Annotated in this window: 57 protein-coding genes and 3 tRNA genes (1 of these 60 running past the window's edge); 23 read left to right on the forward strand and 37 right to left on the reverse strand. The window is 32.1% G+C overall.

The genetic code is table 11. The annotated features are described in order from the left end of the window. Positions 1–197: 197 nt before the first annotated feature. Positions 198–1,784, forward strand: a complete 1,587-nt coding sequence (locus B3M86_RS11620; protein ID WP_038333563.1) for a peptide chain release factor 3 — start codon at positions 198–200, stop codon at positions 1,782–1,784. Between the two features lie 55 nt (positions 1,785–1,839). After that, positions 1,840–2,682, forward strand: a complete 843-nt coding sequence (locus B3M86_RS11625; protein WP_280037648.1) for a DUF4197 domain-containing protein — start codon at positions 1,840–1,842, stop codon at positions 2,680–2,682. Positions 2,683–2,742: 60 nt separating this feature from the next. On the opposite strand, the gene B3M86_RS11630 is transcribed toward B3M86_RS11625, so the two are convergent. The 8 genes from B3M86_RS11630 to B3M86_RS11665 all read right to left on the reverse strand — a co-directional run bounded on the left by B3M86_RS11630 (position 2,743) and on the right by B3M86_RS11665 (position 10,062). Then, positions 2,743–3,465, reverse strand: a complete 723-nt coding sequence (locus tag B3M86_RS11630) for a hypothetical protein (protein WP_286496359.1) — start codon at positions 3,463–3,465, stop codon at positions 2,743–2,745. Positions 3,466–3,527: 62 nt separating this feature from the next. Next, positions 3,528–5,228, reverse strand: a complete 1,701-nt coding sequence (locus B3M86_RS11635) for a ribonucleoside-diphosphate reductase subunit alpha (protein ID WP_115001235.1) — start codon at positions 5,226–5,228, stop codon at positions 3,528–3,530. A gap of 79 nt (positions 5,229–5,307) precedes the next feature. Further along, entirely contained in the window at positions 5,308–6,267 is a 960-nt protein-coding gene (locus B3M86_RS11640; protein WP_038335662.1) for a ribonucleotide-diphosphate reductase subunit beta, read from the reverse strand. Positions 6,268–6,648: 381 nt separating this feature from the next. Then, positions 6,649–8,211, reverse strand: a complete 1,563-nt coding sequence (gene rny / locus B3M86_RS11645) for a ribonuclease Y (RefSeq protein ID WP_371875740.1) — start codon at positions 8,209–8,211, stop codon at positions 6,649–6,651. Between the two features lie 263 nt (positions 8,212–8,474). Next, complete coding sequence (locus B3M86_RS11650; RefSeq protein ID WP_038335658.1) at positions 8,475–8,765, reverse strand: cell division protein ZapA; 291 nt, start codon at positions 8,763–8,765, stop codon at positions 8,475–8,477. A gap of 7 nt (positions 8,766–8,772) precedes the next feature. Beyond that, entirely contained in the window at positions 8,773–9,117 is a 345-nt protein-coding gene (locus B3M86_RS11655) for a hypothetical protein (RefSeq protein WP_019975371.1), read from the reverse strand. A gap of 121 nt (positions 9,118–9,238) precedes the next feature. Further along, on the reverse strand, positions 9,239–9,886 hold the full coding sequence (locus B3M86_RS11660; RefSeq protein WP_286496358.1) for a hypothetical protein: 648 nt from the start codon (positions 9,884–9,886) through the stop codon (positions 9,239–9,241). Positions 9,887–9,927: 41 nt separating this feature from the next. Beyond that, on the reverse strand, positions 9,928–10,062 hold the full coding sequence (locus B3M86_RS11665; protein WP_286496357.1) for a hypothetical protein: 135 nt from the start codon (positions 10,060–10,062) through the stop codon (positions 9,928–9,930). Between the two features lie 237 nt (positions 10,063–10,299). On the opposite strand from B3M86_RS11665, the gene B3M86_RS11670 reads away from it, so the two are divergent. The 4 genes from B3M86_RS11670 to dnaJ all read left to right on the forward strand — a co-directional run bounded on the left by B3M86_RS11670 (position 10,300) and on the right by dnaJ (position 16,373). Beyond that, positions 10,300–11,991, forward strand: a complete 1,692-nt coding sequence (locus tag B3M86_RS11670; RefSeq protein WP_291076294.1) for a M23 family metallopeptidase — start codon at positions 10,300–10,302, stop codon at positions 11,989–11,991. Next, a complete protein-coding gene (locus tag B3M86_RS11675) occupies positions 11,939–14,377 on the forward strand; it encodes a TonB-dependent receptor (protein WP_291076292.1) in 2,439 nt (812 codons plus the stop codon). The genes B3M86_RS11670 and B3M86_RS11675 overlap by 53 nt, the downstream gene beginning before the upstream one ends. A gap of 299 nt (positions 14,378–14,676) precedes the next feature. Continuing rightward, positions 14,677–15,234: a nucleotide exchange factor GrpE gene (locus B3M86_RS11680; RefSeq protein WP_286495822.1), complete on the forward strand. Its 558-nt coding sequence runs from the start codon at positions 14,677–14,679 to the stop codon at positions 15,232–15,234. A 14-nt stretch (positions 15,235–15,248) separates the two neighbouring features. Further along, entirely contained in the window at positions 15,249–16,373 is a 1,125-nt protein-coding gene (gene dnaJ, locus B3M86_RS11685; protein WP_286495821.1) for a molecular chaperone DnaJ, read from the forward strand. Positions 16,374–16,440: 67 nt separating this feature from the next. Here dnaJ and B3M86_RS11690 read toward each other — a convergent pair whose 3' ends face one another. From B3M86_RS11690 to B3M86_RS11705, 4 genes are all read right to left on the reverse strand, one after another. Further along, positions 16,441–16,806, reverse strand: a complete 366-nt coding sequence (locus tag B3M86_RS11690) for a heavy-metal-associated domain-containing protein (RefSeq protein WP_291067357.1) — start codon at positions 16,804–16,806, stop codon at positions 16,441–16,443. Positions 16,807–16,828: 22 nt separating this feature from the next. Then, positions 16,829–19,078: a TonB-dependent receptor gene (locus B3M86_RS11695; protein ID WP_291076290.1), complete on the reverse strand. Its 2,250-nt coding sequence runs from the start codon at positions 19,076–19,078 to the stop codon at positions 16,829–16,831. A 128-nt stretch (positions 19,079–19,206) separates the two neighbouring features. Then, entirely contained in the window at positions 19,207–19,653 is a 447-nt protein-coding gene (locus tag B3M86_RS11700; protein ID WP_291076288.1) for an HYC_CC_PP family protein, read from the reverse strand. Positions 19,654–19,752: 99 nt separating this feature from the next. Next, a complete protein-coding gene (locus B3M86_RS11705; RefSeq protein WP_115001264.1) occupies positions 19,753–20,271 on the reverse strand; it encodes a hypothetical protein in 519 nt (172 codons plus the stop codon). A gap of 204 nt (positions 20,272–20,475) precedes the next feature. Between B3M86_RS11705 and B3M86_RS11710 the strand changes: the two genes are divergently transcribed. Continuing rightward, entirely contained in the window at positions 20,476–22,011 is a 1,536-nt protein-coding gene (locus tag B3M86_RS11710; protein WP_291076287.1) for a glycine--tRNA ligase, read from the forward strand. 134 nt (positions 22,012–22,145) lie between these two features. Next, positions 22,146–22,487, forward strand: coding sequence for a phage holin family protein (locus B3M86_RS11715; RefSeq protein ID WP_135836756.1), 342 nt, complete (start codon positions 22,146–22,148; stop codon positions 22,485–22,487). Positions 22,488–22,553: 66 nt separating this feature from the next. Here B3M86_RS11715 and B3M86_RS11720 read toward each other — a convergent pair whose 3' ends face one another. Together B3M86_RS11720 and B3M86_RS11725 are read right to left on the reverse strand one after the other, a co-directional pair. Further along, complete coding sequence (locus B3M86_RS11720; RefSeq protein WP_286495817.1) at positions 22,554–23,303, reverse strand: polysaccharide deacetylase family protein; 750 nt, start codon at positions 23,301–23,303, stop codon at positions 22,554–22,556. Positions 23,304–23,343: 40 nt separating this feature from the next. Next, positions 23,344–24,363, reverse strand: a complete 1,020-nt coding sequence (locus B3M86_RS11725) for a helix-turn-helix transcriptional regulator (protein WP_286495816.1) — start codon at positions 24,361–24,363, stop codon at positions 23,344–23,346. Between the two features lie 874 nt (positions 24,364–25,237). Between B3M86_RS11725 and B3M86_RS11730 the strand changes: the two genes are divergently transcribed. Then, on the forward strand, positions 25,238–26,329 hold the full coding sequence (locus B3M86_RS11730) for a slipin family protein (RefSeq protein ID WP_219034698.1): 1,092 nt from the start codon (positions 25,238–25,240) through the stop codon (positions 26,327–26,329). A gap of 17 nt (positions 26,330–26,346) precedes the next feature. Continuing rightward, the gene (locus tag B3M86_RS11735; protein ID WP_291076284.1) at positions 26,347–27,792 is read left to right on the forward strand and encodes an RtcB family protein; all 1,446 of its coding nucleotides are present in this window, start codon (positions 26,347–26,349) and stop codon (positions 27,790–27,792) included. A gap of 43 nt (positions 27,793–27,835) precedes the next feature. Here the strand turns inward: B3M86_RS11735 and hemF are convergent, their stop codons facing one another. Both hemF and B3M86_RS11745 read right to left on the reverse strand, forming a co-directional pair. Next, positions 27,836–28,738, reverse strand: a complete 903-nt coding sequence (gene hemF / locus B3M86_RS11740) for an oxygen-dependent coproporphyrinogen oxidase (RefSeq protein ID WP_115001274.1) — start codon at positions 28,736–28,738, stop codon at positions 27,836–27,838. Between the two features lie 57 nt (positions 28,739–28,795). Then, positions 28,796–29,236 carry a hypothetical protein gene (locus B3M86_RS11745; RefSeq protein WP_125349044.1) on the reverse strand — a complete coding sequence of 147 codons (441 nt, stop codon included), beginning with the start codon at positions 29,234–29,236 and terminating at the stop codon, positions 28,796–28,798. A 272-nt stretch (positions 29,237–29,508) separates the two neighbouring features. On the opposite strand from B3M86_RS11745, the gene B3M86_RS11750 reads away from it, so the two are divergent. Next, a complete protein-coding gene (locus tag B3M86_RS11750) occupies positions 29,509–30,462 on the forward strand; it encodes an isopenicillin N synthase family dioxygenase (RefSeq protein ID WP_125349043.1) in 954 nt (317 codons plus the stop codon). Positions 30,463–30,522: 60 nt separating this feature from the next. Here the strand turns inward: B3M86_RS11750 and B3M86_RS11755 are convergent, their stop codons facing one another. The 3 genes from B3M86_RS11755 to B3M86_RS11765 form a co-directional block, all read right to left on the reverse strand. Then, positions 30,523–30,969 (reverse strand): hypothetical protein, encoded by a 447-nt coding sequence (locus B3M86_RS11755; protein WP_115001277.1) that lies wholly within the window; start codon positions 30,967–30,969, stop codon positions 30,523–30,525. Between the two features lie 117 nt (positions 30,970–31,086). Beyond that, a complete protein-coding gene (locus B3M86_RS11760) occupies positions 31,087–31,659 on the reverse strand; it encodes a hypothetical protein (RefSeq protein WP_125349041.1) in 573 nt (190 codons plus the stop codon). A gap of 463 nt (positions 31,660–32,122) precedes the next feature. Then, on the reverse strand, positions 32,123–33,427 hold the full coding sequence (locus tag B3M86_RS11765; protein ID WP_291076282.1) for a M28 family metallopeptidase: 1,305 nt from the start codon (positions 33,425–33,427) through the stop codon (positions 32,123–32,125). 191 nt (positions 33,428–33,618) lie between these two features. On the opposite strand from B3M86_RS11765, the gene B3M86_RS11770 reads away from it, so the two are divergent. The 5 genes from B3M86_RS11770 (at position 33,619) to B3M86_RS11790 (ending at position 39,419) form a co-directional block, all read left to right on the forward strand. Further along, positions 33,619–34,797 (forward strand): thiolase family protein, encoded by a 1,179-nt coding sequence (locus B3M86_RS11770; RefSeq protein WP_291076280.1) that lies wholly within the window; start codon positions 33,619–33,621, stop codon positions 34,795–34,797. Between the two features lie 157 nt (positions 34,798–34,954). After that, positions 34,955–35,908, forward strand: coding sequence for an acetyl-CoA carboxylase carboxyltransferase subunit alpha (locus B3M86_RS11775; RefSeq protein WP_038334644.1), 954 nt, complete (start codon positions 34,955–34,957; stop codon positions 35,906–35,908). Positions 35,909–36,007: 99 nt separating this feature from the next. Continuing rightward, positions 36,008–37,567, forward strand: a complete 1,560-nt coding sequence (gene dnaB, locus B3M86_RS11780; protein ID WP_115001280.1) for a replicative DNA helicase — start codon at positions 36,008–36,010, stop codon at positions 37,565–37,567. A gap of 73 nt (positions 37,568–37,640) precedes the next feature. Further along, positions 37,641–37,898 (forward strand): hypothetical protein, encoded by a 258-nt coding sequence (locus B3M86_RS11785; RefSeq protein ID WP_125349038.1) that lies wholly within the window; start codon positions 37,641–37,643, stop codon positions 37,896–37,898. Positions 37,899–38,045: 147 nt separating this feature from the next. Then, complete coding sequence (locus tag B3M86_RS11790; protein ID WP_219034703.1) at positions 38,046–39,419, forward strand: NAD-dependent succinate-semialdehyde dehydrogenase; 1,374 nt, start codon at positions 38,046–38,048, stop codon at positions 39,417–39,419. 61 nt (positions 39,420–39,480) lie between these two features. Here B3M86_RS11790 and B3M86_RS11795 read toward each other — a convergent pair whose 3' ends face one another. Beyond that, entirely contained in the window at positions 39,481–39,879 is a 399-nt protein-coding gene (locus B3M86_RS11795; protein WP_019975256.1) for a group III truncated hemoglobin, read from the reverse strand. 94 nt (positions 39,880–39,973) lie between these two features. On the opposite strand from B3M86_RS11795, the gene rbfA reads away from it, so the two are divergent. Together rbfA and B3M86_RS11805 are read left to right on the forward strand one after the other, a co-directional pair. Next, positions 39,974–40,333: a 30S ribosome-binding factor RbfA gene (gene rbfA, locus B3M86_RS11800; RefSeq protein WP_038334637.1), complete on the forward strand. Its 360-nt coding sequence runs from the start codon at positions 39,974–39,976 to the stop codon at positions 40,331–40,333. Then, positions 40,333–41,517 (forward strand): ABC transporter permease, encoded by a 1,185-nt coding sequence (locus B3M86_RS11805; RefSeq protein ID WP_291076278.1) that lies wholly within the window; start codon positions 40,333–40,335, stop codon positions 41,515–41,517. The genes rbfA and B3M86_RS11805 overlap by 1 nt, the downstream gene beginning before the upstream one ends. Positions 41,518–41,561: 44 nt before the next feature. Here the strand turns inward: B3M86_RS11805 and B3M86_RS11810 are convergent, their stop codons facing one another. The 9 genes from B3M86_RS11810 to guaA form a co-directional block, all read right to left on the reverse strand. Beyond that, on the reverse strand, positions 41,562–43,388 hold the full coding sequence (locus B3M86_RS11810) for a hypothetical protein (RefSeq protein WP_286495803.1): 1,827 nt from the start codon (positions 43,386–43,388) through the stop codon (positions 41,562–41,564). An 8-nt stretch (positions 43,389–43,396) separates the two neighbouring features. Then, complete coding sequence (locus B3M86_RS11815; protein WP_038334631.1) at positions 43,397–43,954, reverse strand: C40 family peptidase; 558 nt, start codon at positions 43,952–43,954, stop codon at positions 43,397–43,399. Between the two features lie 44 nt (positions 43,955–43,998). Then, complete coding sequence (locus tag B3M86_RS11820; RefSeq protein WP_038334626.1) at positions 43,999–44,541, reverse strand: RNA polymerase sigma factor; 543 nt, start codon at positions 44,539–44,541, stop codon at positions 43,999–44,001. A gap of 81 nt (positions 44,542–44,622) precedes the next feature. Further along, a tRNA-Gln gene (locus B3M86_RS11825) sits at positions 44,623–44,693 on the reverse strand. 39 nt (positions 44,694–44,732) lie between these two features. Beyond that, a tRNA-Gln gene (locus B3M86_RS11830) sits at positions 44,733–44,803 on the reverse strand. A 92-nt stretch (positions 44,804–44,895) separates the two neighbouring features. Further along, positions 44,896–44,966: transfer RNA gene (locus B3M86_RS11835), tRNA-Gln, on the reverse strand. Positions 44,967–45,111: 145 nt separating this feature from the next. Further along, on the reverse strand, positions 45,112–46,284 hold the full coding sequence (locus tag B3M86_RS11840) for a hypothetical protein (protein WP_286495801.1): 1,173 nt from the start codon (positions 46,282–46,284) through the stop codon (positions 45,112–45,114). A gap of 74 nt (positions 46,285–46,358) precedes the next feature. Further along, positions 46,359–46,928 (reverse strand): xanthine phosphoribosyltransferase, encoded by a 570-nt coding sequence (gene xpt, locus B3M86_RS11845; protein ID WP_219034709.1) that lies wholly within the window; start codon positions 46,926–46,928, stop codon positions 46,359–46,361. Between the two features lie 73 nt (positions 46,929–47,001). Continuing rightward, on the reverse strand, positions 47,002–48,534 hold the full coding sequence (gene guaA, locus B3M86_RS11850) for a glutamine-hydrolyzing GMP synthase (RefSeq protein ID WP_125349033.1): 1,533 nt from the start codon (positions 48,532–48,534) through the stop codon (positions 47,002–47,004). Positions 48,535–48,702: 168 nt separating this feature from the next. Here guaA and B3M86_RS11855 point away from each other — a divergent pair, with 168 nt between their 5' ends. Together B3M86_RS11855 and B3M86_RS11860 are read left to right on the forward strand one after the other, a co-directional pair. After that, the gene (locus tag B3M86_RS11855; RefSeq protein WP_125349032.1) at positions 48,703–49,458 is read left to right on the forward strand and encodes a glycerophosphodiester phosphodiesterase; all 756 of its coding nucleotides are present in this window, start codon (positions 48,703–48,705) and stop codon (positions 49,456–49,458) included. Positions 49,459–49,491: 33 nt separating this feature from the next. After that, positions 49,492–49,974 carry an N-acetyltransferase gene (locus tag B3M86_RS11860; protein ID WP_286495800.1) on the forward strand — a complete coding sequence of 161 codons (483 nt, stop codon included), beginning with the start codon at positions 49,492–49,494 and terminating at the stop codon, positions 49,972–49,974. Positions 49,975–50,015: 41 nt separating this feature from the next. On the opposite strand, the gene mtgA is transcribed toward B3M86_RS11860, so the two are convergent. The 5 genes from mtgA to B3M86_RS11885 all read right to left on the reverse strand — a co-directional run bounded on the left by mtgA (position 50,016) and on the right by B3M86_RS11885 (position 53,548). Continuing rightward, a complete protein-coding gene (gene mtgA / locus B3M86_RS11865) occupies positions 50,016–50,687 on the reverse strand; it encodes a monofunctional biosynthetic peptidoglycan transglycosylase (protein WP_291049037.1) in 672 nt (223 codons plus the stop codon). Positions 50,688–50,780: 93 nt separating this feature from the next. Next, complete coding sequence (locus B3M86_RS11870; protein WP_125349029.1) at positions 50,781–51,296, reverse strand: c-type cytochrome; 516 nt, start codon at positions 51,294–51,296, stop codon at positions 50,781–50,783. Between the two features lie 111 nt (positions 51,297–51,407). Beyond that, positions 51,408–52,322 carry a 23S rRNA (adenine(1618)-N(6))-methyltransferase RlmF gene (gene rlmF, locus B3M86_RS11875; protein ID WP_038332349.1) on the reverse strand — a complete coding sequence of 305 codons (915 nt, stop codon included), beginning with the start codon at positions 52,320–52,322 and terminating at the stop codon, positions 51,408–51,410. Between the two features lie 67 nt (positions 52,323–52,389). Further along, positions 52,390–52,647, reverse strand: coding sequence for a chaperone modulator CbpM (locus B3M86_RS11880; RefSeq protein ID WP_135834956.1), 258 nt, complete (start codon positions 52,645–52,647; stop codon positions 52,390–52,392). 4 nt (positions 52,648–52,651) lie between these two features. Beyond that, positions 52,652–53,548 carry a J domain-containing protein gene (locus B3M86_RS11885; protein WP_280051524.1) on the reverse strand — a complete coding sequence of 299 codons (897 nt, stop codon included), beginning with the start codon at positions 53,546–53,548 and terminating at the stop codon, positions 52,652–52,654. Between the two features lie 208 nt (positions 53,549–53,756). Here B3M86_RS11885 and B3M86_RS11890 point away from each other — a divergent pair, with 208 nt between their 5' ends. From B3M86_RS11890 to B3M86_RS11900, 3 genes are read left to right on the forward strand one after another with little or no spacing between them, the layout of a single operon-like run. Next, positions 53,757–54,701 (forward strand): ADP-ribosylglycohydrolase family protein, encoded by a 945-nt coding sequence (locus tag B3M86_RS11890; protein ID WP_291076275.1) that lies wholly within the window; start codon positions 53,757–53,759, stop codon positions 54,699–54,701. A gap of 51 nt (positions 54,702–54,752) precedes the next feature. Then, a complete protein-coding gene (locus tag B3M86_RS11895; RefSeq protein ID WP_038332359.1) occupies positions 54,753–54,974 on the forward strand; it encodes a VF530 family DNA-binding protein in 222 nt (73 codons plus the stop codon). Beyond that, positions 54,974–55,360, forward strand: coding sequence for a hypothetical protein (locus B3M86_RS11900; RefSeq protein WP_114999543.1), 387 nt, complete (start codon positions 54,974–54,976; stop codon positions 55,358–55,360). The genes B3M86_RS11895 and B3M86_RS11900 overlap by 1 nt, the downstream gene beginning before the upstream one ends. 57 nt (positions 55,361–55,417) lie before the next feature. Here B3M86_RS11900 and purD read toward each other — a convergent pair whose 3' ends face one another. The 3 genes in view from purD to purH are tightly spaced (at most 57 nt apart) and all read right to left on the reverse strand, a layout consistent with a single transcriptional unit that may run on beyond the window. Continuing rightward, a complete protein-coding gene (purD, locus tag B3M86_RS11905; protein WP_125349024.1) occupies positions 55,418–56,710 on the reverse strand; it encodes a phosphoribosylamine--glycine ligase in 1,293 nt (430 codons plus the stop codon). Next, complete coding sequence (locus B3M86_RS11910; RefSeq protein ID WP_125349023.1) at positions 56,697–57,068, reverse strand: four helix bundle protein; 372 nt, start codon at positions 57,066–57,068, stop codon at positions 56,697–56,699. The genes purD and B3M86_RS11910 overlap by 14 nt, the downstream gene beginning before the upstream one ends. A 57-nt stretch (positions 57,069–57,125) precedes the next feature. Beyond that, on the reverse strand, positions 57,126–57,671 hold the 3' end of the coding sequence (gene purH, locus B3M86_RS11915; RefSeq protein ID WP_291076273.1) for a bifunctional phosphoribosylaminoimidazolecarboxamide formyltransferase/IMP cyclohydrolase. 966 nt of this gene lie beyond the right edge of the window; 546 of the gene's 1,512 nt are visible here — the last part of the coding sequence; its start codon lies beyond the right edge, outside the window; it ends in the stop codon at positions 57,126–57,128.

Consider the following 57,671-nt stretch of genomic DNA (forward strand, 5'->3'; position numbering starts at 1 on the left):
TAACAAGGGGAAGATTACAGATGCTGCCCCCAAACAATCCCACTAATCATCAACAATAAAAAGTAAAATATCTTTTTCATACGTCTTTCGTCAACTATTTTTAGAATAACGCAATTTACTTTAGAATATTCTATCAACCATAATGTTTCTAATTTTCGTGAGATAAACTATCTTTGCAACCTGAAAATTTGATTAAGATGTCTTTAGAACAAGAAATAAATAAAAGAAAAACCTTTGGAATTATCGCCCATCCCGATGCTGGTAAAACAACTTTAACAGAGAAGTTATTACTTTTTGGAGGCGCAATTCAAGAAGCTGGTGCCGTAAAAAGTAACAAAATTAAAAAAGGAGCAACTTCCGATTTTATGGAAATTGAACGCCAACGTGGTATTTCGGTTGCTACTTCAGTTTTAGCATTCGAATATAAAGGAAAAAAGATTAATATCTTAGATACGCCTGGTCACAAGGATTTCGCCGAAGACACTTTCCGTACACTAACTGCCGTAGATTCTGCGATTGTGGTAATCGACGTTGCAAAAGGGGTTGAGGAACAAACAATCAAATTGGTAGAAGTTTGTCGTATGCGCAAAATTCCGATGTTGGTTTTCATTAACAAAATGGACCGCGAAGGAAAAGATGCGTTTGATTTAATGGACGAAGTAGAACAAAAACTAGACTTACAAGTTACACCACTTTCTTGGCCGATTGGTATTGGAGCAACTTTCAAAGGAATTTATAATATTTGGGAGAAAAACATCAATATTTTTTCTGGAGATAATAAACAAAAAATTTCTGAAACAACGAAAGTTGAGGATTTATCAAGTCCAGATTTAGACACATTAATTGGAACAACTTACGCCGAAAATCTTCGTAATGAGATTGATTTAATTGACGGAGTTTATCCAGAATTTGATATGCAAGAATATATGGACGGAAATTTACAACCTGTATTTTTCGGTTCTGCTCTTAATAATTTTGGTGTTCGCGAATTGTTAGACGCTTTCGTTGATATTGCACCAACTCCACAATCTAAAGAAACAGATTTGAGAATTGTCGAACCTTATGAAAATAAATTTTCTGGCTTCGTGTTCAAAATTCATGCGAATATGGATCCGAAACACCGCGACCGTTTAGCCTTTATCAAAATCGTTTCTGGTAAATTTGAACGTAATACCAACTATTTCCACGTTCGCCAAGGTAAAAACATGAAATTCGCTGCGCCAAATGCTTTCTTTGCTGATAAAAAAGAAGTGGTTGATGAATCGTTTGCGGGTGATATCGTTGGTTTACACGATACAGGAAACTTTAGAATTGGTGATACGTTGACAGAAGGTGAAAAATTTTCTTTCAAAGGAATTCCAGCTTTCTCCCCAGAACATTTCCGTTACATCAACAATGCTGATCCAATGAAAGCAAAACAATTGGAAAAAGGAATTGATCAATTAATGGACGAAGGTGTTGCGCAGTTATTTACATTAGAAATGAATAATCGTAAAGTTATCGGAACCGTTGGTGCACTGCAATATGAGGTTATCCAATATCGTTTGGAGCACGAATATGGTGCAAAAGCAACGTACGAACCTTTCTCTGTTCACAAAGCGTGTTGGGTAGAAGTTGAAGATGAAAAATCAGAAGAATTCTTAGAATTCAAACGTGTTAAACAACGTTATTTAGCAAGAGATAAATTCAATCAATTGGTATTTTTAGCAGATTCTGCTTTTACAATTCAAATGACGCAAGATAAATTTCCGTCAGTGAAATTACATTTTGTAAGTGAGTTTTAAATTTTGGTCAGATAATTGAATTAACCAACTGAAATATTTTTTAGAAAAAATCTAAATGAAAAAGATCATATTAAGTTTAACATTGATTTCAGCGTTTGCAGTAAATTCAAAAGCACAAGATTTGAAATCAATTTTTGGAACATTAAAAAAAGAAGTCGAAAAAGTAAACACTCAAACGACAACACAAAATAATTCAACAGTAAAAGTTGATTCAATAAAAGTTGTAAATGGTTCAACAGAATCTAAAACAATTTCTGCAGAATCCTTAACAAAGTTAAATGGTTTATCTAACGCAACTGTTGCCTCTGGATTGAAAGAAGCTTTGTCATTAGGATTAACGGACGGAATAAAATCATTGGGTCAAAAGAATGGTTTTTATAATAATTCAGTTGCAAAAATCTTGATGCCAGAAGAATTACAAAATGTAGAAAAAACTTTGCGTTCTTTAGGAATGGGAAGTTTGGCGGATAAAGGAATCAAATTATTGAATTCTGCTGCTGAAGATGCTGTTTCTGAAGCTGCTCCTATTTTCGTAAACGCTGTGACATCAATGACAATTACAGATGCGAAAGATATTTTATTAGGAGGAAATAATTCGGCTACCAATTATTTAAAACTAAAAACAACATCTGATTTAACAAAGGCTTTTCAACCAAAAGTGGAAGCGTCTTTAGGTAAAGTTAGTGCGGATAAAGTTTGGAATAATTTGATTACAAAATACAATACGTTAACTGGAAATCAAATTGATCCAAACCTGAATGCTTATGTAACACAACAAACAATAAATGGTGTGTTTAACATGGTTGCAGAAAAAGAAGAAGGAATTCGCGGGAATAAAGCTTTGCGTACAACATCGTTGTTACAACAGGTTTTCGGAGCGCAAGATAGTAAGAAGTAAAATACTTCTATTCAATCAAAAAAACTCGTTACAATTTGTAACGAGTCTTTTAGATGATAATTACTCTATAAAATAAGACCAAGGTATATCAAATCTTCCTCGTCTTTCTGCTACTTTAAGCTTTTCTCCTTCAAAACTTGAGTAATACTTTTTATAATCTACTTTTATCTCTTTTTCTATAAATGTATTGTTCCAATCTTCAATTATTAAATAATAACTACTACCTCCTTTACTATTTTTCTTAATTTTTTTCAAAATCTGAGTTTCATAAATTTGAGGAGTAGATTGATCATACTTACAATTAATGAATATAACAGAATAAATAGAAAATACTTCAATTAATATTATGATAAAAACATTATAAACAAAATTTTTCTTGTTGTAAATCAATATTTTAAATTGATTAAAATAATAGATTATTAAGATTAATAACGCTATAACACTCGAAGGAACCCATACATTTTTATAATCTAAGACATTGTAATCCATAGCAGTTCTAATGATTAATCCAAAACAAGATAACATAAAACCTATAGAAATTGTTGGAAGATTTGGTCTAATTTCAGGCTCAATTGAGATCAAACCTCGATAATATCTAACTAAAATGATGCAAAAAATAGGATAAACAAAAGATAAATAAATTAAAATTTCATTAAAAAACTGAAAAACTAATGTACTCAAACCTAAAATGCATCCAATAATATTAATTAATAAAGCCGTTCTTTTCAACGACTTTAAATCAGTAAATTTTTGTTCAATAATAACTAAATCTAAAAAATTCATAAAATCTAAAAATCCGCTCAATGAGCGGATTTTCTATTTGTAATAAAATATATCATTTCCTATTAAGCTTCACAAGAAGAACAAGAAACTAAGTTTGCAACTAATTCCTTAGAAACTGATTGTGAACGCTGATAGTACAATGTTTTTACACCTAATTGCCAAGCTTCGATCATCAAACGGTTAACTTCTTTCACAGGTAAATCTGGTGGAATATTTAGGTTTAATGACTGCGATTGATCTACATATTTTTGACGAATCGCTGCTTGTTGAACAATTTCTAATTGAGAAATTTCTTTGAATGTTTTGAACACATCTTTTTCCTCTTTTGTCAATTGTTCTAAATGTTGCACAGAGCCACCATTCAACATGATTTCGCGCCAAATATCTTCGTTATCAATTCCTTTTTCTTGTAATAATTTAGTCAAATATTTATTCTTACGCATAAAGTTTCCTTTCGATAAACCTGCTTTGTAATAATTTGAAGCAAACGGCTCAATTCCTGGAGAAGTTTGTCCTAAAATCGCAGAAGAAGACGTAGTTGGTGCAATTGCACAAGTTGTTGTATTACGACGTCCGTAGCCTTTTAAAACCTCTGGTTCACCATAAATACGAGCTAATTCTTCCGAAGCTTTATCTGCTTTAGATTGAATATGCTTGAAAATTTCTGTTGTACGTAATTTCGCTTCCATTCCTTCAAAAGGAATCATGTTGCGTTGTAAGTAAGAGTGCCACCCTAATACACCTAAACCTAATGCACGGTGACGTTTTGCAAAACGATTAGCTGATGCTAAATAATGATTTCCTTCTGTTTTTTCGATGAATTCTTGTAAAACTGCATCTAAAAAGAAAATTGCTAAACGTACTGCCTCAGTATCTTTCCATTCATCGTATAGCTCTAAGTTCATAGAAGATAAACAACAAATAAATGATTCATCAGCAGATGAAGGCAACATAATTTCTGAACAAAGATTAGAAGCATTAATTGACATTCCTAAATCTTTGTAAACCTGTGGTTTATTTTTATTTACGTTATCTGTAAAGAATAAATATGGTAATCCTTTTTCTTGACGTGATTCTAAAACTTTCGCCCAAATTTGACGTTTATCCGCATCTCCATCAATCATTTCTTGCATCCAATAATCTGGCACACAAACACCATAAAATAAATTCTGAATTGAACTTCCTATCGATTTAATTTTCAAAAATTCTTCGATATCATCATGATCAATATCCAAATAAGCCGCAAAAGCTCCACGACGTGTAGAACCTTGAGAAACCACATTCATCGCAGAATTGAACAATTCCATAAACGAAACAGCACCACTACTCTTTCCGTTATCTGTAATCGCCGCTCCACGCTCACGCAATTCACCAAAATAACCAGAAGTACCACCACCGATTTTAGTTTGCATAATAACTTCTCCTAATTTATGCGTAATTCCTTCAATACTATCTGGAATATGAACATTGAAACAAGAAATTGGTAAACCACGCTCTGTTCCCATATTTGCCCAAATTGGAGATGATAAACTCATCCAACCTCTTTCTATCATTTCTTTGAAAGATTCTTGCAATTCTGGTTTGTATAAACGTTTTGCAGCCGCAGCCGTGATACGATCTATAGCTCCTTCAACTGTTTCCCCTTTCAATAAATAACCTCTATTCAAAATTTGTTCAGATTCAGAGTTTTTCCACCATAATTTTGGTGCTTCACCGTCAAAAAATATATTTTGAATGTCGTCGTGTGGTATTGGATTGTCCATAGCTTTAGAATTTATAATGATGTGATATTGTTAAATAATTTTATTTATAGTTGTGTTTTTGATAAAAAGTTTTGGCGGTTTAAAATAAATCGTCTGCCGAAATACTTTTGTCATGTTTAGTATAATCTACTGGTCTTTTTGCGAAAAAATCGTCTAAACTACTCGCAAAAACTTCTTCCTCAAACCAAGCCATCGGTTTATACTGTTCTTGGGAAATATGAAATATTTTTTTGTATCCAATTTTAGCAATTGCTTCATCAATACGGTATTTCATATAGTTTAATAAATCTGCTTTTGAGTAATAACCAAATTCTCCTTTCTCGAAAATCCAATCTAACATCATTTCTTCTTGGTCAATATAACCACGAACAGCAGTTTCTACCCAATTTTGATCTAATTCCTCTGGTAATAAACCTTCTTCACGAATTTTATTAATCAAATAAATCCCAGCATTTGCGTGAATTTGCTCATCTGTAGATGTCCAAGCAATGATGTTTGCTGTATTTTTCATTAAACCATCAAAACGTGTAAATGCCAAAATATTTGCAAATTTCGAGAATAACGAACTATCTTCGATTACCAATGCAAAGAACAATAATTTCTCTACAATTGATTTGTTCTCGTCACGCATAATTTCTCCAACAAACGTATTATAACTTTTGAAAATTGGATTTTGTAAGGCTACATTAAACTCATCTAAATAACCATTTACCTCCAAAATACGCGAATACGCTTCACTATGTCTAAACTCACATTCTGCAAAAGTAGCACCTAATCCATTCAATTCTGGCTTTGGAAAATAATGATACAAATCTCCCCAGAATCCTTTTACCGTTACCTCTACTTGCGCAATTGATAAAATAGAACGTTTGTGAATTTCGCGTTTCGCATCATCTAAATTGGCATGATAGTCTTGGATATCTGAAGTAAAATCTACTTCTCCGTGTACCCAATATGCTTTTTGGATTGCTTCTGTAAAGGTTAAAATTTCAGGATATTCAAATGGTTTATAATTTACCCTTTTATCAAAAATAGACATAGTTTTTTGGACTTTTTAGATTAATAAACTTTGGTAAAAACGAATTCTTTCATCAAAATAAATGAAGTTGGTTCTTTTATTTTATTTAGAAATTTGAACCTCAATAGGGTTACATTTTCGTTTCAATTACTCATCGATTCTTTCAAAATTAAGATAAGATTTTACAATTAAAAATTTTGTAATCTTAAAAAATAAAAAGGTTATCAACAAGTTGTTAATTATTTGATTATTAATTAATTATTTTTGAATTTTTATTCGTTATAATTTAATAATTTTTATCAAAACAACAACTATAACTTGGATTAATTTTCTATAATTTAACAAAAAAATAGGCAAGCCTTGTTATAGACTTGCCTAAAGAATATGATTAAATTCTAAATTTTATCTTGCAATATTTACTGCACGTGTTTCACGAATTACAGTTACACGAACTTGACCTGGATAAGTCATTTCGTTTTGAATTTTATCCGAAATTAAGAACGATAATTCAGCTGCTTTTGTGTCATCAACTTTATCACTTTCTACAATCACACGCAACTCACGACCAGCTTGGATAGCGTATGCTTTTTCCACACCATCAAAGTTAAGAGCCGTAGCTTCTAAATCTTTCAGACGTTGCATATACGATTCCACAACTTGACGACGAGCCCCTGGACGAGCACCAGAAATTGCATCGGCAACTTGTATAAGTGGCGAAATTAAAGAAGTCATCTCTATTTCATCGTGGTGAGCTCCAATTGCATTAATTACGTCTGGATGTTCTCCATATTTCTCTGCCCATTGCATCCCCAAAATTGCGTGAGGCAATTCAGATTCTTGCTCCGGAACTTTACCAATATCGTGTAATAAACCTGCACGTTTCGCTAACTTAGGATTTAATCCTAATTCTGCAGCCAAGGTTCCTGCCAAATTTGCCACCTCGCGAGAGTGTTGTAACAGGTTTTGACCATAAGAAGAACGATATTTCATTCGTCCAACAATACGAACCAAATCTTTGTGTAAACCGTGAATTCCCAAATCTAAAATTGTTTTCTTACCAACTTCGATAATTTCATCCTCAATTTGTTTTGTTGTTTTTGCCACAACTTCCTCAATACGTGCTGGGTGAATACGCCCATCCGTTACTAAACGGTGCAAAGATAAACGAGCAATTTCACGACGAACAGGATCAAAACATGAAAGAATAATCGCTTCTGGCGTATCATCAACAATCACTTCAACTCCTGTAGCAGCTTCTATTGCACGAATATTACGTCCTTCACGACCAATGATACGTCCTTTGATTTCATCAGATTCAATGTTAAACACAGAAACTGCATTCTCTATCGCTTGCTCTGTTCCGATTCGTTGAATAGAAGAAATCACAATTTTACGCGCTTCATTTTTCGCATCCAATTCAGCCTCTTCCATAATTTCTTGGATATGAGCTTGTGCTTTCGTTCTTGCTTCGTCTTTCAAGACTTCAATCAATTCAGCACGTGCTTCATCAGCAGAATAGTTTGAAATTTTCTCAAGGATTTCTACTTGTTTTTTGTGCATCGTATCCACTTCTTTTTGCTTAATGTTAAGCTTCTCTGTACGTGCTTGTATATTTCCTTTCTCAGATTTAATCTGATCTTTTTGTTTCTGAATTTCTGCTAAGTCCGTTTTGATTCTCTCTTCACGTTCTTTTACTTTAAGCTCAGCATCAGCTACTTTTCTTTCACGTTGATTAACAACTTCTTCGTGTTTAGATTTTAATTCTAAAAATTTTTCTTTGGCTTGAAAAATTTTCTCTTTTTTAATGGCTTCACCATCTTTCTCAGCATCATTAATCAAATTTTGTGCTTTGCGAGTTGCTTCGTCAATCAGTTCTTGATTCTGTTTATCAACTGATTTTTTTGATAAGAAATATCCCACCGCTGCACCTATGATTAATGTAACAATTGCAATAATTATTGTCATAATTGGGTCCATAGATTATGTAATGTTTATATATAAAAAAACCTACATTAGTAAAGTATGTTTTGAGTTAACTCCTGTAAACAGGATTTGAGTTAGTCCGTCAGTCAAGTATCCGCTGTCAAATAAATGAACCTAAAAGGTTGCGGCCCGCTTTCCGAACGGTGTTCACTCGGTAACAAAACTAGTGTTGAGTTAACCAAAATAGCTAGAACTAATGTAGGAATATTGTTTAGTGGACAGTTTCACAACTGTCAGAACTTCTCTTATTTTGCGATTGACTGATCAATCAATTCTAATAACTTCGAAATGCGCTCTGTTGTCATTTCTTCGTTATCTTTCACTTGCTTTTTCAGCTTTGCTTCACGTAAAGCTAACTGAATTGTCACCATTGCAAGCGCGTCTTGTTTGTCAGAAACAGCGTACTTTTGTTCAAATTGTTTCAAAATACCATTTATTTCTTCTGCACAAGAAAGTAACATTTCTTCCTCGTCAGAATTAATCGTCATTGGGTAATGACGTGAAGCAATTTTTATCTCAATTCGTTGAGTTGACATTCTTTTATTAATTATTAGTTTTAATTTGAGCGATGCACGTATCGACTTCTTTTATTAATTTGTTCATTCTTTGCTTCATCATTTGTTTGTACTCCTGATTTCCGCTCATTGCATTAACGACTTTTAATCGTTTTACTTCCTCATTTAAATTTAAGTTATTCGCTTGCGAATCTCTCAATTTATTTTTCAATCGGGCATTTTCTTCTTTTAGAGAATTGATTTCATTTTGCAATTTTTCCAATTCTTGTATCGAGTTTTCAGCGCCCTTCAATATATCTTTATAATTCCCTAGTTGGCCTAAAACACTTAAAACTTTGTTTTCAAGTTCATTAAATTTTACCATTTTTTCCATCTCCTGAGAATTTCAATTATTCTAGCTTCTATTGCAAAAATAGTATTTTTTTACTTCTAATCAATACAATAACCTAAATATTATCAGTTTTTTCTTATTCATTTGACAAATAGAGATTTACTTACATTTTTTGTTTCGTTTCTCTATTCTTCACTACTTTCACAACATACTTGATACTAAAAAACAAAAACAATACCGAAAGAATAGTTGGCAGAAATTGACAGAAAATAATCAAAATTGATTTGAAATAATACATTCCATCTTTCCAACTTTGTTTTAACTCATATCCTAAGTTGATTTCTCTATAAGCTTTCAAATCAGTTTGTGGTAAAATATTCGTTACAACTCGTGGTTCTTCTGATAATTGATACGCAATAGTCGCATAAGAAGTAGCATCATTTATCAACGCTTTATTCACTTTATTTTCGATTTGTTTCGAGATTTTCATTGCTTTATTGTTTTCATTTTTCAACTCATTTTCATATTTCTCAAAGGTCATTTCTTCATTATTAATCAAAATATGATCGATAATAATTCCTTTCTCCACTGCAAATTTGACATGCTCACGCAATTTATTTGACGGAACTTTCAATTCAATCAAATAAGAACGTTGAATTTTGTCTATTTTCTTAACGCTTTCTTCAGATAATTCAACTATATCCGAATCTAAAATTTGATTAATCATTTCACTATTCAAAACAAATCCATTCAACGAAATCGCATTTTCTTCGATTTGAACCGCATCTTTCATCGCATCTTTTACTTTCATTTCGATCAACGCATTCGATTTAAAAACCTTCCCTTCTACTTCTAAATTTGCAGCATTAGAAACCGCAACTTCTTCTTTGCATCAGCAGCCAATTCTGCATTACTTTCTGAACCTTTGTATTCATTACAACTTACGATAGAAGCAACTATAAAAAGTGCTAAAATAATTTTTCTCATGATGATGTTTTTTATGTTTGATTTTAAAATTACTTTCATCATTTCTCAATCATTCACTAAAATCCTTTTCTTTTACTTGTTTATTATTTTACAAATACAAAATATTGATAATCATTTATTTAATTTTATTTTACAAAAATTTATCTCCAAATAATTTTCAGAAATTCAAAAGATTAAGGAGGTTTGTAAAAGATTTAATTTACTTTTAACTGATTTGTTAATTATTGAAAAGAAAAAATGAAAGTGATTAAGCCAATTTTCCTAAACTTATTACTAAGTTCTGTTGTTTTTGGACAACGATCAGAACAACCAAAATCTGAAACATATCCAAAAAACATCTTCCAAAATCCTTTAGAAATTACCAATTATTTAGCTGGTAATTTTGGAGAATTACGTGCCAATCATTTCCACGCTGGGCTTGATATCAAAACTCAACAACGAGAAGGTCTGAAAGTAAAAGCGGTTGGAGACGGTTACATTTCTCGCATTAATATTTCGCCAACAGGTTATGGAAATGCACTTTATATCGATCACCCAAACGGATATACTTCTGTTTATGCCCATTTGAGAGAATTTACGCCCGAATTGCAAGAATATGTGCGCAAACAACAATATGCAAACGAAACGTTTAAGATAGAATTGCATCCAAAACCAAACGAACTTCCTGTAAAAATGGGCGATTTGATTGCTCTTTCTGGAAATTCTGGAGGTTCTGGAGGTCCACATTTACATTTCGAAATTCGTGATACCAAAACAGAAGAACCAATTAATCCTTTTTACTTCGGTTTTGATTTACCTGATACTCGAAAACCATCTATTTTAGGCCTATATGCTTATCCAATTTATGGCGATGTGAATCAAAAAACCAATCGTGTTGTTGTGGTAAATGGAGGTACAATTTCTGCCTCTGGCGCAATAGGTTTTGGTGTAAAAGCCTATGACAAACACAATGGAGCAGAAAATAACAATGGAGTTCATCAAATTAATATTTATGTGAATGATGAACCGATTTATACGTTTACTTCTAATCGTTTTTCGTTTGATGAAGCTCGAGCTATAAATACAGTTTGCGATTATGGCGATATTCAGAAAAATAATAGTTGGGTGTATCAAGGATTTGTGAAAGATGGGAATCCTGTCAGAATGTATTCAAATCTAAAAAACAATGGAATTTTAGAGCTTAAAGAAGGAAAATCGTACAAAGTAAAAATTGACGTTTCTGATTATGCAGGAAATTTATCTTCGCAATCTTTTACAGTTAATGGAAAAGCATTTGTAGATTCTGCAAAACTTACTGAAACAAATCCAATGTTGTGGAACAAAGAAAATCATTTCAAATCTGATGGAATCGAAATATTTTTCCCTAAAAATATTTTTTATGAAGATTTTGATTTAGCTTATAAATTCTCGAATGGTAAACATTGGGTGGGCGATTATTATATACCAGTTCATCAAACTTACACGTTAGCAATAGAACCGACTACTGACATTCCAACAGCGCAATTGGACAAAGCTGTTATTGTACGCGAATATCAAAAAAGAGGTGCTTGGAAAAAAGATTATTTAACAACAGAGCTCAAAAATGGAAAGCTTGTTGCAAATCCAAAAGATTTTGGTGTTTTTTCTATTTTAATTGACAATACTAAACCGACAATTACTCCGTTAAATATCAAATCAGATAGTCAATTTACTCAAGCTAATGCTATTATCAAATTTACAATTGATGATGCACAATCTGGGATAAAAGATTATAAAGCTTATATCGATGGTAAGTGGGTTTTAGCCGAATATGATCAAAAAATTAAACGATTATCAATTAATTTGAACAAAGAACAGATTTCGGTTGGCAACCATCAATTAGAATTAAACGTGAAAGATGAAAAAAACAACACAGCAACATACTCTACAACATTCAAAAAGATTTCTTAGTACCATAAGTTTATCTCTTTTGGGTGGAATTTTATTTGCTCAAACTGCGCAAATTAATGGTAAAGTTGTCGACGAAAATAGAATTCCAATTAGTGAAGCTGAGATTATTGTCAACGATCAATCTTATTTTACAGATCAAAATGGTAATTTCAAAATTGATATTCCATCAAATTCTTCCGTTACCGTAACTTTTAACAACAATGGTTATCATTCGTTTGCACAAACTTTTACGCTAAAAGATAAAAACAAGAAAGAGATTTTTGTTCAATTAGTTCCTGATCAAACCAATGCAATCGAATTAGGTGAAGCAACTATTTCTTTTCAATCCAATAAAAATAAACCTTTGCAAAGTACCGTTTTGAGTGCTGCGCAAATGCAACAAGGACCAAGTTTGACTGGCGGAGTTGCCGATTTATTGAAAACATTGCCTTTCGTAAATTCGAATACAGAATTAAGTTCGCAATATATGGTTCGCGGAGGAAATTATGACGAAAATTTAATTTACGTTAACGGAATCGAAGTTTATAAACCTCAATTGATTCGTTCTGGCGAACAAGAAGGTTTAGGTTTTGTAAATCCTGCGATGACGCAATTTATCAACTTTTCTGCTGGTGGTTGGGAAGCAAAATACGGCGACAAAATGTCTTCTGTTTTAGATGTTACCTACAAACGCCCAACAAAATTTGAAGGACAATTAGAAGCAAGTTTAATGGGCGGAAGTTTGACATTAGGCGGAGGTTCTAAAGACAAAAAACTTTCGGCAATTGTTGGAGCGCGCTATCAAAACAGAAATTTAGTGTTGAATACCTTAAAAGGTGATACCAATTTCAATCCCGAATATTACGATGTACAAGCCAATATCAATTATAAATTAAATGATAAATGGAATGTTGCATTTTTGGGGACAATGTCACGTTCGCGCTACGAAATGTTTCCTGTAAAACGTGATACGTACATCAACACAATGGATACTCCGTTGTTGCTAACTGTTTTTTATGACGGAAAAGAGGATGATAAATTTGCGACAGAAACAGGAAGTTTATCATTTACATATCAACCAAATTCTAAAGTAGATTTAGGGTTAGACCTTTTTGCTTATCATTCGAAAGAGCGCGAATATTTTGATATTCAAGGTTCTTATTTCATTTCCGAAGTAGACGAAAAAGGCCATGCTACTTCTACGAATGATGTTGGTTCGCAAATCGATCATGCACGAAATAATTTTGATGCGTTGGTTGCTGGAATTCAACACAAAGGAAAATATAAAATCAATGGAAACAATGATATTGAGTGGGGTGCAAAATTTCAACAAGAAGATATTCGTGATTTATTAGGTGAATGGCAAGCAATCGATTCGACAGGATATGTTATGAATCCAAATCCAGGAAATGGTTTGAATTTAAGTTATTATGTCAATTCAAAAAATAATTTAAAAACCAATCGTATTTCTGGTTATGCGCAATACACGAGCAAATTCATGTGGAATGATGCAAAAGTGATGTTCAACGCTGGTGTACGTGCAGCTTATTGGGATTTCAACGAAGAAACAACTGTTTCGCCTCGTGCTCAAATCGCGATTAAACCAGATTGGGAAAGCGATATGTTGTTCCGTTTTTCAACAGGTGTTTATTATCAACCTCCCTTCTATCGCGAAATTCGTCGTTTAGATGGTTCTTTGAATAACAAAGTAAAATCGCAACAATCAATTCATTTTATATTTGGAAACGATTACGAATTCAAATGGATGGATCGTCCGTTCAAATTAACAACTGAGGTTTATTACAAAATCTTAAATGATTTGAATCCGTATTATGTAGACAATGTGAGAATTCGTTATACGGCAGATAACAACTCCAAAGGTTATGCGTATGGACTTGATATGCGTTTATTTGGGCAGTTTGTTCCTGGTATAGATTCTTGGTTCTCGGCTTCGTATGCGCGAGCTTATCAAAATATTGATGACAGAGGAAATATTCCATTACCAACAGATCCTCGTTTCAAATTATCTGCATTTTTCCAAGATTATATGGAGTTTTTACCATCTTTCAAAGTGAATGTAAATTTGATTTATGCTTCTGGTTTACCAAACGGAGCACCACAATTTGCAGATCCTTACCAATACCAAACAACGTTGACAGATTACAAACGTGTTGACATTGGTTTTGTGAAAGAATTGATCAATCAAAAAGAATTGAAACCATCAAAAGGAACATTCTGGAGTAATTTCAAAGAAATTTCGATTGGTGTAGATGTTTTCAATGTGTTTGATATTAAAAACGAAATCAGTAATTCATGGATTCGCGACGTAAATTCGAGTGCAGTTTACACAATGCCAAATTATTTGACAGGACGTTTCTTGAATGGAAAGATTAATTTTAAGTTTTAAGATAATCCTCTAACCTTATAGATGTCAAGTTGAATTCATTTCAACTTCGCATCCTCAGTAAAGCTAACAAGATGTGTTTCTGAAACAAGTTCAGAATGACACTTAGAAACATAAAAAAGATAGTTTTTAAACTATTAATGTTATCTTTCAAAACTCAAATCAAAAAAAACTTTATACATTTACCGAAGCACTTCTCGCGACAGAAGTGCTTCTTTTTTATTTAAAATCTGACAAAACGACACATAATAGGCATTGGCAAACTATTTGATTCAATCAGAAACAAAAAAACTAATAAGAATATGTCTGACCAAAATATACACGAAGAATTAGAGAACGAGAATCTTCAAGAAAACGTTCAAGAGAGTGATAACACTGTAGAACAACCACAAGAAGAAACTGCTGGAAAGTCAGAATTAGAAATTGTTAAGGAACAATTAGCAAAAGAAAAAGACCAATATTTACGCTTATTTGCAGAGTTTGACAACTTCAAAAAACGTACTTCGCGCGAACGCATGGACATTTTCAAGACAGCAAATAAAGAAGTTATTACGTCTTTATTGCCTGTTTTAGACGATTTTGGACGCGCTTTAAATCAAATTGAAAAGTCTGGAGACGACAGCTTACATCAAGGTGTTGAATTAATCAATAATAAATTAGTAGAAACGTTACGTGCAAAAGGTTTGAAAGAAATGGAAACTAAAGCTGGAGACGATTTCAATACTGATTTACACGAAGCAATTACTCAAATTACTGCTCCAACAGAGGATTTAAAAGGAAAAATTGTAGACGTTGTAGAAACGGGTTATTTATTAAATGATGTGGTAGTTCGCTACGCTAAAGTTGTTGTTGGATTATAATTTAGATTAAGAAAATGTCATCAAAAAGAGATTATTACGAAATATTGCAGGTCGAAAGATCTGCAACATCAGAGCATATCAAGAAAGCCTATCGTAAACTTGCCATCAAATATCACCCTGACAAAAATCCTGGTGACAAAGAGGCAGAAGATAAATTTAAAGAAGCTGCAGAAGCTTACGAAGTTTTAAGCGACGACAACAAACGTGCACGTTACGACCAATTCGGACATGCAGGAATGGGCGGAGCTGCTGGCGCAGGATTCGGCGGTGGCGGCGGAATGAATATGGAAGATATTTTCTCTCATTTCGGCGATATCTTTGGAGGCGGAGGATTCGGTGGTGGATTTGGAGGTCAATCTCGTGGTCCACGTCGAATGAAAGGTTCTGATTTGCGTATTCGCGTAAAATTGAACTTAGAAGAAATGGTTAACGGTTGCGAAAAGAAAGTAAAAGTTAAACGTTTTAAACAAGCAGATGGCGTTACATCTAAAACATGTCCATCTTGTGGCGGTTCTGGACAACAAGTTCGTGTTACCAACACATTTTTAGGACAAATGCAAACTGCTACAACTTGTGGAACATGTCAAGGAGTAGGAAAAGTTGCAGACAAAATTCCTTCGGGAGCAAATAATCAAGGATTAATCAAAGTTGAGGAAACAATCGATCTTAAAATTCCTGCTGGAGCAAGAGAAGGAATTCAATTACAAGTTCGTGGAAAAGGTAACGATGCGCCTTTTGATGGTATTCCTGGTGATTTACTTGTTTTGATTGAAGAAGAAGAACACGATACATTAAAACGTGATGGAAACAACTTACATTTTGATTTGTATGTTTCTATTCCTGATGCTGTTTTAGGTGCTTCGAAAGAAATTCCGACGGTTAACGGAAAAGTGAAAATTAAAGTTGACAAAGGAACTCAATCAGGAAAAGTATTACGTTTAAAAGGTCAAGGTTTACCAGATTTGAACGGTTACGGAAAAGGTGATTTATTTGTGCATGTTAACATTTGGACACCAACTCATTTATCGAAAGATCAAGAAGCGTATTTTGAAAAAATGAGAGACGATGATCATTTCTCACCAGAACCTTCGAAAAATGAAAAATCATTCTTTGAACGTGTGAAAGATATGTTTCAGTAATTGAAAATCAAATGATATAAAAAAATCCATCTCAAATGAGATGGATTTTTTTATATTTTAAAATCTTTTAATGACTATGCGTGTTAGCTTCCCCAGCTGAACCTTCACGATCATACGAACAACAAGAAGGTAAACTTCCGTACACTTTTTCTTCTGCACGTTTATTATCAGTATCGTGTCCAACCGCTACTACAGCGTTTTCTACATCATCCACTTTACTCTTTTTCTCATTCAATATAATATGTAAATTTTGCGTATTACTATCCCATTCAGCAGATTTTACACCTTTTACACCATAAGCTGCTTTTTCTATACGATCTTTGCATTGCCTACAATTTCCTTTAACGTGTAAATCGTGTTTTGCATTTTTATTTTGTGCTTGTGCGCTAATTCCTAAAGTCGCAACCAAAGCAAAGGCTAATAATTTTTTCATTATTTTATATTTTTTATGATTTTTATTTTAAACTAAATCTTAATCCAGCGTAATACATTTGTCCAAAAATTGGCGCATAAACAATCGAACTATCGAAATTTGAACCAAAAGGATTATCTGCTCCTAAAATTACACGATGTTGTTGATAATTCGTTACATTTTCTCCTCCAACATACACTTCAAAACGTTTTGAGAAAACACGTGTAATCTGGAAATTAATTGTTCCAAATGGATTCGAATAATCATTCAATTGATTTTCTGGTAAATTATCTGATGTATTTGGTAAACGCTGTTTTCCAATCCAATTATACGTTGCATCAAAACGCCAATTTTTACCATTTATTTCGCGTGTTTCGTATTCTAAATTTGTAAAGAAACGATGTTTCGCTTGCAACGGACGTTCTAATTTTCCTTTTTCATAATCTGTTGCGATATCGTAATATTTATAAGATGCTCTAATTTTGAAATTTGTAAATGGATTATAATTAAAATCAAATTGGAACGAATTTGCATACGAATCTCCTTCTAAATTATAAAATCTTACTTGACGAGCCGAATAATCGATATCAGTTACGATTTGATTTTGAAAATCTGTTCGATAAAAATCTGCTGTAACATCTGCATTTTTACCAAATAATTTAAATTCTTGTGTTACGCTAAATCCATAATTCCATGCAATTTCTGGATCTAAACCATATATTTTTCCATTTCCATCGCCCAGAATATTAAATTGTCTTGAAGATGCAAATAAATTCTGATTTTCTGCAAATGTATTATTGATTCTTTTTCCGCGACCAACCGACGCTTTTATTGTTGTTCCTTTTACTGGCATATAACGCGTATGCAAACGCGGTGTCAAGAAAAAGCTCATTCGATTATGATAATCTCCACGAAGCCCAGCAATCATATTGAAATTCTTCATATTATCAAACGTATATTCGAAAAATGCTCCTGCAGAATTATCAATTCGATCATAATTCGCATCCGTTGGAAGCGCTACAAATTCCTTGAATTTATCGTATGTAAAACTAGCTCCTGTAGAGAATTTATTTTTTGTATTGCTAATAATCGAACTAAAAATATAATTGGCATAAAAACTTTGTTGTTCGATATCATATTGATTCAATCCAAAGTAAGAATCTTGTTTATGATAGCTAAACGCCGTTTGTAATCCCATACTTTGATAAGGCATTTCTGGAAAAACATACCCAATTTTTGACGAAACATCCACACGATTTGTATTGATTTCTGACCCCCAATAATTTGTTGTTAATTTATCACGATCTTTATCAAAATCAACTTGTCCTGCTTGTTTTGTATCATTCAAATATCTTGCAGATAAAAATCCGACCCAACCTTTTTCTAAGTTTTGATATTGCCAACGATTCATTACATTAACTTGGTGTCCAAGCGGATTATCTAAAAATCCATCATCGTTCATATCATTCTTCGAAACGCGTGCATTTCCATGCATAAACAAAGAAGTACTCCATTTATCATTCAGTTTTTTGTTCAAATGCACATTTCCTTCAAAACGAGAATCTGTCGAACCATAAAGATTCACAAACAACGGAATATCATTTGAAGGTTTTATTAATTCTGTATTAATCTGCCCAGAAATACTTTCGTAACCATTAATCACCGTTCCAGCACCTTTCGTCACCTGAATACTTTCTACCCAAGTTCCTGGCGTAAAACTAAGCCCAAAAGCTTGAGAAGCTCCACGAACATTTGGTATATTTTCTTCTGCAATCAAAATATAAGGAGAGGTTAAACCTAACATTTTAATTTGCTTATTTCCTGTCACAGCATCCGAAAAATTGACATCAATAGAAGGATTTGTCTCGAAAGATTCGGCTAAATTACAACATGCTGCTTTCAACAATTCTTTTCCAGTCATTGTCGTCATATTGGTTGCAAACTTCGATTTTTTAAGCGAACTACTTGTATCACGAACCACAACTTCATTCAACGAAGTATCCCCAAAATGATCTTTTACATTGATGGTGATATTCTGAAATTCGTCTTTTAATTCCTTAAAAGTTGTTGTTTCATTGTCATAAAAAACACCTAAAATTGAGGTTGGTTGATAATTTTCGATCTCAAAGTTTCCTTTTTCATCTGTAATAACAGTAATATCTGACGATTGCCAAAACACTTCTGCTCCAACGATTGGTTGTTGATTTTGATCTGTAATTTTTCCTTTTAAAGTAGATTGTGCGTAAGAAAACGCAGCACTTAGTATAAATACTGAAGTGAATATTTTTTTCATTTTTACGATTTAAGGCTCAATGCCTATTTATTATTGTGTACTTGTTGATTAGATTTTCATCAAATACTTTAATATTTAGATAATAGCGTATTGTTTTCTGATTAATTTAATCAAAAAATAAACGGGTATTACCCTTCGTAAAATGTTAACTGAGAATTGAGTATATAATTTGGCGGTGCATTTGACGCAACATAAAAATCAAGGAAACTAGATTGATTGCTCACCTCTTCATCTTGAATCGGAATTCTAATTTGAAGAATTTCAGAAACTATAAAACTAATCGGAATAAGTTTTTGAATTTTGACAGTTTGCTTTTCTACAAACTTATCCGAATATGAAATATCCTTACAGCAATCATCTTTTTTAGATTTAATGTTTTCCGGTAATTCGCAATGTTTTTTTTCTGTTTTTGGAGGACAACACGAAGTAGAAACTCCCATTTCGTGCGAATTATTATCCAAATGATTCAACTTCACTTGCTCCACCACTCCTTGACAAAAATGCATAGAAAATGCGTAGCTAAGATTTGAAAAAATCAAAACCACCGACAAAACATACTTTATGTAATGTTGCATTTTCATGTTGGACAAAAATAAACAAAAAATTCAAATCAAAACAAACTGAAATTTATATCATTTTCAAAGTTTCTTATAGAATTTTCAGTTTTCATCACTTTATCTTCTTGCCTGTTTGTTCGTCGGAATATTAATAATCCCAGAACCATTTACCAACGATTTATCGTTTTCGTTAACAATTTTCAAAACAACTTCAAAATTTTGCCAATCTATCCCTTGCAAAGTCACTAAACCTGTTGCTTTATCAATCGATTTTATTTTAAATCCTTTATCAGGAAAATCTTGTCCATCGACAATCGGATCAAAATCCAACCCAACTTCTGGCTCAACTTTAAAAGCAGAATCTTGCACAAATTTGTATCGATCTTTAAAACTTTGCGTCAATAATTCATTTTGCTTGATATACTCATCTTCGTTTATTTTTCCAATTGTATCCATGATATAATCAACATAATTATTCATAAAATCAAGCGCAACATTATAATTAACATCCGATTCTTTAACCGAATCTTTCACTTCACTTTCAATTTTATTTTCTGTTGATGAACTAGATGAATTATTAGAATTACAACTTGTAACAAAACTTAATAATAGAACAGGAAGAATAATTTTTTTCATAGGGTTATCTTTTTTTTATGATTTAAAAGTATGTTTTTTTTGATTGAAATTGAAATAACTCGAATAGTAAAATCAATCATTTTGTTAATAATCTTCTCAAAAAATAGAATAAGCGATTAAAGCCTTACGATTTTATCAAAATATACCTCAATAGTCATCAAAAATCACTAAAATTGCACTTTAAATAAGAACACACAATTAATTATGTCAGAAGATATTTTCAAGAAAGTAGTTTCTCATGCGAAAGAATATGGTTTCATTTTTCAATCGAGTGAGATTTATGATGGATTATCAGCCGTTTACGATTATGGTCAAAACGGAGCTGAGCTAAAAAATAACATCAAACAATATTGGTGGAAAGCAATGGTACAAATGCACGAAAACATTGTCGGCATTGATTCTGCTATTTTTATGCACCCTACTACTTGGAAAGCTTCGGGCCACGTTGACGCGTTTAATGATCCTTTGATTGATAACAAAGATTCTAAAAAACGTTACCGTGCCGATGTTTTAATTGAAGATCATTGTGCAAAAATTGAAGGTAAAATAGAGAAAGAAGTTGCGAAAGCTGCAAAACGTTTCGGTGATGCTTTTGATAAAGATCAATTTGTTGCGACAAATCCTCGTGTTGTAGAATATCAAAATCAAATCAATACAATTTTAGCGCGCATGGGAAAATCTTTGGAAAACGAAGATTTAGACGATGTAAAAGCTTTGATTGAAGAATTAGAAATTGCTGATCCTGTAACTGGTTCTAAAAATTGGACAGAAGTTCGTCAATTCAACTTGATGTTCGGAACAAAATTAGGAGCAACAGCAGATCAAGCAATGGATTTATATTTACGCCCAGAAACGGCTCAAGGTATTTTCTTAAATTACTTGAACGTACAAAAATCTGGACGTATGAAATTACCTTTCGGAATTGCTCAGATTGGTAAAGCTTTCCGTAATGAGATTGTTGCACGTCAATTTATTTTTCGTCAACGTGAGTTTGAACAAATGGAAATGCAATTTTTCGTAAAACCAGGAACTGAATTAGAATGGTACGAAAAATGGAAAGAAACACGTTTACGTTGGCATCAAACTTTAGGTTTAGGAAATGAAAATTATCGTTTCCACGACCACGAAAAATTAGCGCACTATGCAAATGCTGCTGCTGATATTGAGTTTAAATTCCCATTCGGATTCAAAGAATTAGAAGGAATTCACTCACGTACAGATTTCGATTTGAAAGCACACGAACAACATTCAGGTAAAAAAATTCAATATTTCGATAACGAAACAAACGAATCATACACACCTTATGTTGTAGAAACTTCTGTAGGTTTGGATCGTATGTTCTTAGCAGTTTTCTCAAATTCATTGAAAGAAGAAGTTTTAGAAGATGGATCAGAACGTGTTGTATTATCTTTACCAGCTGCATTAGCGCCAATTAAAGCTGCTGTTTTACCATTGGTAAAGAAAGATGGTTTACCAGAATTAGCGAAAGAAATTTTGAAGAAATTACGTTTAGATTACAACGTAATGTACGAAGAAAAAGATACTATCGGTAAACGTTACCGTCGTATGGATGCGATTGGAACACCTTTCTGTATCACTGTTGACCACGATTCATTAAACGATAATTCTGTTACTTTACGTTACCGTGATACAATGGAGCAAAAACGTGTTAATATTAATGAGTTAGCTCAAATTATCGACAAAGAAGTCAACATGAAATATCTTTTTGAACAATTATAAAAAGAATATCTTCTCAATACAATAATACTAAAGCTCAGAAATTTCTGAGCTTTTTTTATTTTTATTAAAATTTTTAACAATTTGGCAAAGCTTTTGATTTTAATTTAGATATATTAATCTAAAAAATACAAATTATGGGCTTTATTATTAATCTTTTGGTATCAGCATTAGTTGTTTTCGGACTTGCTAACATTTTACCTGGAGTATCTGTAAAAGGATATGGTTCTGCGATTATTGTTGCACTTGTTATTGGACTTTTAAATGCTGTTGTAAAACCAGTTTTAAACTTTATTAGTTTACCTGTAACAATCTTAACATTAGGATTATTTTCTTTTGTGATTACAGCAATCATTATCTTATTAGCAAGTGCAATTATGGGAGATAGTTTCCATGTGGACGGATTCTGGTATGCATTATTATTTGGTATTGTTTTAGCAATTGTCAATTCTTTAGTTGGAGGAATGATGGGAGACTAATTTATACAGATTATTACATATAAAAAGCTGTCCAAAATTGGACAGCTTTTGTATTTTATAAAAGTTTTATTGAGGATAAAATTTTATTTGCTCAAAAATATAGTTATCATGTTTTTTAAGAAGATCAACCAATTGTTTCAATTCGGACTCTTCCCATTTATTCTGAAACATCTCATCATGAATTAACACAACTATATTATTATTTGTAAAGGTTTTATTCGATTCTAATTGATTAACAATTTGTTTATAAATCGTTTGAACAGATTGCACCGGTGTTCCATCTTTTCCATGATGCGTCCATTCCAAATCCCAACCAATAACTTTATAACCCAACTTTGCTAAACCATCAGCCGTTTGTACACCAGAAGCTCCATCATTCTTCGATTTTCCGTCCAATCTCCACATGTTTCTTCCTGGTAAACGAACAATTTTATCTTGTAATTTTAGTATCGATTGGTTTTTCAAAATATCCTCAACCGACGTTTGCTCGTTACTATAAAACTTTTTGTATTGATCATTCGCATGCGTCCAACTATGATTACATTCTTCGATGTACGGATTATCTTCGTAATATTTAAAATAATTCGTCATTGTTTTATTTTTCTCCACATGTTCTCCAACAAGAAAAACAGTCACTTTTAACTTCTCATTTTTGAAAACCTCATCAATATTTTCACTTCCATTCAAAGGCCCATCATCAAAAGTTAAATAGATATATTTCTTCACAAAATCACTCGCTTTCTGTGCAAACGAACTTGTCGAGAAGATTAATAAAAAGACACTCAAAAGTGTCATTATTCTTTTATTCCATATCATTTAAGTTAATTTTTAATGAATTAAATGTATGAAAGAAATTCTATTTTTTATATTTTTCTAATGCTCTTTCTAATCGTGTTTTGATTCTTTTTTTCACTAATCTTGGAGCAAGAATTTCTATTTCTTCTCCAAATCCTAAAAGTTCTCGTTCCAACTCAAAATTATGTACAACTTCTATCGAAAATAAAGTTCCTTCGTCCGTCACTTCCAACACTTTTTGCGTCGCATGAATTGGTTTTGTCACCACATAAGGCGCTAATTTTTTATTCACACGAAAAACAACACGCTGCTCTCTTTCTTTCACACTTTTCGTTACACCAATCGCATTGTTATAATACGTATCAAAATTAATTTCTTGCTCATCGACAAAAGGTTCATTTGCCAATTCATAAAACTCAACAATTCTATCCAAAGCCAACGTATACAAATTTTTATCTTTTCTCGATTTAGCTAATAAAAACCAGCGATTACGGTATTCTTTCAACAAATACGGATAATAAACTTGTTGTTTTGGCTCTTTACTTTTTGAGGTAAAAGATTGATACGAAATCAGCAAAGGTTGTTTCTTTACAATTGCTTGATACAACCGGTTCAAATGTTCTAAACCTTTTAATAATGGATTTTCTTCGAACTGAATATAATTTGGTTGTTGATGAGTTTGCTTGGATAAATTATTTTCGAGACGAGTAATAATCTCGTTCATATCATCAAAATAATTAAACCCATTCAATTGTTTCATCACCGAAATCACTTCTTTCATTTTATCTAAATCTGCAGACGAAACAGGCGAATTATGGATCGAATAATCATGATCTTTATATTCATAAAACTTTTTTTCTCGAACAACAATTGGCGCATTATAACCCAATTTATCACTTCGCATCACCTGAATGTCGCCCTGAATTGTACGTTTCGAAACGCCAGAAGTTATTCCTTCGTATTCATACAAAGCTTCCGAAACTTTTTCTATTAAATCTTCTAATCTCCATTTTCTGAAATGATTTTGAAGACATTTATCGATCGTTTGATAACGTATTAATGCAATTTTATTGGTTGCCATGGTTGATTTCTTTCTTCAATACTACAAATTTCAAATCAAAGTACGCAATCTATTTGCGTAGAAATTTTCACTTCAACTTTTATTCAAAATATTTTCAATATAAAATCCTCTATTCATCATCATTTACAAATTATTTCGAAAAAATATTTTATTGCGCAATTCATTCGCACACTTCTACTCCAACTTTGTCAAAGGTTTAACAACCAAACGATTTTAATTGTTCCTTAACAAATGTTTCAGTATAGCATTGTAGTAGAAAATGCTTCATCACTTCTATTCTGAATAATTAAAACAAACGCGCAGAAGGTTCGACTCCTTCACTTATTTAATAAATGAGTATTGGTTTAACGCACTAGAATTCGGCTCTAGTAACAGACTTTTAATCTGTATTTATCGCCTGAAAAAGGCACCATTAGAAACAAAAAAGCTAAAAAGTTTTCTTTTCGAATAAAGAATTTATTTCGTTGAAATGAATTTGAAATAAGATCAAAAACTTGCTCAAAACCTGAATTTGAAACTTTAGTTGATGATTGATTTCAAAAGTTTAAAAATAAAAAATCAAGTCAAAATGATTTGAAAAAAGTTAAAAGTAAGAAATCAAAAGAAGCTGCTCAAACTTCAAATTCCGTTTTAAAAAAGGAAAATGATTTAGCTTTTTTATTAGAAAATTTAAAAAAAAGATTCTTCGATAAACTCAGAATGACAATAATTCGTCAATTCGAGTAATTTTTCGAAATGAAAATAAAGAAAAATTGTATCGAGAATAGAATTAAAAAATAGTCATCCTGAACTCGTTTCAGTATCTCATAATAAAGATTCTTCGACAGGCTCAGAATGACAAAAAAAATAGTAAAAACCTATAAAAAATAATAAAATGAAAAAATTAGCAATTAACAACCAAGAAATTGGAATCTATATCAAAAATAACGAAGTAGATAAAATTTACTCAAAAGGAAATTATTGGATTTTCTTTAATAAAAACATCGAAAAATTAAACATCAACGAAATAATTGATGAAAAATTCCACGCAATGATTTTGGAAAATGAAACATTAAAAAATATGGTAGATTTTATCGAAGTATTACATAACGAAGTGTTGATTATTTACAAAAACAATCAAATCTATGATTCTTTTTACAATAAAAACGTGATGATTTGGAAAAATTCGACTCAATTAAAAGCTATAAAATTTGACTTGAATTCTACTGACGAAATTAAGAATTTAACAAAAAGAGAAATTGATATTTTGAGAAAAGCTGGTGCAATTCGTATCATTTCTGTTGCGCCATATTTCGAAGGAATTTTATTTAAAGACAATGAATTTGATTCGGTTTTAAAAGCTGGTGAATACCTATTTTACAACAACGAAGTTAAAATCTCGATGGTATCTTTTGATATGCGTCCGCAAACAATTGAAATTTCGGGACAAGAAATTTTGACGAAAGATAAAGCGCAATTACGAATCAATTTTATGGTAAATTATCAAATTACTGATTTGTTAAACGCTTATCAATCGAACAAAGATTTCGAAAAAATGATTTATCAAGCGATTCAATTAGGTTTGAGAGAATTTATTGGAAACATGAATTTTGATGATTTGATGTCAGATAAAAATTCGGTAACGAATTATATCATTCAAAAATATCAAGCTGAATTCCAAGAAATTGGTCTAAAATTGATTGACGCAGGTATGAAAGACATTATTCTTCCTGGAGAAATAAGAGAAATTATGAACCGTGTTTTGATTGCCGAAAAAACGGCTCAAGCTAATTCGATTACGCGTCGTGAGGAAACTGCTTCAACAAGAAGCTTGTTGAATACAGCAAAATTAATGGAAGAAAACGAAACATTATGGAAATTGAAAGAGATGGAATACATCGAAAAAATTGCTGATAAAGTAGGAGAAATCTCAATTTCTGGTGGGTCGAATGTATTAAATGAACTAAAAACAATGTTTACAAAATAATATTCTAACCAAATTATATGAAAACAACCGAACAACAAAACAAACCAATTAATGGAATTGATTTGATTGCCTTGGGTTATCCTGAGAATGAAATTTTAGGAATTGCCTTAAAAATTAACCGAAAAAGAAATGGTTATACAAAAGCCGAAATGCTTGATAAATATGCGCAAGTTTTGTCTTCGCCACAAGATTTCTTAGAAGATAAAATTTTCAAAACGCTTGCAAATGGTTTTATCAATGGAATTCATTTACTTCAACAAGATGAAAACTTAATTGAATTGAATGAAAATCCGAACGATTTCAACATTTATGGTGCAAAAAATATTGAAGATGGTGCTTTAGAACAAATGAAAGTAGCCATGAAACTTCCTGTAACAGTTGCCGGCGCAATAATGCCAGATGCTCATCAAGGTTATGGTTTACCGATTGGCGGAGTTTTAGCAACAAAAAATGCAATTATTCCTTATGGTGTCGGCGTTGATATTGGATGTAGAATGGCTTTATCGATTTATGATTTACCTGCTTCTTATTATTTTAAGCATCATGATTCTTTAAAAAAAACTTTAATAAAAAACACAAAGTTTGGTGCAGGACATGGTTTTCATGGTCAATACAAAGCCGAACATCAGATTTTGGATGATGCAAAATTCGAAACAAATTCATTTATTCAAAATTTAAAAGATAAAGCGTGGTCGCAATTGGGTTCTTCTGGAGGAGGAAATCATTTTGTAGAATTTGGTCTGATTGATTTCAAAGAAGATGATAAGAAACTGAACATCAAAAAAGGTTCGTATTTAGCGTTATTAACGCATTCTGGATCGAGAGGTTTCGGTGCTACAATCGCTGGACATTATACAAAAATTGCAAAAGAAATTTGTAAACTTCCTTATAAAGCACAAAATTTAGCTTATTTGGATTTGGATTCTGCAGAAGGTCAAGAATATTGGATTACGATGAATTTGGCTGGTGAATATGCTTCGGCTTGTCACGAAATTATTCATCAAAAAATTAAAAAATCTATCGGTGCAGAAGTTTTAGCTAAAGTAGAAAATCATCATAATTTTGCTTGGAAAGAAATTTACAATGGCGAAGAAGTAATTGTTCATCGAAAAGGTGCAACACCAGCTTCTAAAGATGTGATGGGAATTATTCCAGGTTCAATGACTGCGCCAGGATTTTTGGTTCGCGGAAAAGGTGAAGAAAATTCTATTCATTCGGCTTCTCATGGTGCTGGTCGAAAGATGAGCCGAACACAAGCAATTAAATCATTATCACAAAACAAGATAAACGATTATTTGAATGATTTTGGAATTACACTAATTGGAGGCGGAAAAGATGAAGCGCCGATGGCGTATAAAGATATTCACGAAGTAATGGCTGCACAACAAGATCTGGTTGATGTTGTGGCTACTTTTACACCTAAAATGGTCAGAATGGCAGATGACGGATCGAGAGAAGATTAAAAAAATGCCTGAACAAATGTTCAGGCATTTTATATTTTATTGATTAAATCCAATCTTTTGGATGTTTCAAAACATCGACTAATTTATATTCTTCCGAACCTTCTTCTGGTTGGTGATTATAGTGCCATTGTACATGTTTTGGCAAACTCATCAAAATAGATTCTATTCGTCCATTTGTTTTCAAACCAAATAAAGTTCCTCTATCATGAATTAGATTAAATTCCACATAACGACCTCTTCTAATTTCTTGCCATTCCTTTTGTTCATCAGAAAATTCATCATTTTTGTGCTTTTCAACAATCGGAATATACGCTTCTAAAAATGAGTTTCCTACTTCCGTTACAAAATCATACCATTGTTCAACTGTTTTTTCTGAAGTTGGTTTCAAGTAATCAAAAAACAAACCTCCTATTCCACGGGCTTCTTCACGATGAGTATTCCAAAAATATTTATCACATTCCTCTTTATACTTCGGATAAAAAGCCACATCATGCGCATCACAACTTTTTTTACAGATTGTATGCCAATGCATCACATCTTCTTCATCCAAATAATACGGTGTTAAATCTTGACCTCCTCCAAACCATTGATCGACAATATTTCCATCTTTATCATACATTTCGAAATATCTCCAATTCGCATGAGTCGTCGGAATATGTGGACTTGTTGGATGAATAACCAAACTCAATCCACAAGCAAAAAATTTACCTGACGAAACATTTAACGCTTTTTGCATTGTTTCTGGTAATTCTCCATAAACTTTTGAAATATTAACGCCAGCTTTCTCAAAAACAGCTCCGTCAGTTAAAACACATGAAAGACCTCCGCCGCCTTCTTCGCGTTCCCAACTATCTCTTAAAAATTTAGCTTTACCATCAACTTGTTCAAGTTTAGTAATAATTTTATTTTGTAAGTCTTGTATATATTGAAAAAATTGATCTTTCATCATAAATATTTTTGCAAATATAGAATGATTGATAACGATTAGAAAGAAGATTAATAATTAACTTCTCACAAATGCATATTGAAATGGAACTTTTATAGTGGTTTTTATAAATTTCCCTTCATTATTCTTTGCTGGAATAATTTTATATTTACCTCCTTTAATTCTCTCATTTAATCTAAATAAAGACTTTTCTAAGATATCTTTCGTATCCTCACTTCCTTCAAAATCAGAAATAGAAATTACACCATTTTCATCAAAAGTAAAATTGAATTCAGCTTTAAGAAGATAATTTGTAATTAAGTTTCTCGACCTTAATTCCGTACTTACCATTTTATAAAAATCTTTTCTAAAATTTTGTTTAAAACATTTATTCAACTCCTCATTTCCCTTCTGTTCAACTTTTTTACAACTTAGATATATCAAAGGAGTTTTTATAGACTCTTGTGAAAACAACATTATGCTAATACAAACAAAAAATACAAATAAATATTTCTTCATATTCTTAAAATTAATTCATATTATTTAAAACAACTATTATTAATAACTATTTATAATGTAATTTTAATAAATTATATTTATCAAGATAGAAATTATCAAAACCTATGTTTAAAATCATATTTTACTTATAATTAATATTTTAAACAATTAGAACCATTTAAACGACTTAGTTTTGCATCAAACCAACAGTTGATTAAAAAAGTTATTAACAATATTATTCACAAAAGAAATCTTTCTATACCTTTGCAGAAGAAATTTTATAAAAAATATAAATGTCACAAAACGGAATTCCATCGGTTAATTTAGCAGACTTTTTATCTGATGATCCTGCAAGAAAACAAAAATTTGTCAACGAAATTGGTAAAGCATACGAAGAAATAGGATTCGTTGCTTTGAAAGGACATTTTTTATCTGACGAATTAGTTGAAAATTTATATAAAAGCGTTCGCGAATTTTACGCTTTACCTACAGAAACAAAACAAAGTTATGTAGTTGAAGGAATTGGTGGTCAACGCGGTTATACAGCTTTCGGTAACGAACATGCAAAAGGTAGAACCGTTGGTGACTTGAAAGAATTTTGGCATTTTGGACAGTATTTATCTGAAGAAGATAAAGCGAAATACAACTATCCAGAAAATGTTGATGTAAATGAAGTTCCAGGTTTTAACACTTATGGTGAAGAAACATACAAACAATTAGAAAAAACAGGAGTTTACGTTTTACGTGCTTTGGCTTTATTCTTAGGTTTAGACGAGTTTTACTTTGATGATAAAGTAAAAAACGGAAACTCTATTTTGAGAGCAATTCACTATCCTCCTATCACAGAAGAGCCTAAAGATGCAGTTCGTGCTGGTGCCCACGGTGATATTAACCTGATTACATTGTTAATGGGAGCGCAAGGTCGTGGATTACAAGTGCAACGTCACGATGGAACTTGGGTTGATGCTATTGCTGCTGACGACGAATTGGTGATTAATGTTGGTGATATGTTATCTCGTCACACAAACAACAGATTAAAATCAACAATTCACCAAGTGGTTAATCCAGAGAAAGAATTATGGGGAACATCTCGTTTTTCTATTCCATTCTTTATGCATCCAGTTTCTGAAATGGATTTATCTGTTTTAGAAGATTGTGTAACAGAAGAAAATCCAAAACAATTTGAAGATATTACAGCTGGAGATTTCTTGACTCAGCGTTTAAGAGAAATTGGTTTAATTAAATAAGCCATATTTAATCTATTATTTCATAAAAAAGAGAGTTGATTTTGTCAACTCTCTTTTCATTTACATGCCTCTTACATACATGTTGTAGTTAAAAATATCCAAACACAACAAAGTGTATTTATAATCATTTTTATTGATATTCACTTCCAAAACTGGATCCGAATTATAAAATCTAATTTTTAGATTATCATTCTTATCCAATAATAAATAAATAGAGGAAATCGTTGGACGAATATCATTCATCCAATTTTTTAAAGATTCTTTTGAATCTTTAATCAACTCAAATTTTTGAAAATATTCGTGAAAAAAATTCTCTAAACGTTGCACTTGTGTCAAACGATCCAATTCACGATATAAATCGATAAAAACGCATAATTTTTCGCGCTTTGGACAAACACATGGATATGGATGTTCTCCATTATAAAGCCATCTTTGCCACTTTTTACAAGACGTTTGTTCTATTGCTTTCTCAAATTCATCTTCGTATTTTAAAAGCCACCAATTCATACGGCAAATCCGTAAATTGCCTTTTGATAACTGCAAAAGCTCGTCTATATAAGCGCTAACGTTTAACATCAATTAAAAATTTGAGTCTTGCTAATTTACAACTTTTCTGATTGAATTTTAATGTTTTAATAATAATTTTTCAAATTTTAGAATCTTAAATTGCTCATCAAACAAAACGTTATAAAAGAACATTTTTTCCTTCATCGTTTTATTTTTCATTTGCACATTTCGAACTGGAATTAAGACGTTAAATTGAAATTCTCTATCCTTCTCAAAATGATTAACAGCCGCATAATAAATCAAATTGTACCACGAATCGATTGGTGCATAAATCCCATAAAAGTCAGGATATAACGCATCTGCTTCATCTTTGTAAACATTGGTAATCGAATAATTATCAATCTCAAATTTCGAAACGCATTTATAGGTTGTTAATTTAGAACAAATTGAAGTGTCTTGTAGATATTTCGCCGAATCTAATTTCAGCCCAAATTCGTCCATTTTATAATCTTCAAACTTATTAATCGTAGGATCTACCACAATTTTTTTGTTCGGAAATTCTAAACTTTGTTTTTGGATATCTTGTAAAATAGTATCGTAAATTTTTGTTCGAATTTGATTTGGGTTAACATTTTGCGCATCAACAAATAACACAATATGTAAGGAAAAAACCAATAAAAAAAGTCTCATTTTGGCGTTTTGGTTTAAAATTTGTTTAAATTTATGAAGTCTTTACGATTCAAAAATCAAATTTAGTTGAAAAGATTTCAAATCTTATCATTTCATCATATTTTCGTAAACAAATAGTTAAAAAGGTGTTAAAGTACGCTTTCATACAATTACACTTTAACTATTATTGTTTATTTTTAACAAATTAATACAAAGTTTAATATCCGACAACAAACGTTTATTATAAATATTCTCTATAACTATTATAAATAAAATCTTTTACAATTTTTCCAAACAAGACATAAAAGTTAGACATTTGCAGTGTCAAATAATTTATTCATAGATAGTAAGACAAAGAGTAACAACGAGTATAACGAAATTGATTTATGAAGTTTGGAATTACTCGCACTCTTTTTACTTTTTAGAGTTTTTTATAGTAGTTTAGGTTGGTTAGTAATCCGTTCACTTTGAACGGATTATTTTTTTATAGCTTATCAATAAAAGCTTTCAACAAATTATATACTTTTTCAGAGGAACTCAAATCCAAACTTTCAGCTGTATCATTGGGATCATGATAAAAACCTTTTCCTCCTAATGTGTAAATAAAAAACGACGGAACACCTTTCAAATAAAACGGACAATGATCGGAATTACACGATTCTCCTCGAATTTTAACTTCTTTTAGGTATTTATTTGTTTGATTGAATTCAACTAATTTTTCAAATTGATTTTTAAAAACTTTACCATTCACAACTTGAATTCCTTGATCGCCCGCTCCCATAATATCTAAATTGACTAAAAATTTGATTTGATTCAATGGAAAAAGAGGATGATTAACATAATAATCTGCGCCTAAAATCCCCGCTTCTTCACCTGCAAAAGCCATAAAAACTGTTCTATAATTAGGCTGATGTTTTGAATAATACTTCATCAGCGCCATCATCATTGCAGTTCCGCTCGCATTATCACTCGCTCCAGGAAAAATAGTTTGTCCAACTTTCCCTAAATGATCATAATGAGCAGAAATCACAATTACGCTATCATTGTTCTTTCCGTCAATGTAACCAATTATATTATTTGCTTCGAATGAATTATTTAACTCTGAATCAATAGAATAATCGTTTATTTTTAAATTTTTAGAATAAAAGTTATCTGAAATAATAAACTCTGAAATCGAAGATTGTCTTTGACTTAGACTCGACGTTAATTTATCTAAAGTAAATCTAAAAATCGCACGATTTTGATTCTCATCTTTCTCATAAATATTCGCCCATTGTTTGTAATATTTCTGAATAGAATCTACAGAAGTCACTAAAGACGGCAAAATAATATGTTTTCCTTTTTGCGATTCATCATCTTTTATAATAAAATCTCTCGTTTTATCTTTCGATTGAAATGATTCGATATAGGCTTTTGTATCAAAAAAATAAAAAGGTAAATTGATTTTTGAAATTGATTTAGAACTTGGTTTTACGATAAAATCTGTTCCATATTTCAATTCTTTTCCATTAATTTTTAGTTTTGCATCTTTGATAATATTAATTGGAAAAGTAAACGTTTGATTATAGTGATTAGAAAAAGATTTCAATCCATTTTTTTGAAATTCGTTTTGTAAATAAATTCCAGCATATGTCATTCCATTTTCTACATAACCTCTACCAGCAAACGAATTTGATGTAAGTGAATCTAAAATTGTTTTAAAATATTTTTGATCAAAGGTTTGTGCATTTCCAATTGCAATTGCAAAACATGAAATCAAACCAAATAATATCATTTTTATCTTCAGCATTTTAATCATTTTATACTTAAAAAATATTCTATTCTAAGATAATTATCATTTTAACAAAAAAAATCAATTATCTGTATTAAGTCAATAACAAATTTAAAAAATCTTTAAAAAGTAGATCAAATTAATACTACTATAAATTTTATATCTTGCATTATTAAGTTATCATAATAAAAACAACAAATCACAATTAAATGAAAGAAGTCGTAATAGTTTCAGCTGTTCGTACAGCAATGGGATCTTTTTTGGGAAGTTTATCTAACGTTCCAGCTACAGATTTAGGCGCAACAGCTATTAAAGGAGCTTTAGATAAAATCAACTTAGATGGATCTTTGGTTGATGAAGTATATATGGGAAATGTATTGCAAGCTGGTGAAGGACAAGCGCCTGCTAAGCAAGCAATGATAAAAGCAGGTTTACCAAATACGATTCCTGCAACAACGGTAAACAAAGTTTGTGCCTCTGGTATGAAAGCTGTAATGTTTGCTACACAAGCAATTCGTTTAGGTGACGCAGATGTTGTTGTTGCTGGAGGAATGGAAAACATGTCGATGGTTCCTTTTTATTCGCCAAATGCAAGAACTGGAAATAAATATGGAAATACTGTTTTGTTAGATGGAATTGTGAACGATGGTTTACAAGATTACTACAGCAAAGAAATGATGGGACTTTTTGGAGATACTTGTGCTGCTGAGTTCAATATTTCTCGCGAAGAGCAAGATGAATTTGCGATTAATTCTTACAAAAAATCTGCTGCTGCTTGGGCTGATGGGAAATTTGACAACGAAGTTGTTCCTGTAGAAATTCCTCAACGCAAAGGAGAACCAGTTATTTTTAAAGAAGACGAAGAATATAAAAATGTAAACTTTGATAAAGTTCCAGGTTTGCGCGCTGTTTTCTCTAAAGACGGAACTGTAACTGCTGCAAATGCTTCTACAATTAATGATGGAGCTTCTGCTTTAGTATTAATGTCTTTAGATAAAGCAAACGAATTAGGATTAAAACCTCTTGCAAAAGTTATTGCTTATGCTGATGCTTCTCAAGAACCTTCAAAATTTACAACTGCACCAGCTAAAGCGGTTGAAAAATTATTGAAAAAAGCAAATATGACAGCTGCTGATGTTGATTTCTGGGAATTTAACGAAGCGTTTTCAGTTGTTGGAATTGCAAATACTAAATTATTAAACCTTGATGCTTCTAAAGTCAATGTAAATGGTGGTGCGGTTTCTATTGGTCATCCACTTGGAAATTCTGGATCAAGAATTTTGGTTACATTATTAAATGTTTTAGAGCAAAACGGAGGAAAAATTGGTGGTGCAGCTATCTGTAATGGTGGCGGTGGAGCATCTGCAATGATTATCGAAAAAATCTAATTTTAGATCAAATACACGATGAAAGCGTCTAATCTGTAGACGCTTTTTTATCTTTTGAAATTAAAATACTTGTAAAAAATCTGAAAAACATTCGACATTTATTATAATTGGCTTAAAAACCTTTTCTATATTTGTTGGATTGAACAAACACTTTTGTATGGAATATTTAGAATTTGAACAACCTATCAAAGATTTAGAAGAACAGTTACAAAGCTGTCAAATCGTCGGCGAAGGAAGCGGTGTTAACATCAAACAGGCTTGCGTTGAAATTGAAATTGCAATTGAAAATAAAAAGAAGGAAATCTATGGTAATTTAACGCCATGGCAACGTGTACAATTGTCTCGTCATCCTTCTCGCCCTTATACTTTAGACTACGCTTACGCGATCACAGATAACACGTTTATCGAAATTCACGGAGATAGAACTTTTGCTGATGATAAAGCAATGGTTGGTGGTATGGGAAAAATCAATGGTCAAACTTTTATGATTATTGGTCAACAAAAAGGGAAAAATACCAAAGAAAGACAATATCGTCGTTTCGGAATGTCTAATCCAGATGGTTACCGCAAAGCTTTACGTTTGATGAAGTTAGCAGAAAAGTTTAATATTCCTGTCTTGACTTTAGTCGACACTCCTGGTGCATATCCTGGTTTAGAAGCTGAAGAAAGAGGTCAAGGTGAAGCTATCGCTAAAAACATCTACGAAATGTTGAAACTTACAGTTCCTATCATTACAATTGTAATTGGTGAAGGAGCTTCAGGTGGAGCATTAGGAATTGGAGTTGGGAACAAAGTTTTCATGTTAGAAAACACTTGGTATTCTGTAATTTCACCAGAAAACTGTTCTACAATTTTATGGAGAAGTTGGGATTACAAAGAGCAAGCTGCTTCGCAAATGAAATTAACTGGTCCTGATATGTTAGAATTAGGATTAATTGAAGACATCATTCAAGAACCGCTTGGTGGAGCACACTACAAACCAGAAGTTGCGTACACAAACTTGAAAAATAAAGTTTTAGACACTTACAACGAATTGAAAAAACTTTCTCCAAAAGAATTACAACAACAACGTCAAGAACGTTACATCAAATTCGGAGAATTTTCAGGATAAAATATTGTTTTACAATAATACTTATTGTAGAATATACAATTTTAAAACGAGATATAAAATTAGTTATATCTCGTTTTTTTATTTAATTTTGAAACTCTTATGGAACAAGCAAATTATAATCCCGAAATACCAGCTAACAAGCACAATGTCATTGGTTTAGAGAAAGGTAAACTTCCTCCACAAGCTGTTGATTTAGAGCAAGCTGTACTTGGTGCGATGATGATTGATAAAAAAGGGTTGGATGAAGTCATTGACATTCTTACACCGCAAGTTTTTTATCGTCCAGAGCATCAAGCGATTTATGCTGTCATTCAAAAATTATTTAACGATTCAGAACCTATTGATTTATTAACGGTTTCGAATGAGTTGAAAAGTGAAGGCAAATTAGATCGTGTTGGCGGTGATTATTATTTGATTCAATTAACGCAAAAAGTTTCTTCTTCTGCACACGTGGAGTATTATGCTCGTGTCATTCAAGAAAAATATATTCTTCGTCGTTTAATTGAAATTTCGAATCAAGTCATTGAAAAATCATACGATGATACTGCCGATGTATTTGATTTACTGGATTATTCTGAATCGAAATTATTCGAAATTACAGAAGGTGGAATCAAGCGTAGTTATTCGGAAGCAAGAGATTTAGTTACAGAAGCGATTGACAAAATTAAAGCCCAATCTACCAAAGAAGGAATGTCTGGTTTATCTTCTGGATTTACAGAAATTGATAAAATTACTTCGGGTTGGCAAGAATCGGATTTGATTATCTTAGCCGCTCGTCCTGGTATGGGGAAAACCGCTTTTATCCTTTCGATGGCGAAAAATATGACGGTGGACAAAAATATTCCAGTTGCTGTTTTTTCATTAGAGATGTCTTCTGTTCAGTTGATTACGCGTATGATTTCGGGTGAAACTGGAATTTCGGGTGAAAAATTGCGTAAAGCAAAATTAGCCGATCACGAATGGAAACAATTATATACAAAAGTAAAAGGTCTTGAAAATGCACCGCTTTACATTGACGATACGCCTGCCCTTTCTATCTTCGATTTAAGAGCAAAAGCGCGTCGTTTGGTTTCTCAACATGGTGTAAAAATGATTTTGATTGACTACTTACAGTTAATGACTGCTGGTGGAAAAGCAAATGGAAACCGTGAGCAAGAAATTTCGATGATTTCGCGCTCCTTAAAAGCAATCGCAAAAGAGTTAAGTATTCCTGTTATTGCACTTTCGCAGTTATCTCGTTCGGTAGAAACTCGTGGAGGAAGCAAGCGTCCATTATTATCGGATTTACGTGAATCTGGAGCGATTGAGCAAGATGCCGATATCGTTTCGTTTATTTATCGTCCCGAATATTATAAATTAGAATATTGGGATGATGAAAGTGAACCTTGCGCTGGTCAAGCCGAATTTATCATTGCTAAACACCGTAATGGTGCGTTAGAAAATGTGCGTCTACGATTCATTAATGAGCAAGCTAAATTTACCGATTTAGAAACTTCATTTGGTGGAGATTTCGAAATTCAAAGCTCGATGAATGATGGTTCTCAAGAAATGGGAAGTGCAATGAATTTATCTGCTATCGATCCTTCTGATGCTTTTGGAGATTTCGGCGGAGAATTCACAAGTTCGATGAACAACGACGACGATAATTTACCGTTTTAAAAGAATGATTTTATTTTGAACGAATTGTTCTATTAAGATTTGATAATTTTAATCAATCATAAATATTTACTTTATGAAAAAGAATCTAGAATTTATTGCAGAACTTTATGGTTGGATTCAAATCTTTATATCACCCTTTATTATTGGCTTCATAATTGGATTGTTGATTTATTTTCAAAATAAATCAATTTCTAATTTAATTATTGGTTCTATCTTCATTCTAACAGGATTAATATTAGGAATTATTTTAGCAAATAAAAAAATGAAAAGTAAAAACGGAACAATTTGGTTTTTATCACGAACAAATTCAGCAACTGATTTAGATAAATAATCATTCTTCTAATTTCTATTGTTCATTTATACTTACTTTATTGTTCAAACCTTCTAAAATCTCATCAACTATCAGTTTTATTTATCCTAAAAGTTTTGTTAGGAACGAGAATTGCTACAACTTTGTATACATTAAATAAAGAGTGAAATGGCAAGTTCAATCAGAACATTAAATCCTGCTACAGGTAAAATCGAAAAAGAATTTCAAGCCTACACAAGCGAAGAAATCAATCAATATATAGACGACGCAAACGAATTATATCAAACATGGCGATTCGAATCTTTCGAAGAAAGAAAAGCTGTAATGAAACGTGTCGCAAACGAAATGCGTAAGCAAAAAGCTCGATTAGCTGCTTTGATTACAACAGAAATGGGAAAACCATTGTATGAAAGTGAAATCGAAATTGATTATAGTGCAAATATCATCGAATATTACGCTGATAATGCAGAAGAATTCTTGGCAAATGTTCCTATACAAACAGAAAAAGGTGACGCTTATGTGGTTTCAGAACCTATTGGTGTGTTATTAGGTGTCATGCCTTGGAACTTTCCTTTTTCTCAAATTGCACGTTTTGCTGGGCCTCACATTATGGCTGGTAACACAGTTGTTTTGAAAACGGCTTCTAATATTCCGCAATGTGGAATCGCTTTCGAAGAAATGTTTACTGCTGCTGGCGCTCCAAAAGGTTTGTACAAAAACTTATTGATGTCAGGAAAAGACACAGATTCGATTATTAATAATCCAAAAATTGTTGGTGTATCTTTAACTGGTTCAGAAGCTGCTGGTGCAGAGGTTGCAAGTATCGCTGGTAAAAATGTAAAACCTTCGGTTTTAGAACTTGGTGGTTCTGATCCAATGATCGTTTTGAATGATGCGGATATCGAAAAAGTGATGAACGGAACCATTAACGGTCGTTTACGTAATGCTGGACAAGCTTGTACTTCTTCGAAACGTATTATAGTACAAGAAGGTATTTACGATGAATATTTGAAAAAAATTACGGACTATATAAACGGAATGAAAGTTGGCGACCCTACACATGCTGACACCAATATGGGACCTGTAAGTTCGGAAAGCGCGTTAGAAAAATTATTGGATCAAATTAATGATTCAGCTAATAAAGGAGCAACAATTGTTTCAGGAGGAAAACGTATTGATCGTGATGGGTTCTTTTTACAACCAACAATTTTAACAGATTTAAAACCTGGAATGAAGGCCTATGACGAAGAAGTTTTTGGACCTGTAGTTTGTATTTGGAAAGTGAAGGATGTAGAAGAAGCAATCAAAATTGCGAATGATACGCCTTACGGATTAGGTGCTTCTATTTATACAGAAGATGTTCCGAATGCGGAGAAAATCGCTCGTAGAATAGATTCGGGAATGGTTTACGTAAACAAACAAGTTTCTTCAAGCCCAGATTTACCTTTCGGTGGTGTGAAACATTCGGGTTACGGACGCGAACTTTCTAAAGCTGGAATTATGGAGTTTATCAATAAAAAATTAATCATGATTGCGAAATAATTTTTCAATCATTAATCAAATTATACAAAAAAAATGCAACTTTTATGAAGCTGCATTTTTTTTATTGAATAAACCCTTGTTTTTGTTCCATTTGGTCAATTTTGAAAAGAATTAAATCACGCATAATTTTTGCTCTATTTTTTGCTTCATTTGCTATTTCTCCTTCAAATTTTTCGTCAATTATTCCGTACCACAATTCAATCCAACGCTCGAAATGATGCGGTTTTAATTTCTCTTTCTGACTCAAAACCAAATGTGTTCGCATTGGCCAACCTTCAAAAGTTGCTTTTCCTAATAAAACAGTTTCCCAAAACTGAATCATATGCGGCAAATGTTCGTCCCAATTTACCTTTGCAACTTCCGAAAAAAAGTAACCAATGACATCATCTTTTTGCACTTTATCGTAAAACGTATTTACCAATAAAGCAACATCTTCTGAAGTTTCGATATCTTTTTTCATTAAAACAAATTTACAAAGAACTTAATTCAATTCATCAATGTTTTTAATCACGAAAAAATGCAGTAATTTTACAGTCTCATAAAAATGAATAAAATTGGATAGCAATAGACAACAAAAAGTAAGTAAATTATTTCAAGAAGAATTAGCAGAAGCTTTTAGAAAATGGGCTGTAAAGGAATTCCCTGGAAATTTGATTAGTGTTACAGAAGTAAAAGTAACACCAGATTTGAGCGTTTCTAAAATCTATGTAAGTATTTTTCCAAGTACTCAAAAAGACGAAATTTTCAAAGAAATTAGAGTTAATACACCATTATTTAGAGGAATTTTATCAAAAAGTGCTTCTAAACAAATGCGTATTACACCAGAATTAATTTTCATTTTAGATAATTCGTTAGACGAAATGGATAAAATCGACAAAGCGCTAAGAGGAGAAGGAAATAATCCAATCTTATAATGAGAAACATTTCACTTTACATTGCGAAACGCTACATTTTTTCGAAAACGAATACAAACGCCGTAAACATTATTACATCGATTGCTGTTGGTGCTATTCTGGTTGCTACAGCGGCTTTATTTATTATTTTATCCGTTTTTTCGGGATTAGAAAAAATGAATTTAAAGTATTATAGCAATGTAAATCCTGAAATTAAAATATCACCTTCGAAAGGAAAAGTATTGGACAGTTTAACTTTTGTTGTGGATCAATTGAAGCAACAAAAAGATGTCAAAGCTTTTTCTAAAATCATCGAAGAAAAAGTCTACATCGATTACAAAGGAAAGCAAGATATTGCCTATTTGAAAGGTGTTGACGAAAATTTCACCAAAATTACACGTTTAGATACGGTAATTTATGGTGGACAATATTTAGACTTTAATCGCGATGATAATTTTATTGTTTCGAATGGAATTGCAGAGCGTTTGCAACTTTATATCGATCCGATAACGCCAGCAGATTTGATGATGCCAAAAGCTGGAACAGGTCTAATAAAACAAGAAAGCGATGCTTTTACACGCAAAGATGCGTACAGTGTTGGCGTGTTTATTTTGAACGAACAATACGACAAACACATATTTACAACTTTAGGTTTGGCGCAAGAATTATTGTTGTTAAACGAAAATCAATGTTATTCGATTGAGGTAAAAACGACTGGAAAAAAATCGTTTAACGAAGTAAAAATTCAACTTCAAAAAATATTAGGTTCTTATTATAAAATCGAAACCAGACAAGATTTAGATTCAGCTTTCTTAAAAGTAATGAATATGGAAAATTTAATCAGTTACTTGATTTTTACGTTAGTCATTATCATTGCATGTTTCAATTTGGCAGGAACAATTATTATCTTGATTTTGGATAAAAAGAAAGAAATTCAGACGATGTATAGTTTTGGATTATCACGAAAAAACATTCGTAATATTTTCTTTCAAACTGGTTTTATTATCACCCTTATCGCGATGACAACAGGTTTATTAATCGCCTCTGTTATTGGATTATTACAAATAGATTTTGGTTTGGTTATGGCTTCGCCAACTGTTCCATTTCCATTTATCTTTTCTGTCGAAAATTTTGTTGCAGTTATTGTAACTGTTTTAGGTTTGGGAAGCTTAGTTTCGTGGATCGTTTCCAGACAAGTGAAATAAAAAATATTAAGACATAAAAAAAGCTTNNAAGCTTTTTTTATGTCTTAATCCCACCTATTCCAACGAATGTAATTTGGTTTTGAAAAGTCAAAATCCATCATTTGAAAATCTCTATTATCCAATAAATTTGTCTTGATTAGATTATCGCCTTGTCCAGGAATTGATGGATAATACGACAATGAAAAACGAATATTGTTGAACACAAAATAATCATTTGTCAACATCACACCCAAACTAAAACGCGAATAAATTGGGTTATTATTCAGTATAAATTTTTTGTTATCTCCAATTGCCGCAACCATCGCATTGAAAAAAGGCGAAATACGAAATCCTAAAAACTCGTAAGGCGTATAGGATTGCAATTGATACTCGAACATTAATTTCTGTTGACCTGTTAAGCCTCTATCCGATTTGAAACCTGCCATTCCCAAATAATCATGTTCATGAAGCGAAAGTTGATCCGCAGGAGAATCTAAACGATCATGTCCCAAAAGATAATTAGTTTTCATGAAGTTTCTGAACTTCCATTTTCCCCAATTTATCAACTTTGCCATATATTGTAATTCTACAGACAGCGTTTTTTGTTCAAATTTTCCTTTATTAAAAAATCCTCCAAACTCAACTCCAAATCCCCAAAAACCGGTATTTAAAAAACCTCCAGCAGAAGCTTTTCCGCCAAGATAATAACGATCAGTTTGACGAATATTTTGAATTCCTCCTATAATGCCCAATGATTTCCCTATCGCAATATCTTCTTCAATATCATAATTGAAAATATATTTTGTTTTGATATATCGTTTTGAAGAAATTCCTATCCCTACTAAATAATTCGTTTGGTCAGAAAAAAAGTTCACAGGATCGTTTTCTGGAGTTGGTGTTTCGGTATAAGATCGATCATAAAATCGCCCTGAAACAATAAAATTGGTAATATTTTCTGAATGACCATCATCAATTCTAAACGCTCTTGCCAACCAATAATCTTGGTAATTATATTTGAAATGATTATCAACCAAAATAGGTTTTTCGAAATCTAATGAATCTTTAAAATACACTTGTCCAACCGAAACTCCACCTGCATAATGTGCTAATGGCGAATAAAAAGGTCGTACAAAACTGATTGATTTTGTATAATGATTATCTTCATTTTTGAAATAACGTACATTCCCAATAATTCGAGTTTGAGCAATATTTGGAACCGTATAATTAAATTGATATAACGAATTTCCTGTTTTGTAATTGTGACGGTAACGATTATCAAACACATGTCCTAAACCTAAAAAATTTCGCTCTCTAATGCGAATTCCAGCTTTTGAACTCGAAACCGAACCTGTAATAAACATACTCCAAGAGTCAATTGAATTGACATATAAATCAACCGAATCATTCCCGACAGCTTCTTCCTTAATCTCTACTCGACGAATAGAACGATTGGTACGTATTAAACGCTCAGATTCAGCTGCTTTTACAGAATCATATTTATCTCCTAGTTTCAGCAACATATTTTGACGCAACACAAATTGCTTAGATTTCCCGTGTAGTGTATTTCCAGTTCTTTCAATCCATTTTGTCGGTTTTCTTGTCGTGTCCTGCAAAGAATATCCGAAAGGGTCTTGTGTTTTGTAGTAAATATTTCGAATAATTTTTCCTTGATATTTTCCATCACCTACATTATTATTGGGCTGAATAGGAAAACTCGTTGGTTTTTTCTTGAATAATAATTTTTGGTAAAACTTTCTAAACTTAGAATGATTTTTATTCTCAATTCTAACTGTATCAATTTTGACACTATCTTCTTGAGCATTAACAACTATGGATAAACTAAAAAATAGTAATCCAAAAAAAGTTAATAATATAGTTCTTTTTTTAAGCACACGTCAAGTTATAAAAGTCTAACCGCTTTTACAAATCTAGTTTTCCAATAATTTTCATCAAGGGAAGAAATGATGACACCTTTCGAAGTTGAAGAATGTACAAAACTGATTGATCCGTCATGATTAATACTTTCTACAATACCTACATGAGAGATTGAATTTCCTGAAGTATTAAAAAATATTAAATCACCTATTTTAACATTTTCGATTGTAATTTCTTTTCCATATTCAGCTTGATCACTCGAACGACGAGGCAATTCTAAATTCATTTCCTTGAAACTTACATAAACCAGTCCCGAACAATCGAAACCTGTTTTCGTAACTCCACCATATTTGTAAGGTGTTCCTAAGTAAGATTTTGCCGTTTTTAGAATTTTATTTATATCACGAGGCGCACTATCATCAGCATTTTTAGAACGAAAAACCTCTGTAGATTCGTTTTTTTTGGAAGAAGTATAAACTTTTTTAGAACCAGTTTTCTTATACGAAGTTACTTTACTACTTCCACAAGACGTCAAGAATAAACTTGCGATAATAATTGTTGTAAGGTATATGTGCTTCTTCATTTTCGATCCAGTTTTCTTCAACAAATTTTCAACGAATAAATTTACTAAATATTATCTTGCATCACCTCTGTTAACAATTGTTTGGCTCTTAAAAGACGAACTTTAACATTTGGTAAGGTCAAATTGAGTTCTTCAGCAATCTCTTTGTATGTTTTATCTTCGATATAACGCAATTCTATAATTTTTTGATAAGGTTCTCTCAATTTTGCAATAGCTTTTATCAGCGTGTCATTATCTTGTTTTAAAATCAAATGTTCTTCTGGCGAAGGATGATCTTCTAAAATTTCTAAAAAATTGGTTTCATCATCAAGAGAAATATTCAGTTTTGGAGATCTTCTGATATGATCAATCATCGTATTATGTGCGATAGAAATTACCCAAGTCGTAAAGTCAAAATCTTCGTTATATAATTTCAATTTTGTAAAAACCTTCGTAAACGTTTCTATAGCGATATCTTCGGCTTCTTCTTCGTTTCTAATCTTAGAAAATACATAATGATAAACTTTGTTCCACAAAACCTCTATCACTGCGTTCTGAGCATTTCGTTTCCCTTTTTTAGCTTCTAAAATTATGTCCTCTAATGTCATTTACTAAATCAATTATGATAAATATAACAAAATATATAGTATAAAAAAAGCTTCAATAAAAATATTGAAGCTTAAAATCTGTAGACCCACAGGGATTCGAACCCCAACTAGCGGCACCAAAAACCGATGTGCTACCGTTACACCATGGGTCTGTCCATGATTATTATGTTAAAATTGAAAAGAAAAAATTGTAGACCCACAGGGATTCGAACCCCAACTAGCGGCACCAAAAACCGATGTGCTACCGTTACACCATGGGTCTGACTAAATTTTATTTCAATTTTTGCAACTTTTCTCTTAACTAGGTTAGATAAAAATGCCTCAACAATTGCTTATCGAGGCATAAGACTTTTGTAGACCCACAGGGATTCGAACCCCAACTAGCGGCACCAAAAACCGATGTGCTACCGTTACACCATGGGTCTATGTCTTAATTGCTGTGCAAATATAGAAAGGTTTTTTAATTCACCAAAACTAATTTTACAAGTTTTTAGCTAAAACAGACGTTTTATGTGATAAGCTATTGAAAATGAATTTTAAAAAATGATTAAATTTTTTACATTTTTTTTATCAAAGCTTCATACGGATGATTTCGTTCTTGAATTTACGTTTCAAATCTTGCCCACAATCAAAAATCATTTGCTCATTTGATGGAAATGGAGCTGGTCTTCTACCAATCATATTTATATAATCTCGATCCAAAGAACGTCGATCACCTTTGTAAGTTCCGTAAGAATCTCTAAAAATAAACTGACTTGCTAAATTTTTAGAATCGATGGCTTGCTCTTTTTGATTATCGATCAAATAATATTTTGCCGTAATTGCAGCTTCCTTGATGCGTTGTACTTCTTCAAAACGACTTTTTACTGTAATATAACGATCTACCATCACGGGTTTTCCGTCTTTATCTTTTACCACTACTCCATTTTGCACCAATTCTTCTTTACCATCAACAATTTTTTTCTCAAAATTATGCACCTCAATTTTTTCTCGTTCAGGTGAAACATTTATCGTCTCAAAACTTAATTGAATTACATAATCATAAGAACTATTTAATTTTCCCGTGTAAAATTCAGTCCAATTAGAATCCAATCCATACGAATTAAAATCTAACAAATCTTTCTCTAATAGTTTAGGAATAACAACTTCTGTGTTGTTCACCAATTGTACCAAAACTTTATACATTCCGTTTGTACGAGCCGTATTCATCAAACTACGAGTATCTTTATAATTTGAATAAACACTTTCTAAAACTTGAAACTTTTGATAAGCCGTTTGTGCATTCAGTTTTCCTCCTTGATTTAGAAAAGATTTTCCTTCATCGTACAAAAATTGCGCATACTTTTCTTGAATCGTTTTATAAGCTACTGAATAATCTTTTGTTTTGAAATTATACGTTTTCCCGCTAATCGATCTTCCATCAATTCCAGCAATCGTTTTTTGTCTTTCTTGCAAACGATTAATAATTTGATACGCTTCCTGATATTTAGAAGGATTAGTCAACGTTTCGATTTGTTTCAATCTATTTTCATCTTCTTGCTGTCCTTTGTTATAAGCTTCAAAAATTAATGGAACATATTTGATTCCATTTTTCTCCGATGGATTTTTGAAATAAGCTTGCGTAGATTGTTCAAAAGCTTGCTGAAAATTACCAGAAACCAATGCTGAATTCGCCGATTTGTACGAATTACAATTTGTAAAGAATAGTAAAGAGAGCGTTAAGGCAAGTAATTTTATTTTCATATTATCAAGGTAAGTTTTTTGTTTTTTAAAAGTAAAAAGAAAGCCAATATAAATTGGCTTTTGGTTGATATTTTTTATTCTTCAAAAATAATTGAGTTGTCTCCCAAAGATTTTAATCTTACTAAAGATTCAACTCTGATATTTTCATTCAATAAGCGATCGCGTCCTTCTTGAAATGATTTCTCAATTATAAAGCCCATTCCCAAAAGGTTTGCGCCAGATTGTTTAATCAAATTTTCAACACCCAACGCTGCATTTCCATTCGCTAAAAAATCATCAATAAAAATAACATGATCATTTTCATTCAAAAATTGACTACTTACGCAAACATCGTACGTTCGGTCTTTCGTGAATGAATACACTTGCGACGCATAAAAATCTGTCATTGTTTTAGGCTTTGCTTTCTTCACAAAAACAACAGGCAAATTCAATTCTAATCCAACCATAATCGCTGGAGCAATGCCGCTTGCTTCGATTGTAATGATTTTATTAATGTTTAAATCCGAAAATCGCTGGACAAATTCCGACGCAATTGCTTTCATCAGAACAGGATCCATTTGGTGGTTGATAAAACTATCAACTTTTAGAATTCCACCATCGAAACTTTTTCCATCCTTCAGAATTCTTTCTTTTAAAAGTTCCATTTAATATTTAGTTTTTTAAAGTTTACATAGAAAAAAAGCCAGCACATTGGCTGGCTTTGATATATTTTTCAGCTTATTCCCACTCGATAGTTGCTGGTGGTTTTGAGCTGATATCGTAAGCTACACGGTTAATTCCTTTTACCTCATTGATAATTCTATTCGAAACTAATTCTAAGAATTCGTAAGGTAATTTTGACCACGTTGCTGTCATAAAATCGATCGTATTTGCAGAACGAACAACCGCCGTATATTCGTACGTACGCTCGTCTCCCATTACTCCAACAGATTTTACAGGTAATAAAACCACGAAAGCTTGAGAAACTTCGTCGTATAAATTATGTGCATAAAGCTCGTCAATAAAAATTTGATCTGCTTCTTGTAAAATACGTACTTTTTCTTCGTCTACTTCACCTAAAACACGGATTCCTAAACCTGGTCCTGGGAAAGGATGGCGGTAAACTAATTCACGAGGAATACCTAATTCTACTCCAACTTTACGTACTTCATCTTTGAATAATTCGCGTAATGGTTCTAATAATTGAAGTTTCATATCTTCTGGTAATCCACCAACATTGTGGTGAGATTTAATAGTTGCAGAAGGTCCTTTTACAGATTGCGATTCGATTACATCAGGATAAATAGTTCCTTGCGCTAAGAATGCTGCATCTTCAAATTTATTTGATTCTTCATCAAAAACAGCCACGAAATCTTTACCAATTGATTTACGTTTTGCTTCTGGTTCATCGATACCTTTCAAGTTTGTTAAGAAACGTTCTGAAGCATCTACCATTTTGATGTTCATGTTGAAGTGCTTTCCGTAATTTTCCATTACTTTTTTCCCTTCATCTTTTCTCAATAAACCAGTATCAACAAAAATACACGTTAATTGATCGCCAATTGCACGATGAATTAAAACCGCTGCAACAGAAGAATCAACACCTCCTGAAAGTCCTAAAATCACTTTTTTATCACCAACTACTTCTTTTATACGAGCAATTTCTGTTTCGATAAAATCTTTTAAAACCCAATTCTTTTCAGCCTGACAAATATTGAAAACAAAGTTTTCTAACATTGTTGAACCATATTCTGAATGTGTAACTTCTGGGTGAAATTGTACCGCAAAAATCTTTTTATCTTCGTTTGCGATTGCCGCAATATCTATATTTGATTTTCCTGAAATTGTAAATCCTATTGGCGCTGTCATCACTTCATCGAAGTGACTCATCCAAACTGTAGATTGTTCTGGAACTCCTGCGAATAAACTGTTTTGAGCTAAAACTGTTAATTCAGATTTTCCATATTCTCCTTTTTCTCCTTTCTTAACTTCTCCACCTAATAAATGCGAAATCAATTGCATTCCATAGCAAATTCCTAAAACAGGAACGCCCATTTCGAATAATTCTTTTTCTACCAAAGCGGCTTCATCTCCAAAAACTGAAGAAGGTCCTCCTGATAAAATAATTCCTTTTGGATTGTGTTTTTTGATTTCTTCGATCGAAGTGTTGTAGGGAATAATTTCTGTATAAACTCCAAATTCTCGAATTCGGCGCGCGATTAATTGATTGTATTGCGAGCCAAAATCTAAAATAATAATTCCTTGCGTCATTGTGTTTGTCTTTGTGCAAAATTAAGTGAAATTCGGCGCAATCACAATTTTATTCACGTCATTTTTCATTCTTTTAGGTAGATTTTTATAGTTTTCCAAGAACTTAATATTTTCATAACTTTAAAACCGATTAATCGAAATAATTTTACCTTGAAAAAACAATTCATCATGAAAAAAATTATATTTACTGCCTTAACAACCTTTATGCTTACAAACATGGCAAATGCTCAAAAAATTATTGCTCATCGTGGTTATTGGGACACCGAAAACAACGCAAAAAATTCGATTAAATCATTAAAATCTGCACAAGAAATTGGTGCTTATGGTTCTGAATTTGATGTATTAATTAGTGCTGATGATGTTTTGATGGTGAATCATGATGATCATTACCAAGGTCATACAATCGAAACTACAAATTCTTCTCTTTTAAAAACGTTGAAATTGGCTAACAACGAAAACATGCCAACTTTAGAAGAATATTTTGAACAAGGAAAAAAGAATAAGAATGTCAAATTAATTTTCGAATTAAAACCTCACTCATCAAAAGAAAATGAAGATCGTGCAGTAAAAAAAGCGATTGAAATCATCAAAAAACATAAAGTAGAAAAACAAGTTGAAATCATTTCATTTAGTAAAAATATTTGTGATGAATTTAAGAAATTAGCACCAAAATTTCACGTTTCTTATTTAGCCGGAGATTTGTCTCCTCAAGAAGTAAAAGAGAGAAATTGGAATGGAATTGATTATCATTACAGCATTTTTCAGAAAAATCCTACTTGGGTGAAAGAAGCGAAAAACTTGGGATTATTGGTTAATGTTTGGACAGTTAACGACCCAAAAGTGATGCAAGAAATGATCGATATGAAAGCTGATTATATTACAACTGACAAACCTTTGATTTTAAAAGAAATTTTGACTAAATAAATTAGTATATTTAGCGGAATAAGAAATCATTTTATGCCTCAACTTAATTCATTCGAAATCTATTCATTTACAACATTGAACCAAATTCATAAAGAGTATATTTTTAAAATTTGGAACAACGAATATCCTATTAATTTGGCTTTTGAGAGTTTACAGGACACCGAAAATTATTTGAATAGTTTGATTGAAGCGAAACATTTTTTTGCTGTAGATGAAAACAATCAAATGCGAGCTTGGGCGGTTATTTTTGAAAGAGATTATGAAAAATGGTTTGCAATAATTGTGGATAGCGAGTTGCATCAAATTGGTTTGGGACGTAAAATTCTTAATCGATTAAAAACATTTTCGACAGAACTAAATGGTTGGGTAATCGACCATGAAAAAGATACAAAAGCGAATGGAGAGCCTTATTGTTCTCCGTTGGCTTTTTACATGAAAAATGATTTCAATTTACTTCCTGAAATTCGTTTGGAATTAGAGAAAATTTCTGCGGTTAAAATTAATTGGAGAGAGTAATAAAACAAAAAAGAGAAGCTTATTAACTTCTCTTTTCTATTTTATTCTCCTAAAACCTTTTCCAAATCAGTGCTTCCTTGTATATTTCGCATTTGTCGCTCTATATGACTAGCGCGTCTACTGATAAAAGACGAAGGCGGATTCACATTATATTTTCGTGGCAATGGCAAAGCTGCTGCAATTCGAGCCGCTTCATTTTTGGTTAAATCTTTAGCTGGTTTATTAAAATAATATTCTGAAGCTGCTTCAACTCCAAAAACACCAATTCCCATTTCTGAAGTGTTCAAATACATTTCTAAAATACGTTGTTTGCCCCAAATTTTTTCGATCATAAACGTAAAATAAACTTCCAATCCTTTTCTCAACCAAGAACGACCTTGCCACAAAAACACATTTTTCGCTACTTGTTGAGAAATCGTAGAACCTCCACGAAGTTTTTTCCCTTCTTTATTTTTTTCGATCGCTTCTTGTATTCCATCCATATCAAATCCATTGTGTACAGGAAACTTTTGATCTTCGGAACCAATTACAGCCAATTTTATATTTCGTCCCATTTCTTCATAGGAAATATAATCGCGCTTAAATTTTCCTTGTTCAAAACCTTGCTGAACTTGCGTAATCGTGAACGGCGGATTAATCCACTTTAACACAACAATGTATACAAGATGAGCTACAAAAAGATAAATTACAACCTTACGAATAAATTTAAACATTTTATTTCTTTAAATTATGAAAGCAAAGTTATACGATTTATTGAATTTTGAAAATAAAAAAAGCTCCAAAAATGGAGCTTATATTTCTATTCTTTATTTTTTCTCAACTTTCGTTGAACCAGATGTGGGAGCTAATTTTTCTTTTGCAACATCTTTCACGTTTTTTAACTCAGCGTTTACAGGCTCAATCAATGATTTTGTAGGACTTTCATTTCCTCTGTGACACATTACACATGTTACAACATTGATCATTTCAGGATTTTTTGCATTTTCCCAATTGAAATTTTTCGCGTTAATATCACGTGTCATTACAATCATATGACGTGCAAATTCCTTTTCTTTTTTTGCATCACTTGCAAAATCCATCTTTTTCGTATCTGGATTTTCGGCGTGGCAAAAATTACATTTCACTCCTAAAGCAGCGTTGTATCCGCGCATCAAACCTTTCAAACTATCTTCCGAAATGTTTTGTGGTAACACTTTTAGATTTTTCCATTCTGAACTTGAAATTGCTTTTCCTGTGTCAATTTGACGAGAAGTCGTAAACGAAAAAATACTAAACATCAACGCTACAACTACCAAAGAAACCATTATTCTATTTGTTTTCATTTGTAATAATTTTGTTTATAAAAGGTAAAACAAATCTTAAACTGAATAAACCCTTCAGAAAAATTTGGAATAATTTTAAATAAAACCTTTAATGAATTAAAAATAAATCAATTAAAATCTCCAAACTAGTAAACGCGAAATTTTATTCCCTTGTTGCATATTTACAATTCGGTAATCTCTTACTTTTTCACGTTTCAAAATACCTTCCAAAATTCGAACATTTTCTTTCTTAGAAACCAATGTTGTAAACCATTTTACTTGATGTTTATAATCCGCACTTTCTTTTATCATTTTCGTGATAAACAGACGCTCTCCTCCTCTACACCAAAGCTCAGAATTATTCCCACCAAAGTTTTGAATTGGTTTTTGATCAGATTTTTGACCTAAGTTTTTCAGTTTACGCATTGTTTGCTCCATCACTTCTTGATTCGATCTAAAAAATGGAGGATTACAAATTGTAATATCAAATTTTTCGCCTTGTTTGATGATTTTTTTGAAAATATTGTTTGGATTAAATTGCATTCTAATCTCAACTTTGTTACGTAATCGAGCATTTTTCTTGACAATTTCTTCCGCATTTTTGAAAGAAGCATAATCCAACTCTGCGCCAACAAAGTTCCAGTCGTATTCGTAATTTCCAATAATCGGATAAATACAATTCGCTCCAACACCAACATCCAAGACTTTTACATCTTTTCCACGCGGAATTACACCATCAAAACTTTCACCCAAAATATCGGCAACATAATGAATATAATCGGCGCGACCAGGAATTGGTGGACACAAATTATCTTTTGGCAATTCCCAATAATCAATATCATAATATGTTTTCAACAACGCTTTATTCAACGCTTTTACAGCTTCTCTATCCGAGAAATTAATCGTTGGTTCGTTCTCTTTATTGGGTTTGATATATTTGGAAAGTGGGGAATAAATCGCACACAATTTTTCGAAATTATAAGGCGCTAAATGACGATTGCGCGAATGTAATTTTTTTAATTTACTCTTCTTTTCGGGAGTATTCATACAAAAATATTTATGCAAAAATAAGACAACCTTTGCAGTTTTCTGCAAAGGTTGTTTTTGAATTCGTTTATTTTAATTGTTTTTGTAGCGTTTCGATTTGTTTCAAAAGATGATGAATCACTTCTAAACCTTCTATATTAACGCCCAAATTATAATGAAATTCAATAAATCGTTCGATTAATTTCAAATCATTTTCTTCGATAAAATATTCTTGGTTACGCTCGTGCAAAACAACCAAATCATTTTTATACAAATCAATCACAAATTGAGGTTCAATCTGATGATATTTACTAAACTGAATAACAGATATCGTTACATTTTTCATGGTTTTAAGCTTTTTTAAGTGAACGTAATTTCTCGAATAATTCTTTCTCTTCTGCTGATAAATTAGTTGGAGTTTTTACAGAAAATGTCACATACAAATCTCCAAATTGATCATCTTTCTTATAAATTGGCAAACCTTTTCCTTTCAATTTTACCTTTTTATTATTTTCCGTTCCTTCTTTTATCGGAACTTTTACTTTTCCAGAAAGCGTATCAACCATTGCTTCTCCACCCAAAATTGCATCGTATAAATCGACTACAATAGTAGTAGATAAATCTGCTCCATTCACTTCAAACGAGGTATTATTTTCGATATGAAACGTGATATACAAATCTCCATTGGGTCCATTGTTATAACCTTTTCCTCCGTGACCTTTTATCTTAATCGTTTGTCCATCTTCTACTCCAGCCGGAATTGTAATTCGAATATTTTTACCATTCACCGCAAAAGTTTGTTTGTGCGAAGTCAATGTATCTGTCAAATTTAGTGTCAAACTGGCATTTACATCTTGCCCTTTATAACCTGTTGATCTACTTCTACCTTCACGTCCAAACATCGAACTGAAAAAATCTGAATAGCCATCGAAATCACCAAAACCTTCAGCTCCATCAAAATCGCTATTACTATATTGATATTGTTGCTGTTGTTGCTGACGAGCTTTTTCATATTCTTCACCATGTTGCCAATTTTCTCCATATTTATCGTATTTTTTACGTTTTTCTGGATCGCTCAACACTTCGTTTGCTTCATTTAATTCTTTAAATTTCTGTGCAGCTTCATCGTTATTTGGATTAAGATCGGGATGATACTTACGTGCCAATTTCCGATAAGCTTTTTTTATCTCATCTTGTGATGCGGTCTTTTGCAGACCTAATGTTGTATAATAATCTATAAAAGCCATAGTAATAATAAGTTTGTGTGGTAATTTAATCAAAATCAGTTCCAATTTTTTCAAAACTGACAATACGACTTATTCTTTTTTATCTATTTTAAACCTTTTAATATTTTATCCGAAAAAGATAAATTTATTATGATTAATTCATAAATTTTCAAAAATAATTTGGATATATTCAAAAAAATCAATTATTTTTCATTTATAAAAGAAAGTTATGAATAGAAAAAATTTTTCGAAAAATATATTAATTGGATCGGCGGTTGGTGACGCATTAGGAGTTCCAGTTGAGTTTAAAAGTAGGCAATATTTACAACAAAATCCTGTCACAGATATGATGGGTTATGGAACATACAATATGCCTCCTGGCACTTTTTCTGACGATAATTCGATGATGTTTTGCTTGGCTGAATCGTTGTGTAATGGTTATAATGTGAATGATATTGCAGAAAAATTTCAGATGTGGATGCACGAAGGTTATTGGACGGCTGACGGAGAAGTCTTTGATGTTGGAATTTCTACACGAAAAGCAATAAATCGTTTACGAGTTGTAAAAAATCCAATTGAGGCTGGTTCTACATCCGAATCTGATAATGGAAATGGATCGTTAATGCGTATTCTTCCTTTAGCAATTTTCACGAAAGATTTATCGATTGATGAACGCTGTGAAATCGTCAAAGAAGTTTCTTCTATCACGCATGCGCACAATCGTTCTGTTTTGGCGTGTATTTATTATATTGAATTTGCGTTGAACGTTTTAGATGCCGAAAATCTAGAAGAAGCTTATCTGAACACAAATTTTTGGTTAAAATTATTCTTAGAAGAAAATGAAATTTATAAAAATGAATTTACATATTTCGAACGAATTTTAAGTGGAAAACTAATTGATTTAAAAGAAGATGAAATTAAATCAACTGGTTATGTCATGGATAGTTTAGAAGCTTCTATTTGGTGTTTGCTACATACAAGTTCGTATAAAGATTGTGTTTTGAAAGCGGTGAATTTAGGACATGATACCGATACAATTGCTTGTATTGCTGGTGGAATTGCAGGGATTTATTATGATGCAGAAACAATTCCGACCAATTGGATTGAGCAATTAGCGCGAGTGAATGATATTTTACATTTAGCAGAACAATTGGAAGAAAAATATGAATTTTAGAAAGCTTGAACTATTCTAAATTCACCAAAAACATTTTCGTAAATTTGCAAAATGGAAAGTCAAAAAAATAATCCATTACACGGAAAACGTTTAGACGATATTATCGAAGAATTAGTAATTTATTACGGCGGTTGGGAAGGTTTGGGAAATCAAATTAACATCAGATGTTTTAATGATAATCCAAGTTTGAAATCATCGTTGAAATTTCTTCGAAAAACAGATTGGGCACGTGCAAAAGTAGAAGAATTGTACATTAAGAAAATTGCAAAATAATGAGTGCAACTATTCTTGAAGAAAAGATTTTTATTGATTCTGAGCTCTTAACCAATATCGAAGAAGAAAGTCAGGTTATTATACATTGTTGTATGGCGGCAGATGAATATGCAAATGCTGCACGTATTTGGCCTTCTACTTTTATTATTGATAATCAATCAGGAAAACGTTGTCAATTGGTTTTTGCGGACGGAATTACAATGTATCCAAATTGGACGTATATCGAAGAAGGTTCGTCTCTTCATTTCACTTTAATTTTTAATGGTTTGCCAAAAAGTTGTCAATCATTTGATTTAGTCGAAATTATTCCGCAAGCTGGAGGATTTGAATATCGAAAAATAAATCGAAATAAAAGCGATGTTTATCACGTCGAATTTTCAGAATAAATTAAAAAAAATGCGTTTCATTTGAAACGCATTTTTTAATAATATAAACTGTATTTTTTATTGAATTACTCCAATATCATTTCGATAATATTCGTAATCAAAATGTACTTTTTTGATGTTTTCGTAAGCAGTTTCACGTGCTTCTTCTAATGTATTTCCTAATCCAACTATGTTGATTACGCGTCCACCAGAAGTAACAATTTGTTCACCTGATAATTTTGCACCAGCAATAAAATTAGGACAAGTTACATTTTCTAAACCACGAATCTCAAAACCTTTGTCGTAATTTCCTGGATATCCTCCCGAAACCATCACCACACAACACGCATGTTGATTTTTGAAAGTCAAGTCAAAATCTTCTCCTTTAATTGCTTTATTTACAACCTCAGCCAAATCATTTTCTAACAAAGGTAAAGTTGTTTGCGTTTCTGGATCGCCCATTCTTAGGTTATATTCCAACAAATAAACACCTTTTGTTGTAATCATCAATCCAAAGAAAATAACACCAGCAAACTCTGATCTTTCCTTAATTAAACCACATTTTGTTGGCTCCATAATTTCTTCTTCGAACATTTTGAAATGCTCTTCCGTAAACAATGGATTTGGAGCGATAACGCCCATTCCACCAGTATTAAGACCAGTTTCTCCTTCACCAATTTTCTTGTGATCTTTTGCCGAAACAAATGGAACGATTTTTTTCCCGTTAAAGAAAGACAAAATAGAGGCTTCAAAACCTTCTAAATATTCTTCAATAACCACTTCGTTTCCTGCATCACCAAAGGTTTTATCTTCCATGATATCCAAAACAGCTTGTTTTGCTTCTTCAAAATCTTGGCAGATAATAACTCCTTTTCCAGCCGCTAAACCAGAGGCTTTCACTACAATTGGATAATCTTGTGTTTTCAAATAATCAATCGCCAACATTGGTCCTTGAAAATTTTTATATTTTGCTGTTTTCACACCATATTTATCCATAAAATCCTTCGCAAAAGCTTTAGAAGCTTCTAATTGCGCAGCTGCTTTATGAGGTCCAAAAACATTTAAATTCTCTTTCTGAAAAATATCAACGATACCTTCTGCTAATTCAGCTTCTGGTCCAACAAAAGTTAAATCGATTTGATTTTCTTTCGCGAAATTTTTCATTTCTTCAATCGAAGAAACTGAAACGTTTGTTCCGATTTGAGCTGTTCCTGCATTTCCTGGAATAAAAAACAATTCTAAATCTTGTCCTTTTTGCTTGAAATCTTCAGCAAACTTCCATCCTATTGCATGTTCACGACCACCTGAACCGATTACTAAGATGCGAGTTGCGGTTTGCGATTCGCGGTTTGCGCTATTATTTTGTTCCATTGTTTTTCTTTGTTAAATAGTTTTGAAAATTTTTATTCATTCTACAATAATGATCAATTAATTCTAAAGCTTCATTTAATTCTGACTCTGTTATATAATTCAACTCAAAAGCTATTATTAATTGAGCTTCAACCTCAAAATCAGAACCTTTTGAAATAGATAGAAAATTAATCATTTGCTGATTTGAATTTCTTCCAGAACCTTCTGCGATATTTGAAAGAATTGAAACAACTGCTCTTTTTATTTGAACAGTTAATCCATACTTTTCTGATTCTGGAAATTTATTAGAAAGATTATAAACCAGTCTTAAAATTTCCAAACTTTTTTGCCATATGTCTAAATTTCTATAACTTCTCATTTACACTAAGTTAATCTTAAATTCCAACATCGCAAAACGAATATCGCATATCGAATTTTAGTGCATAAAATGTCTCATTCCTGTGAAAACCATCGGAATTTCGCGTTCATTACAAGCATCGATAGACTCTTGATCTTTGATTGATCCTCCTGGTTGAATAATTGCTTTAATTCCATTTTCTGCTGCAAAATCAGCTACATCACGGAAAGGGAAAAATGCATCTGAAGCTAAAACTAAATCATCTTCCACTTTTTCTTTTGCACGTGCAATCGCTTGTTGAGCCGCCCAAATACGATTCGTTTGACCTCCACCGATTCCGTAAGCTTGACCATTTGTCGCTACAACAATCGCGTTAGATTTTACCCATTTTACAATTTTTTGAGCAAAAACTAAATCAGTCATTTGACGATCTGTTGGTTGAGCTTCTGTTACAACTTTAAGATCTGTTGAAAACTGATTATCTGTAGACTGAACAATTAATCCTCCATCAACTTTTACGTAAGTTACTTTATCCGACACAGGATTCTTCACTTTGATGATACGTAAATTTTTCTTTTGTTTAAAAATTTCTAACGCTTCTTCTGTAAATGAAGGTGCAATTAC

Source organism: Empedobacter sp. UBA6305, from assembly GCF_002440405.1.
Classification (GTDB): Bacteria; Bacteroidota; Bacteroidia; order Flavobacteriales; family Weeksellaceae; genus Empedobacter; species Empedobacter falsenii_B.

Coding starts and splice junctions, on each gene's coding strand:
- B3M86_RS11620 (WP_038333563.1), top strand. CDS start 198: ATGTCTTTAGAACAAGAAATAAATAAAAGAAAAACCTTTGGAATTATC.
- B3M86_RS11625 (WP_280037648.1), top strand. CDS start 1,840: ATGAAAAAGATCATATTAAGTTTAACATTGATTTCAGCGTTTGCAGTA.
- B3M86_RS11630 (WP_286496359.1), bottom strand. CDS start 3,465: ATGAATTTTTTAGATTTAGTTATTATTGAACAAAAATTTACTGATTTA.
- B3M86_RS11635 (WP_115001235.1), bottom strand. CDS start 5,228: ATGGACAATCCAATACCACACGACGACATTCAAAATATATTTTTTGAC.
- B3M86_RS11640 (WP_038335662.1), bottom strand. CDS start 6,267: ATGTCTATTTTTGATAAAAGGGTAAATTATAAACCATTTGAATATCCT.
- rny (WP_371875740.1), bottom strand. CDS start 8,211: ATGACAATAATTATTGCAATTGTTACATTAATCATAGGTGCAGCGGTG.
- B3M86_RS11650 (WP_038335658.1), bottom strand. CDS start 8,765: ATGTCAACTCAACGAATTGAGATAAAAATTGCTTCACGTCATTACCCA.
- B3M86_RS11655 (WP_019975371.1), bottom strand. CDS start 9,117: ATGGAAAAAATGGTAAAATTTAATGAACTTGAAAACAAAGTTTTAAGT.
- B3M86_RS11660 (WP_286496358.1), bottom strand. CDS start 9,886: ATGAAAGTAAAAGATGCGATGAAAGATGCGGTTCAAATCGAAGAAAAT.
- B3M86_RS11665 (WP_286496357.1), bottom strand. CDS start 10,062: ATGAGAAAAATTATTTTAGCACTTTTTATAGTTGCTTCTATCGTAAGT.
- B3M86_RS11670 (WP_291076294.1), top strand. CDS start 10,300: ATGAAAGTGATTAAGCCAATTTTCCTAAACTTATTACTAAGTTCTGTT.
- B3M86_RS11675 (WP_291076292.1), top strand. CDS start 11,939: ATGAAAAAAACAACACAGCAACATACTCTACAACATTCAAAAAGATTT.
- B3M86_RS11680 (WP_286495822.1), top strand. CDS start 14,677: ATGTCTGACCAAAATATACACGAAGAATTAGAGAACGAGAATCTTCAA.
- dnaJ (WP_286495821.1), top strand. CDS start 15,249: ATGTCATCAAAAAGAGATTATTACGAAATATTGCAGGTCGAAAGATCT.
- B3M86_RS11690 (WP_291067357.1), bottom strand. CDS start 16,806: ATGAAAAAATTATTAGCCTTTGCTTTGGTTGCGACTTTAGGAATTAGC.
- B3M86_RS11695 (WP_291076290.1), bottom strand. CDS start 19,078: ATGAAAAAAATATTCACTTCAGTATTTATACTAAGTGCTGCGTTTTCT.
- B3M86_RS11700 (WP_291076288.1), bottom strand. CDS start 19,653: ATGCAACATTACATAAAGTATGTTTTGTCGGTGGTTTTGATTTTTTCA.
- B3M86_RS11705 (WP_115001264.1), bottom strand. CDS start 20,271: ATGAAAAAAATTATTCTTCCTGTTCTATTATTAAGTTTTGTTACAAGT.
- B3M86_RS11710 (WP_291076287.1), top strand. CDS start 20,476: ATGTCAGAAGATATTTTCAAGAAAGTAGTTTCTCATGCGAAAGAATAT.
- B3M86_RS11715 (WP_135836756.1), top strand. CDS start 22,146: ATGGGCTTTATTATTAATCTTTTGGTATCAGCATTAGTTGTTTTCGGA.
- B3M86_RS11720 (WP_286495817.1), bottom strand. CDS start 23,303: ATGATATGGAATAAAAGAATAATGACACTTTTGAGTGTCTTTTTATTA.
- B3M86_RS11725 (WP_286495816.1), bottom strand. CDS start 24,363: ATGGCAACCAATAAAATTGCATTAATACGTTATCAAACGATCGATAAA.
- B3M86_RS11730 (WP_219034698.1), top strand. CDS start 25,238: ATGAAAAAATTAGCAATTAACAACCAAGAAATTGGAATCTATATCAAA.
- B3M86_RS11735 (WP_291076284.1), top strand. CDS start 26,347: ATGAAAACAACCGAACAACAAAACAAACCAATTAATGGAATTGATTTG.
- hemF (WP_115001274.1), bottom strand. CDS start 28,738: ATGAAAGATCAATTTTTTCAATATATACAAGACTTACAAAATAAAATT.
- B3M86_RS11745 (WP_125349044.1), bottom strand. CDS start 29,236: ATGAAGAAATATTTATTTGTATTTTTTGTTTGTATTAGCATAATGTTG.
- B3M86_RS11750 (WP_125349043.1), top strand. CDS start 29,509: ATGTCACAAAACGGAATTCCATCGGTTAATTTAGCAGACTTTTTATCT.
- B3M86_RS11755 (WP_115001277.1), bottom strand. CDS start 30,969: ATGAATTGGTGGCTTTTAAAATACGAAGATGAATTTGAGAAAGCAATA.
- B3M86_RS11760 (WP_125349041.1), bottom strand. CDS start 31,659: ATGAGACTTTTTTTATTGGTTTTTTCCTTACATATTGTGTTATTTGTT.
- B3M86_RS11765 (WP_291076282.1), bottom strand. CDS start 33,427: ATGCTGAAGATAAAAATGATATTATTTGGTTTGATTTCATGTTTTGCA.
- B3M86_RS11770 (WP_291076280.1), top strand. CDS start 33,619: ATGAAAGAAGTCGTAATAGTTTCAGCTGTTCGTACAGCAATGGGATCT.
- B3M86_RS11775 (WP_038334644.1), top strand. CDS start 34,955: ATGGAATATTTAGAATTTGAACAACCTATCAAAGATTTAGAAGAACAG.
- dnaB (WP_115001280.1), top strand. CDS start 36,008: ATGGAACAAGCAAATTATAATCCCGAAATACCAGCTAACAAGCACAAT.
- B3M86_RS11785 (WP_125349038.1), top strand. CDS start 37,641: ATGAAAAAGAATCTAGAATTTATTGCAGAACTTTATGGTTGGATTCAA.
- B3M86_RS11790 (WP_219034703.1), top strand. CDS start 38,046: ATGGCAAGTTCAATCAGAACATTAAATCCTGCTACAGGTAAAATCGAA.
- B3M86_RS11795 (WP_019975256.1), bottom strand. CDS start 39,879: ATGAAAAAAGATATCGAAACTTCAGAAGATGTTGCTTTATTGGTAAAT.
- B3M86_RS11805 (WP_291076278.1), top strand. CDS start 40,333: ATGAGAAACATTTCACTTTACATTGCGAAACGCTACATTTTTTCGAAA.
- B3M86_RS11815 (WP_038334631.1), bottom strand. CDS start 43,954: ATGAAGAAGCACATATACCTTACAACAATTATTATCGCAAGTTTATTC.
- B3M86_RS11820 (WP_038334626.1), bottom strand. CDS start 44,541: ATGACATTAGAGGACATAATTTTAGAAGCTAAAAAAGGGAAACGAAAT.
- B3M86_RS11840 (WP_286495801.1), bottom strand. CDS start 46,284: ATGAAAATAAAATTACTTGCCTTAACGCTCTCTTTACTATTCTTTACA.
- xpt (WP_219034709.1), bottom strand. CDS start 46,928: ATGGAACTTTTAAAAGAAAGAATTCTGAAGGATGGAAAAAGTTTCGAT.
- guaA (WP_125349033.1), bottom strand. CDS start 48,534: ATGACGCAAGGAATTATTATTTTAGATTTTGGCTCGCAATACAATCAA.
- B3M86_RS11855 (WP_125349032.1), top strand. CDS start 48,703: ATGAAAAAAATTATATTTACTGCCTTAACAACCTTTATGCTTACAAAC.
- B3M86_RS11860 (WP_286495800.1), top strand. CDS start 49,492: ATGCCTCAACTTAATTCATTCGAAATCTATTCATTTACAACATTGAAC.
- mtgA (WP_291049037.1), bottom strand. CDS start 50,687: ATGTTTAAATTTATTCGTAAGGTTGTAATTTATCTTTTTGTAGCTCAT.
- B3M86_RS11870 (WP_125349029.1), bottom strand. CDS start 51,296: ATGAAAACAAATAGAATAATGGTTTCTTTGGTAGTTGTAGCGTTGATG.
- rlmF (WP_038332349.1), bottom strand. CDS start 52,322: ATGAATACTCCCGAAAAGAAGAGTAAATTAAAAAAATTACATTCGCGC.
- B3M86_RS11880 (WP_135834956.1), bottom strand. CDS start 52,647: ATGAAAAATGTAACGATATCTGTTATTCAGTTTAGTAAATATCATCAG.
- B3M86_RS11885 (WP_280051524.1), bottom strand. CDS start 53,548: ATGGCTTTTATAGATTATTATACAACATTAGGTCTGCAAAAGACCGCA.
- B3M86_RS11890 (WP_291076275.1), top strand. CDS start 53,757: ATGAATAGAAAAAATTTTTCGAAAAATATATTAATTGGATCGGCGGTT.
- B3M86_RS11895 (WP_038332359.1), top strand. CDS start 54,753: ATGGAAAGTCAAAAAAATAATCCATTACACGGAAAACGTTTAGACGAT.
- B3M86_RS11900 (WP_114999543.1), top strand. CDS start 54,974: ATGAGTGCAACTATTCTTGAAGAAAAGATTTTTATTGATTCTGAGCTC.
- purD (WP_125349024.1), bottom strand. CDS start 56,710: ATGGAACAAAATAATAGCGCAAACCGCGAATCGCAAACCGCAACTCGC.
- B3M86_RS11910 (WP_125349023.1), bottom strand. CDS start 57,068: ATGAGAAGTTATAGAAATTTAGACATATGGCAAAAAAGTTTGGAAATT.